Source organism: Ureibacillus acetophenoni (assembly GCF_900220965.1).
Classification (GTDB): domain Bacteria; phylum Bacillota; class Bacilli; order Bacillales_A; family Planococcaceae; genus Ureibacillus; species Ureibacillus acetophenoni.
Window position 1 is genome coordinate 1 of sequence record NZ_OBQC01000007.1, and the last position, 57,671, is coordinate 57,671.

The window sequence follows — 57,671 nt, forward strand, 5'->3', positions numbered from 1 at the left end:
ACCACATCCTATAGGAAATCCAATAGATCCTCCAGTTGTCCGGATCAACTGGAAATTCTATTAGAAAGAGCTCTTACTACTAATATACGAGGGGGTTAAATATGAAAAAGATTGGTTTGCTCTCTCAAATATTAATAGCGTTTGTCATTGCCATTATATTAGGTGCTATTGTTGGTCAAAGTATCGAGGTTGTTAAACCGCTTGGTGATTTATTCTTAAGACTTATTAAATTTATCATAGTTCCATTAGTACTTGCTTCACTAGTAGTCGGTGTTGCAGGTGCAGGTGATTTAAGACAAATCGGTAGAATGGGTGGTATCTCATTTGTTTATTATTTAGCTACTACCGCATTCGCTGTTTTCATTGGATTGCTGTTAGCAAACATATTTAGACCAGGTGATGGAGTTAATATGACACTTTCTGGTGAGGCAGCTGAGCCAACAGCAGCACCTAGTGTAGTTGATACGTTATTAAATATAGTTCCTACCAATCCAATTGAATCCCTTGTAACAGGGAACATGCTCCAGATCATCTTCTTTGCTCTTTTCCTAGGTCTTGCCATTTCAATGCTTGGTGACAAAGCAAAAACTGTATATAACTTCTTTGAAGGATTAGCAGAAATTATGTACAAGATTACGGGAATTGTCATGAAGTTTGCACCTATTGGGGTATTCGGATTAATTGCACCAATTGTAGGACAGTATGGAATTTCGGTACTACTTCCATTGATTAAACTTATATTAGTCGTTTATGCAGGATGTATACTTCACGCATTACTAGTCTATTCAGGTTCTGTTAAGCTCTTTGCCAACCAAAGTCCACTTAAATTTTTCAAAGGTATTGCACCTGCGAGTTTAGTAGCATTTAGTACATCAAGTAGTTCTGGGACTTTGCCAATTACAATGAAAAGTACTGAAGAAAACCTTGGTGTGTCAAAGAAGGTAAGTAGCTTTGTACTTCCTTTAGGCGCTACGATCAATATGGATGGAACTGCTTTATACCAAGGGGTTTGTGTTTTATTTGTTGCCCAATTTATGGGTATTGAACTTTCTATCATGCAACAATTGATCATCGTGTTAACAGCAACTCTTGCTTCAATTGGTACAGCGGGTGTTCCTGGTGCGGGATTAATTATGTTATCGATGGTAATAACAGCAGTAGGTCTTCCATTAGAAGCGATTGCACTAGTTGCTGGAGTGGATCGAATTTTAGATATGATACGTACATCTGTAAATGTTACTGGTGATGGGTCTGCAGCGGTTGTTGTACAGGCGCTAGAAGATAAAAAGGAATTAAAAGCCTCAAATAATGTAAGTGCTTAAGGCAGGTATTCGAATCCTGTAAAGGTTGTTGAGATTGGGATATCCAATTTCAACAGCCTTTTTTTATTTTGAGTAATTTGCTACGAGGGTAAAAATCATTATTAGATATTAGTCTAGTAATATGTCATATTCATATAGATTATTGTCTCGTAAATATAATATTGGTGAAAGAACCTAATGTAACTTTTTTTTAGATTTTTCTTAAAATTAATCTATTAGTCTAAGCGATACCTAAACAATCTCATATCTTATAGTAGTCAATTATGAGAGGGGGGATTGTTAATGAGTTACCGTAAATGTACTTGTGGTAAAAAATTCAATTGGGACGACTTTATGTCACCAAAAGAAGGGTCATGTTATGAGACTTCAATGGTTGATTTAATGGCAGAGATGGCAGCGATTATTAGGCCATGTCAAAGTTCATGTGCAAATATCTGTAATGAGCTACGAGGTGCTGCTAGAGGGGAATGTATTCGTGAATGTGTAAGCAGATGTATTAGATAATAAATTCATAAAGCGGGGTAGAACTGGTTTCTATCCTGTTTTTTTATACTTTTACTCTTTGTTAATAGTCCCATTTACACTATTAACACAACTACTTTTAAATAAAACGCCCTATACCCATAAATTAGTAGTCATGTGATAATTTATTTAACAATTTCCTCTGGGAATAATTTGTTTACATATGAATAAAGTAAATCGAGTACACATAAAAAGGAGATTTGTAGTATGGCAGTGAGTCTTCAAATAGACGAGAAGTTTTTAGTTGAAAAAACACCTGCAAATTTATATAAAGGGTTAGAAGCAGTTGGTGGACACTTAACTATTACAGATAAAAGATTGATCTTTAATGCATATAAGTTCAATATACAAGGTGGTACTACAGAAATTCTGTTGAGTGATATTGTTTCTATCGATAGAGCTAAATCTTTAAAAATTATTCCAAATAAAATGATAGTGAATACAAATGACGGTAAAAGTTTTAAATTTGTTGTTTATAAAAGGGACAAACTAATTCAATTGATTACCGATCATCTTAAGTAAATAATAAAACAAGTTCGATTTGGCTTATACCCCAAAATCGAGCTTTTTTATGTATTTTACTTCCCGTTATAATCAACTCAACGTATCAATCTACGGGAAATCACCAACACTACTAACATCAAAATTCATAGGTTGGTGTGGAATAATGATCCTCAGATTCGGATATGTCTCTACTGCACTTGCATTGTGGGAAGCTTCTCCTTCTAGAACGTTAACGTTTACGAATTGGAAGAAACAAGATGAGGCTAGTAGACGAGACAAACTCTTATTTTTAACAGAACAAAATTTGAAAAATACACTTCGAATTATCCATTACAATATAGCCCATGGAATTGATGTTTATCGCATGTCGTCTTCGCTCGTGCCGCTCGCAACACATCCAGAGGTAAAATGGGACTTTGTAACTCCCTTTGAAAGTCTCTTTAAAGAGATAGGTGCAATGATTCAAAAACACCAACTACGAGTAAGTTTCCATCCAAACCAATTCACATTGTTTACAAGTCCAAAGGAGCATATTACAACGAATGCAATTATTGATATGACTTATCATTACAAAATGCTTGAGGCAATGGGATTACAAAATGATGCAAATATGAATATTCATGTAGGTGGGACGTATGGTGATAAGGAAAAAGCGATTGAATCCTTTAACAATAATTTTGTAAAGCTTGATGAACACATACGTATGCAAACAACTCTCGAAAACGATGATAAAACATACACAGCCGAAGAAACACTTACAGTTTGTGAACAGCATAATGTTCCTTTTGTTTTCGACTATCATCACCATTGGGCGAATTCTGGAGATCTAGATTTTGAAGAATTACTACCTAGAATTTTTGCTACTTGGGAGCGTACAGGTAAAGTCCCAAAATTCCATTTATCTTCACCTAAATCAGAAAAATTAATACGTGCCCATGCAGATTATGTGGACTTAGATTTTGCCATTCCGTTTATCCAAGCGTTAAAAGATTTTGGGAAATCCGCAGATATTATGATTGAAGCAAAGTCAAAGGATCTAGCAGCATTACAATTAGTTGAAGAACTGGGGAAAATGCGCGGATTTAAACGGATAAAGGGAGCAACGATTGAGATATAAAGATTAAAACAATTACGAAGTATACTTTTATTTATTGGGTAAAATAATGTTGAGGCTTTTAATTACATGGAGGTTATAAAATGAAAAGTGTGAGCCCTTATGTATTTGTAGACAATTGTTTAGAAGTTATTGAATTTTATCGAAATATACTTGATGGAATCATTCAAAATGTTGAAAAGAGCGAGGACGGGAAATGTCTTCATGCTGAATTAGCTATAGGAGCGGATATCATTCATTTCTCAGATACTTTTGGAAAAACTCAGCAAGGAGATAATGTCCGTATTACATTAGAATTCGATAGTGATGAAGATATTCGACGAGTATATCAATCACTCATAGTGGATGGAAAAATCACATATGAACTAAATGAAACTCCATGGGGTGCATTACATGCAAATCTTGTGGATCAGTTTGGAGTCGGTTGGGTATTAAATTATCAAAAATAATATGGAAAGTTTAAATGATTCGCCCAGAGTATTGAAGCTGGGCGTTTTTTTATGTGCTGTAGTTTCCATTATTTGAACTAGATTCATACGTGTAGTAGGGTATCGTTAGGGAGTGATTTCATGAATGAAGTAATTAAACAATTGGGGAAACATAGCTCCGTACGAGAATTTGATACGAGTAAAGATGTTAGTGAAGAACAAGTGGAAACGATTATTAAATCAGCCATGGCAGCTCCGAACTGGATAAATGGACAGCAGGTAAGTGTCATTGCAGTAAGAAATCCTGATAGGAAATCATTGTTAGCTAAAGCTGCAGGAGATCAAAAATGGGTTGAGGAAGCGTCTGTTTTTCTTGTATTTTGTATGGATTTTTCTCGGGCAAAAATTGCAGCTGAAAAGAATAATAAGGAATTTCGAATTGTTGATGATGTTGAAGCAATAATTATTGGATCTACGGATGTTGGAATTGCGTTAGGTAGTGCAGTCATTGCAGCTGAGTCAATGGGGCTTGGGACAGTTCCAATTGGAGGTATCCGAAAAAATGCGGATGACGTTATAAAAATACTAGAACTTCCTGAATATGTTTACCCTATTTCAGGGTTAGCAATTGGTTATCCAGAAGTGATTCCAGGGCAAAAACCAAGACTTCCACTTCAAGCCACGTACCATAATGAACGTTATGATATGAATGAGCAGTCCGAGTTAATTAAACAATATGATGAAACAATGGCTTCATATATGTCTGAGCGAACAAATGGACAAGATACAAGTAATTGGTCAAGTAAAGTGGCAGCTTTCTATGAAACAAGATATGAACCTTATGCGAAAGTCACAAGTTCTACTTTAAGAAAACAGGGATTTCATTTTAAATAAAAAGTAGCGGCCTAACAGAGCTGAAAAAGCTATTAGGTCGCTACTTATCATTTTAATGTTTATTTTATTTTTACTGGGTTTTAATTACCGCAAGTGAATTTGTAAGATGAGTGCTTCAACAGGAAAATCAGCGAAGCTCAGAGATAATCTCTGAGCTTCGCTGATTTTGTATTAAGTAGTTCTGTTTCCTCAATTCACCCAATCAGTACTCGTTAATCTTGGTCTGTTGCAGTTTCAGGTTTTTTCTTCCCAGATGCAACCCATCCAATGATAGCGATAGATAACATGACAATCCAGAATATTGAGTTCCAAATCGGACCTTCTACGAATGAGTGTGGAATAATATTAATTGCATCATGAGCTAGTGTATGCATAAGTAATTTTACCCCAACCCAACCTACAATTAACATTGCTGCCGTTTCTAGACTTGGACGATCTGTTAATAGTTTGACGAACTGCTGTGATGCAAAACGGATAACGATTAAACCAGCAAGTGCGCCCAATACGATTAGAACAAATTGAGCAGTATCAATTCCACCAATGTGGCCGAAAGTTGTTGCTGGTAAAGCAATTACTAATGCAACAGCAGCTAAAATTGAGTCAACTGCAAAGGCGATGTCCGCTAAAGCAATTTGTGCAACAGTAGCTTTGAAACTCTTTTCTTTGACTTGCACTTCTCCATGATCTTTCTTGAGAAAATGTTTGACAGCAATAAAGATTAAGTATGCTGCTCCGATAGCTTGAACCTGCCATACATCAAATAAGAATGAAATAACAAAGATAGCACCAATACGGAAAATAAAGGCAAGTGCTAATCCGATATCCAATGCTTTTTTCTGAAGTTCCTTTGGTAAGCCTTTCGCCATAACTGCCAGTACTAAGGCATTATCGGCTGATAATAATCCTTCTAGTACGATTAAAACCAGCAATACTCCTCCATATTGTAGAAATAAAGTTAAATCCATAATAGTACCTCCAAAAGTATTTTACAATCTAAGAAAAGAGAAAGACCTTTGAATTATGAAATAAATTCATAATTCAAAGGTCTTGTTAACAACTCAAGGCTGCCAATAAAACCGATGGGGTTTACCCATGAAATGACGGCTTTATTGTTAAAACTACTCCCCTTCGATCATATACGTCTATAATTAGAATAAACAATAATAGCAAAAAATTCAATGCTATTTTAAATGTTTTTTTCATATAGATAAGACCCTATATATAGAATGTCAAATAAGCAAACATATATACTTCACATTACAAAGGCTAATTTATTTTTATCAAATGTTAAACAAAGTTATATCATTTTCGATTATATTACTGTTGCTGTACTTTTTTCGAAACTTGATTTTTACATATTACGGCTTTAATCACAAAATAGTCGAATACTCCATCTAAGGCGTCCCAGATTGGTTTAAGCTTGTCGCTCTGTAATTCTTGAATTGTATCAATAATTTTCTTTTCAGTATCGTTATCAAATATTTCATTCCAGTTTATTTCATGACCTTCCTCGGCACTACGGATGATATGATTTTGAATGGTTACTTTAGATAATTTTCTTTTCGATGAAATTTCGTCAATACTTACACCTTCATAAAACATCTCATAAGAGATGACATGACTTGGCTTTTCATCTGTTTTTTTCATTTCTTGCTCGATCGATTTTTGTGATGTAGGTACTTCTGAGACTATAATATTTTTACTTGAAACAAACTCTTTTATTTCTTCAATAAATGCTTGTCCATATTTTGCAAATTTACTTTGCCCCACACCTTTAATTTGTAGCATGGATGGTTCATCGATAGGGAAATAGCGACACATTTCCTTTAATGTTGCATCTGAGAAAATAACAAATGGCGGTACATTTTCTTCTTGAGCAAATTGTTTTCGTAAGCCTCGTAAAACTTCGAATAATTCTTCGTTTTCCTCAACCATACGAACATCTTTAACAGGTGTTTTACTCTTTTTCATCCAAACAGTAACTTCGCCTTTTAACACAGGAATACATTTTTCTGTCAATTGTACTACTGGATACTTTCCATCCGTTAACAGCAAATAATTTTCTGTTAATAAATAATTTATCGTATCTACAATTTCTTTTTCTGATTGAGAACGAAGCAATCCATAGGTTGATAACTGATCAAACCCTAGTTCTCGAATCCGTTTCTGATTTGACCCTTTTAAAACTTGTGCAATTAAAGTGACACCAAATCGTTCTCCCATTCGCTTACAACAAGAGAAGATCATTTGAGCTTCACGAGTAATTTCTACTTTCTCACGAGTATCTTTACAACTAGTGCATTTATTACATGTCATTTCTTTTTCATTTGGGTCAAAATAACGAATGATATAGGATTGAAGGCATTCTTCTGTATGACAAAACATGATCATTTGGTTTAGTTTATTATAATCCTGTTCACGAATTTCCGGTTCGAATGTAGATTGTTCGATTAAAAACTTTTGTAACTGAATGTCCTGTTGAGAAAATAGTAAAATACATTCACTTTCATCTCCGTCACGCCCTGCGCGGCCGGCTTCTTGGTAGTAGGCTTCAAGGTTCTTTGGCAAGTTGTAATGAATAACAAATCGTACGTTGGATTTATCGATCCCCATTCCAAAGGCATTAGTCGCAATCATAATTTGCTTTTCATCATAGACAAATTGATCTTGGGCTTCTTGTCTTTCAATTTCAGTTAGTCCAGCATGATATTTTGCTACGGAGAATCCTTGTAGTGACAAATAGTTGTAAAGCCCATCTGTTTCTTTTCTACTTGAAGTATAAATGATTCCCGATTCCTTTGAATGTTCTTTTAAATAGGAAAGAATATAGTCTCGCTTATTGGCACCTTTAATGACGTTGAAGCTTAAATTTTCACGAGCAAAGCCGTTTTTAAATGTATCTTGTTGACCGATATGTAATAGATTACGAATTTCATCTGCTACATTTTCAGTCGCTGTCGCCGTTAAAGCAACGACCATAGGACGCTGATTTAATTTCATTAATGATGAAACAATAGACCTGTAACTTGGTCTAAAGTCGTGTCCCCACTGGGAAATACAGTGAGCTTCATCGAATGCGATTAATGGAATTTGAATGGAATTTAGTACATCGATAAAATAATCAGAATCAAAACGTTCAGGCGCAACGTATACGAGTTTGTATGCACCATGGCGTATATCATATAAACGATCTTGAAGTTCCTTTTGAGATATTGAACTATTAATATATGTAGCTGGTATATCTGCGGCAGTAAGTGCATCCACTTGGTCTTTCATTAGAGAAATGAGTGGGGAAATGACGATTGTCGTTCCTTGGAAAAGAAGAGCAGGAATTTGAAAACAGATTGATTTTCCTCCACCGGTTGGAAGAATACCAAGCGTGTTCCGTTGATGTAATATATTTTCGACTATTTCAGCTTGCCCACTTCGAAAATCCGTGTAGCCGAAATATTGATTTAATAAGTCTCTTGCAGCGTTTATCAAAAGAAAAACCACCTCTTATTTTACTATTGGTTTATAGTTAGTATAGAAGAGATATAGTACTTTTTCAATTGTGTGTAGTTGAACTTGTGTTTGAAACATAATCACCATTTGTGCGATTTATATAATTTCCATTTGATAAATTGATTGAAATGAATATTAGGGGGCACTTTTATGATGAAAAAACTTTCTGCACATGAACATAAACAGCCTTTCAAAGGACCATTTACAATAACGCGTGTTCAACCAGGTCGTATTTTTGGGGAAGAGACTGATGATCTTGCATTTGGTCCTTTGAGTGTTATTGATCATGCAGTGATGAAAAAGGGATTAACAATTAAAATGCACGAACATGTAAATGATGAAATATTTAGCTATGTCTGGCAAGGAACGATGTATCATAGAGATTCAGCAGGTATTGAAAAGGCAGTATCTAATGGTCAATTAATGATGATGAATGCGGGTAAGAGTTTTTGGCATGAAGAAAAAGTGGGGCTAGATCAAGTAGAAATGCTTCAAATATTTGTTCGACCAAGGGAAACGAATCTCGAGCCGATGATACAGTTTCACGAAAAGACTTCCATAGCATTTGATTGGTATTTGATGGTTGGTCCCGAAAATAGTGATGCTCCACTGAAGGTTAGACAGAACGTTTTTATATTTGATGCGCATCCAAAGAAGGGAGATTCATTAGATATTCCTTTTTATGAGGGGTTGCAGCAGTATTTGTATGTGATGGATGGCGAAATAACAGTTGAAGGGTTGAAGATTGGTAAGTTTGAGGCAATTACCAATATAGGAAATCCGTTACCGACAGTTACTGCCACAGAGAATTCAACTGTATTATTATTCTTTGTAGATATGAATGCAGCCATGTCAATGGCTGGAACGATAAGTGGATTAAGGCGATAAGAGTATTTATTACTAGACAAAAATTTGCAAAAGTAGAGAAAGTTGTCAAGAAGGAGCTTGTTATCAGACAATACTTTGGAAAAATAGAGAAAGTTGTCAAGAAAGAGCCTGTTATTAGACAAAAATTTGGAAAAGTAGAGAAAGTTGTCAAGAAAGAGCACGTTATTAGACAGAAATTCGGAAAAGTAATGAAAAGTGTCTCGTAAAACCAAAATACGAGACAAAATTTCAGGAAAGTACTGAAAAGTGTCTTGTAAAACCAAAATACGAGACAGAATTTCAGAAAAACATCGAAAACTGTCTCGTAAAATTTATAAGTCTATTGAAACCGATCCACTGAATAATTTAAAAAATGTACAATCTTTTTATCGTTCTTTATTTCAATACAATGTAACCCTAAATCAGCAGTTGGGAAGATCATTCCATCCGTAATCGAATGGTTTAACAAAATGTTTAACAAATGTGAAATCGTACCCCCATGGCTGACGATTAGTATTTGCTTTGAGCCCTTATATTTCTCTAATATCTCATAAATGGCCTCTTCAACACGATGGCGAAAGGCAAGCTCCGATTCACCTTCTTCAATTGCTTCTGTAAGGGGGCGTCCATTCGGCGGCATCGGGTATCTTTTAAGTGCTTCTTCTCGTGTTAATCCTGCAAGAACACCGTTGTTCCACTCAACTAGTCTTTGATCATAAACTACCTCTGTATTTAGGGGTTTAACGATATGCTCAGTTGTTTGTTTTGTTCTTGTCATCGTACTAGAAATAACTACATCAGGATCAAACCGACTAGAAATATATTGAGCCATTCGTTCGGCTTGCTGATGGCCAGTTTCCGTCATTTGAAAATCAGCTCTACCCTCATGAACATTCAAAATGTCTGCCTCTGTTTGTCCATGTCTTAAAAGTAATAATAACAAAGGAATTCCTCCCCATTTCCCCAATTCAAATTAAACTCTTATCTATGTTGGTCGATTAATATTTGATTTCCATCTGGATCTTCAAGTGTAATATATTCAGGACCTTCAGTATCCGGATTCGCCTCTCTTGTTAACTTAATTCCTTTTTCTACTAATTGTTTTTGAATTTCGCGAACGTCAGTAAATGAATCAACGTTTTGTGCGTTTTGGTCCCACCCTGGGTTAAACGTTAAAATGTTTTTCTCAAACATCCCTTGGAAAAGCCCAATAACCGTATCTCCATTTTTTAAAATAAGCCAATTATTCGCGATGTCTCCACCAAGTGATTCAAATCCTAATTTCTCATAAAACGCTTTTGATGCATGAATATCTTTTACAGTTAAACTTACTGAAAATGCTCCTAAGTCCATAAAATAAATCCTCCTAATATGTGAAATGAATTCTTTACTAGTATCCCTAATATAAGTATAAATTAACAAATTTTGTTATACAACTTTGGATTGTTCTGAAAAAATGTTCTTCTTCCAAGAGAAGTTACTATATAAAAATAATAATGTTTCTATAGGTAGAATCTATTACAATGGTCATTGTAAAAATTGTAAATAGGATGTTAATAATTTGGTATAATCAAACATAAAAACCTAGTAATAAATTCATAGGATAATAATTTGTTAAATACATTAGGAAGGATGGAGAACTCAATAAATGAAAAAGAGAAACAAAATAATTATTACTATAGCTTCAATTTTAGTAGTACTTTTAGTGATCGTTTATTTTGCTGTAGGAAATTATTTTTACGAATATGCTCTAGATGCAAATGATGATAAGGAATTTATGGACGATAATCCACATTTAGAGGACAGTATTGCGGTTAATGCACAAGTAGCTGAAGCTGCTGAGGTAGCGGATGCTAAATTCAAAGAACAATATCCATCAGAAGCGATGAGTATTGTTTCAAACGATAAACTTCAATTAAAACTTGAAGCAGATTTATATGAAAATAATTCAGAGAGTAGTAAGTGGGCTATTGTCGTACATGGATATACAAGTAACGCAGCAAAAATGACTCGCTATGTACGTAATTTCCATGAGCAAGGCTATCATGTACTAGCTCCAGATCTTCGTGGACATGGAGATAGTGAAGGTGATTATATTGGAATGGGTTGGCATGACCGTCTTGATTTAATTCAATGGATTGATGAAGTGATCAAGAAAGATCCAAATGCTGAAATCCTGTTATTTGGAGTATCTATGGGTGGGGCTACTGTAATGATGGCTTCAGGCGAAGAGCTCCCATCGAATGTGAAGGTAATTGTCGAAGATTGCGGATACTCTTCTGTAAGTGAAGTTTTCACATACCAACTAGATGACTTGTTTGGCCTGCCTGAATTTCCAATTATCAACGCGGCTAGTACGGTAGCTAATTTCCGAGCTGGTTACGATTTATATGAAGCTTCTGCTGTTGAGCAGGTGGCGAAAAGTAAAACACCGATGCTCTTTATTCATGGCGATGCAGATACATTTGTACCATTCGAAATGTTAGATAAGGTTTATGAAGCGGCAAACGTTGAGAAGGAAAAACTTGTGATCGCTGAAGCTGGTCACGCCGATTCTGAAAAAGTGAATCCAGAACTATACTGGAGTACCGTTTGGGGATTCGTTGGGAATTATATTCAATAGTGAAGATTACGCCTATCCATTAGTGGGTAGGTGTTTTTTTCTGCAAGCATGTGTTATTTGGGAAGCAATGGGGCACAATCTAATCTGGATATTCGCCAAAATCACGAAAGTATTCGCCAGTTTGATAGACTTATTCGCCAAAATTAAGGAGTTATTAGCCAGGCAGACTTTTTGGAGCTGCTAATGGGTTGTTATTCGCCAAAATCACGAAAATATTCGCCAGTTTGATGGACTTATTCGCCAAAATTAAGGAGTTATTAGCCAGGCAGACTTTTTGGAGTTGCTAATGGGTTGATATTCGCCAAAATCACGAAAGTATTCGCCAGTTTGATAGACTTATTCGCCAAAATTAAGGAGTTATTAGCCAGGCAGACTTTTTGGAGCCGCTAATGGGTTGATATTCGCCAAAATCACGAAAGTATTCGCCAGTTTGATAGACTTATTCGCCAAAATTAAGGAGTTATTAGCCAGGCAGACTTTTTGGAGCTGCTAATGGGTTGATATTTGCCAGTTCGATAGACTTATTCGTCAAAGCCAAGCGATTCTTACCATCATAGAAATTCAAGCAAATTTTATTCAATTTACTAAATTTGTTCTATACAACATAGAACAGTTCTGTTATAATTCATGTAGAACAGAATTGTTCTAATAATCGTAGAACAGTTTGATTTTGAAAGTATCGATTCATCTCAATGAACTTTGAGTTTAATTTATAAAATATGGAGTGAAGTCGAATGGAAGCGAATTTTATTCACGTTAATAATTTATACAAATCATTTGATCAGCAGGCTGTATTACAAAATGTGAATTTCCACGTTAAAAAGGGTGAAATTATTGGATTAATCGGTCCAAATGGTGCTGGGAAAACGACATTTATTCGTATTTTAAATGGAGTCATAAAGTCGGATAAAGGCACTATTCAAATCAATGGACTTGACCCATTAAAAGATGGTGATGATATTCGCAAAATGTCTGGTATTGTGACAGAAAGTGCAGGACTTTACCATCAAATGAGTGGAGAAGAAAACTTACACTTTTTTAGTGAACTATATGGAGTGAAAAATAAAAATCGCGTCATTGAATTGTTACTGTTGTTTGACTTAATTGATCATAAAGATAAAAAGGTTGGAAAATACAGTACAGGGATGAAAAAGCGATTAGCTTTAGCAAAAGCACTACTTCATAAACCAGAAATCCTCTTCTTAGATGAACCTACAAATGGGTTAGACCCAGACGGCATTAAATTAGTTCTCTCATATTTAAAAAAATATAATGAAGAAACTGGCACAACGATGATTATTTGTTCACATGTATTACATCAATTAGAAAATGTCTGCCAATCTTTTGCATTCATCGACCATGGAACCATAGTTGAACAAGGAGCATTAGCATCTCTAGAAGAAAAGTATATTGATGTTTTAAAGGTGGAAATTGAAACTACATTGAAACCTTCAACACCTGAATATCTTGGCTACAAATACTCATCAGTAGGGAATAAATTAATCTTTGACCTTCCATCAAAACAAGTCATTTCTATACTTTTAAATGAAATACTTAAAACAAATGAAGTATTTTCTGTAACTACTCTAAATACTGATTTGGAATCGATTTACTTTAAGGTAAGGGGTGCGCATAATGGTAAGTAAAGCAATTATTCGAAAAGATATCATTGATATTACTCGTAGTAAAACTTTATTGACTACTTTAATTGTTATTCCAATCGTTTTCTCTGTCTTTTTTCCTTTATTGATTATGGGAAGTGCTCTGCTCTTTGATATTGAAAAAGTGACAGGGTCAGATTTAAATATGATGTTAGATAAGTTTGTAAGTGTAATGGATTCAAGTGTTGCTGCTTATTCAGTAGAACAACAAATTGTCTACATTTTTATAAATTATCTTCTTCCTACTTTCTTTTTACTTGTTCCTATAATTACAGCGATGACAGTTGCTGCAAACAGTTTTGTTGGGGAGAAGGAAAGAAGGACGTTAGAAAGTTTACTATTATCTCCGATTTCAATTAAAGATTTATATTTAAGTAAAATTATTGCGTCTATCATTCCACCATTATTTGTTTCTATTATTAGTTTTGTTATTAGTGGAGTAATTATTAATGCACTAGGGTATCCGATTTTTAGTACCTTAATTTTCCCGTCAACAAACTGGATTGTTTTAATTTGCTGCCTTTCTCCAATGATTATTCTGTTGGTCGTTCTAGTGAACATTTTAATTTCATCGAAAGTTAAAACTTATCAAGAAGCGCAAAATATTGCTGGAGTTGTTGTTCTCCCAATTGTTGCATTAATTATTGGTCAAATTAGTGGTCTATTTCTATTAGGTGTAGAGCTTATTTTAATTCTTTCCGGTGTATTACTCGTTATCAACTTTGTCATATTATATAGAATTTCGAAGTTCAATGATCGACCTGATTTATTTGAAAAACAAATTCATTAATACTTAAATTGCCATTTCCAATAGTTTGGATTGGCAATTTTTTTAGTTTATTTACTTTGATGAATGATTAGTATAAAAAATGAATATTATATAACTAATGCTAATTTTTGGATAAATAGTAAATTTGTGAAGTGGAGCTTTTTATATAATGAAATTTGGAAAATTAATGATGTATTTAGTAATTGTTTTTATTTTACTATTAGCATCTTTAATCTTAACTACATCTAAATATATTAACGAAAAATATGTCATTGATGAAATTCTTTATTATTTAACTAATGATTTTGGCGGCCTGTCAAAGGGCTTAATTGGTTATTGGGTAGGGGACAATATTTTTAGTTTTATTATTATATGTACCTTAGTGTTCCTACCATTCTTTTTTTCACATTATAGAAGCAAAACTTATACATTACGGTTACGAAAAAAGAAATTTAAAGTTACTTTATTTCCTCAAACAAATAAATTCCGGATCGGCTATTCAATATTTACACTAATGCTCACCTTAGTGATCAGTTTTTTCTTACTAGGGATTGATCAGTTTATTAAACGAACATATGAAAATTCTACATTTATAGAAGAACATTATGTTGATGGTCGAGAAGTTGCTATCCAATTTCCTGAAGAAAAAAGAAATTTAGTTCTTATTTATTTGGAATCAATGGAAAATGCTTTAGTAAATGAAAGAAACGGTGGGGGATGGAGCTATACAGTGATCCCCGAATTAGAAAGATTAGCAAGGGACAATATTAATTTTTCACATTCAGATCAAATTGGTGGAGCGTACCCAATTAGTAATACAGTTTGGACAATCGCTGCAATGGTTGCCACATCATCAGGCTTACCTTTAAAAATTCCTATTGAACGAAATAGTTACACGACTTCAGAAAACTTCTTAAAAGGTGCCTATACATTAGGGGATGTACTGAAAAAAGAAGGATATAACCAAAAACTTATGGTTGGTTCAGATGCTCAATTTGGTGGACGTACGAATTACTTTACGAATCACGGTGACTATGAAATTTTTGACTATAATACGGCAATAGAAGAAGGAAAGATGACTGAGGATGATAAGGTGTGGTGGGGATTTGATGACACACACTTATTCACATGGGCAAAGGACGAAATATTAGAGTTAGCAGCTGAAAGAGAGCCCTTTAACTTTACTTTACTCACAGTGAATACACATTTCCCCGATGGCTATTTGGAAGAAATAGCAGAGCAAAAATTCGGTACCCAATACGAAAATGTATATGCTCACTCATCAAAACAAGTAAATGAATTTATTCAGTGGATGAAACAACAAGAGTTTTATAGCAATACAACCGTGGTTGTCATCGGTGATCATTTAAGTATGCAAGACCCAGCATACTACGAAGGGAAATTAAATCCCAAATATCAACGAACAATTTACAACGCTTTTCTAAATACACCCGTTACACCTACGAAAACAAACTATCGATTATTTACCTCGCTAGATATGTATCCGACTATTCTTGCAAGTATTGGTGCACAGATTGAAGGAGAGCGTTTAGGGCTGGGAACGAATCTATTTTCGAATCGGCGGACACTAATAGAAGAGTATGGATTAGAATATGTAGATTTGGAACTAAGTAGAAATTCACATTTTTACAATCAAGTAATCTTAGATGGAGATTATTTTGATTTAATAAAACAAGCAAAGTGAGAAGGAGAGGCCATAAGGATATGGCTTCTTTTTTATCTTTTAATTATCGAAAATGATAAAATAATGCGAATTTTTTGGTCGAAGTGGGGAATTTCATGTTAATTTAGGTAGAAATTCATAGTTGGAAAATGAGAACTTATCAATCTAGTTTTATAGAAATTAGAGGAGTATATTAAGGATAGAATGGGAACAAGGTACAGGTTCCTCATTTGAAAAAGGCAAACCTATCGAAAGGTTGGGACGCAAAGTCACAGATCTAAGGGACACTATGATGGCTGGGCTACCAAATGGAGAATCTAAAATAACTCAAAATATAGAGTAATTTATGATTCTTCCAATTATAAAACTGGAGGGATTTTTTATTATGTCTAGCAAATTTAACAAAAATGTACGTAACGTACTAGCAACAAGTTTCTTAGTAGCAACATTCACATTCGGTACTGGACAAGCTTTTGCTAACGAGGTGCCAACAACGGAAGAAGATGTACAAGTAGTTGTAGATGAAATTGTAAATGATGTAAATACTGAAACTAATGATGTTTCGGAAACAGTAGGTACTGTGGAAGAACCAACAAATGATGAAACGGAAACAACTGAAACAGAAGATTCAACAGTTGAAGATACGGAAACAACTGAAACAGAAGGCTCAACAGTTGAAGAAACTGAAAGCCAAACTGGGGAAGAAACGACAGCACCTGAAACAGAAGAAGATAGTGTAACGCAAGAACCTATTAATATCGCAGACTTCTTTAAGAAAGTATTAAATCATATTCAAGTTGCTATTGAAAATGATGATACAATTGAAGCCATCAGTTTAGTAAAAGATGCTCAAGCTAAAATCAAAGAGGCGGAAGCTTTACTTGCAGAAGGTAATGAAGAAGAAGCGAGCAAATTATTAGAAGAAGCAATTGCACAACAAGAATTAGCGATTCAAAAGTATGAAGAAGCAACTATTGATGAAGAATCTACAGAAGAAGAAAAAGACGGGGAAACTGAGGAAGAAACTACAACTGGTGAAGATACAACTGAAGCTGGAGTAAATGAGGAAGAAAAAGTAACGGTTGAATCAGTTCGTGCAGCACTTGAAGAAAAGTTCTCTTCAAACTTAATCGCACTTCAAACAGCTCTTGATAAAGTAGAAAACCCGAAAGCAAAGGCAGCTTTAGCTAAAAATGTTGAAAAAGCGAAAGTTCGTCTTGAAAAGAAAGTAAATAAAAAATTAGCAAAACTTGAAGCAAAAGGTTTATTTAGTATAGATGAAAAAGTAGAAGTAGTTGAAGAAAAAGAAGTAAAAACTGAAGAAACAACGAAAGAGGAAACTGTTGCAGTTACAGATGAGACGAAAAAAGAAGTAGAAGTAACTACTAATGATGCAGAAAATACAGGAGTAGAAGCTACTGAAGAAAAAGTAGAAGTTACTCAAGAACATAATAAAGAAGAAGTTACAACTGAAACTAAAACGGAGCAAGCGGATCTTTCTAAACAAGCAGTAAAACAACAAGAAAAAGTTGAAAAAGAAGAAGCAAAGCAGCAAGAAAAAGCTCAAAAAGAAGCAGTAAAACAACAAGAAAAAGCGGACAGAGAAGCGGTTAAACAACAAGAGAAGGCTGAAAGAGAAGCAGTGAAACAACAGGAAAAAGCTGAAAGAGAAGCTGTAAAACAACAAGAAAAGGTTGAAAAGGTTACAGAAAAACAAAATAAACAAGCTGAAAAAGTTAAAGAACAAGGAACTACCGGGAATGGAAATGGTAATGGAAAAGGTAATGCCAATGGTAACGGCAATGGCAATGGAAAAAATAAAGAATAAAAAGCTCCATAAAAAAGTAGAGGAACTATGTCTAGCAAGAGGGCATAGTTCTTCTTTTTTAATTTTTGCATGCATATCATTACAAGGTCGTTTAGCGTTCCACTTTTAGCTTATTAGTAATTGAACTCTTGTTGAACAAAAAAATTTAAAAAACCCTGAAACTTATTTCCACTTCGGAACGACAAATGGAATGGTTTTATATTTCAACCATAATTTAGGGGGATACTATGAAGAAGTTTAGTAAAATAGTAATGTCAACTACTCTGACTGGGGCGTTGTTGTTTAGCGGTATTGGTGTTGCAGGTGCTGCTTCATTTCATGATGTGAAAGATGGTTTTTGGGCTGATGATGAAATAAATTATCTATATGAAGAAAAAATTAATTCTGGTTTTCCGAACGGAAATTTTATGGTATATCAATTTGTTACAAAATCACAAGTAGCAGGAATGTTATCGAAAGCGTTAGATTTAAAACCAAGTAAAGATTCAAAAATTGAGTTTAAAGATGTAAAGAAAAAACATGGTGCATATAACGCCATTGTTGCTGTCGTTGAAGCTGGAATTTTCCCACATGATGAAAAATTCAATCCAAACGCGCCACTTACAAAAGCTGAAGTTGCAGAGATATTTGTCAAAGCATTTAAGCTAAAAGGATCTAGTTCTGTTGAATTAAAGGACGTACCAAAAACGTCTGATTATTATGATGAAATTTCACCTTTCATTGAAAATGATCTTGCGGTAATAGGGTCGAATCAAAAATTTAATCCAAATCAAGAGGTAACGAGAGCAGAATTTGCCGTGTTTCTTGCGAGAGCTTTAAATCCAGACTTTCTACCAAATCAATATAATATTGCTCAAAATGTAAATCCTGTCATTAAATTATTCGATCTACTCTTTAAAAATCCAAAGGACATTTCAACATTATTTGCATTGAAGAATGATTACGGCTTTTCTGATGCTAGCGAACAAATTGTTAAACTTGAAGTTAGCGAGTTCAAAGAAATCGGCCGCTTAAATGGAACAACTGAATTTGTTGTACAACTAAATATAGATCTAAAGGGAGATAAAGCTGGGCTGCTAGTGGACGGAAAGAATATACTTTATTTCTTAATACAAAAAGATGACTATATGGACTTTAGTATTGTTTCTGTCGATCAAAAACCTCATTTAAAGGGTAATGATTCAATTACCTTTACAAGTGAATCTGCTATCAAACTGGTTAGCGATTCAAGAAAAGCTTATTGGTATGTAGTATCTGGTGGAGAAGGTACTGGCGAAATTAAAACATTTACAAAAGATGAATTAGAGTATCGTTACATGGCTGAATCTCTTGATACTGAAGCAAAATTGAAGGCTTATTTAGCACAAACATATACTCCTGCTCAAGTTGAAAAGATGTTTAAAGATTTAGGGTTTATTACACACGATGGTAAACTGGCTCAACCTAATGCAGATGGTGGAAGTTTATTAGACTTTGAAAAAGCGACAGCGAAACTAATTTCTAATTCAACAACTGTGAAAAAGTATGAGTTGAAGGTACCACTAGGTGAGACAAATGAAGTTCAAACGATGATCGCAGAATTACGGTTTGTTGAAGGAAAGGGTTGGCGTGTTCATAGTCTTGTGGATACTAGCCAATACGAATTGTCTAATGAGACAGCACTTGTTTTATTTGCAGAGTCCAATAAAGCCTATTGGACAGCTGTAGCTGGTGGTGAAGGTGAAGGTGAGATTCAAACATTTAACAAAGGTGGCATGGAGTATCGATACATGCTGGAATCTTTAAATACGGAAGAAAGATTAAGAACGTATTTAGGCCAATATTACACACCAGGTCAAGTCGAAAAGTTATTTAAAGACCTTGGATTCATTACACATAAAGGGAAATTAGCTCAACCGAATGCGGATGGAGGAAGTTTACTGAACTTTGCTAACGCAAAGATTGAGTTAGTTTTAGATAGTATGGACGTAAAAAAATATAAGTTAACTGTGCCATTAGGTGATACAGGATTAGTTGAAACAATGGAAGGGGAACTTCATTTTGTTGAAAATGAAGGATGGCGTGTTCATAGTTTAAAATAATCATATAATGCCCCTTGAAGAATCACTGGGTAAGTGAATCTTCTAAGGGGTTTTATTTATGCTAAGTTTATGTTCGGTTCGTCAAAATGACTCCACCAATAACAGCAAGTCCGCCGATGATTTGAGCCAAGTATAATTGTTCACCTATAAAGATCGTTGCAAAAATTGTAGCAAATACAGGAATGAGATTTAGGAAAATCCCTGCTCGATTTGCTCCTATAGAGACGACCCCTTTGTTCCAGCTTAAAAATGCAACAATAGAGGCGAAAATCCCTAAGAAGAGAATAGCACCAATGATTTTACCTGACCAAACTATAGGATTTTCTAAAGTTGCAATTTCGTATGCAGAAAAAGGTATTAACATGATCGCACCAATACCAATTGATACTAGAAATGTTGAGAAACCAGGAAGTCGATCAGAGTATTGTTTTACAAGTAGGGAATAAATACTCCAACAAAGAATAGCAACGATAACAATTAAGTCACCAATATTAAATTTAAAGTTAATGAGATTTTCAAATGAACCTTTCGTAAGGATAAATAGTACACCTGTTAGTGAAATGGCCGTACCGATTATTTGATTTCTCGTTACTTTAATTTTTAAAAATACAAAGGATAATATGTATAAAAAGATAGGTGTTAATGAGTTCATCAAAGAAGCATTGATAGAAGTTGTATAGTAAACTCCTATGTAAACTAACGTATTAAAACTTGCTACCCCTGTAAAAGCGAGCACGATGACAATTGGCCAATGTTGTTTAATTTGCAGCCAATCACGTTTAGCATGTTTAAATGCGATGGGGAAAAAGACTAGGAATGCAAGACACCATCTTAGTAAAGCTAAAGTAAATGGGGGGATTTCCCCGGTCACTGCACGCCCAATTACAAAATTTCCGCCCCAAAGAATCGTAGCAACAACTAATAATAGATGTGGAGGGAATTTCAATTTAAGGACTCCTTTTCTAGAATAATAGTTCTATTATATCTATATAGAAAATAAAAGTTCAACCTTTACTAAATTTTTAGAAAACTTAAGAAAATAAAAATAGGGAGACCCCACAAGTGGGATCTCCCTTCATAACGACTGTCAGGACAGAAAAACTATTAGAATTTTTACTTTCGCCATGGTTGGTCATTGGTCATCGGTAAAAATAGTAACAGGTTAACGGTCATCGGTTTACCAATTATAGTTGTAAAATGTAGGTATGCCGGGCGGGCATTTTGACAGTACGTTATGCCTCGGTTTGGACTCGCACCGCCCCGAGGATTTATTCTAGTAGTCTAGAAATAGTTCGAGTCATTAAATTCAATTTCAACTTGATAATTTTTTGCGTTGATGAGATTAGATAATCGATGAGCCTCTTTTTCTAGTTCATTTGCTCTTTTACGATATTCTTCAGGATCATATAAAGTAACTTGATAGAATATTACATTATCTCCTGTGCTATGATACAGTCTTTCTTTTTCAGATCTGCTCATATCTTTACATAGTGCGGCTTCCGCACGTAGTTGAGTTGCAAGTTCAATTGCCTCAACAATAGGTAATTCTTCACCTTTAAAATTAACAGTATTGTCAATGTTCGCTCGGTAAATTAGTCGATCTAACGTTCTTGAATCCTTTCTCACTTGTGCAAGCTCTGCTTCAACCTCTGAAAGTGATCGTCCAGATGGTTTTGGTGTTTGACCTTTTTCTACAATAGCTTTGCTAACGGATTGGATTTCATTTGTTAACTCTGAGATTTTTTTTGTTAAGACGCCTTTTAATTTTACCCCTTCAGCAAGTGGTATTTTTTTCATTTTCATTCGCCCCTTATAGTAAAGTATTAGGTTCATTCGATGAAAGAATGAATGGTTTGTAATTGCCGCCACTAACTTGGGTAAACATTTTACCTGCAGATTGAAGAAGTTCTTGGCATTCATTTTCAGAAAGTGTTGGTCTTAAATAGAAAATATGAAGAGCGTCTGTCGTTTCCTCTGTAACAGCCGTTCTTTTTGAATCAACAAAAGGACTTCCGAAGGCGCCGTTATCATCCACGCTACATAAAATATTCTTTAATGAATTATAGCGACCATTTAGCCCTTCATACCCTGTTTCCTCGTTGCCAACAGTAACTTGGACATCGCCCTGTATCTTTGTAAGATCGTAAATACCTATAGGAATCTCATACTGTAATGAAAAGAAGTTATTTAAATCTACAGCAAGATGGAAAGGTTCTAAATAATTTTCTTTTGCAATTCTACGCATTAAGCTTTCAGCGGAGTGTCGGTATCTATTTGGATCTGCTCCAAATGATTTCCAAACTTTTCTCCATTCTGCAATACCTGGTCGTTCAGTTACAGATGTTTCCTGTAATTCAAAATATAAGTTTTCTTGGTACAATCTCGTTCGCCCTTTAATCATTTGGGGAGATTCTGAGACAACAATTTTGGTATAATGGATAATGCCGATTTTAAAATGGCTGTTTGTTTCAAAAATTAATGGATCGATTGAAATCTTCAAATGGAGTCACCTACTCGATTCATTTTAATAAAATGTTTTTACTGTTTCGCAAATACGTGCTAGATGTATTTTAAATTAGATACCAGTATTTTACCAAAGAAAGGAGCGGAATGCGAAGGTGAGCATCGAACAATTACAAAATGACTTAATTGACTATGCAAAATCAATTGGCGTCGATAAAATCGGGTTTACGTCCGCATCGCCGTTCAATGAATTAAAAAACCGCTTGAAGCGTCAACAAGAGTTAGGTTTCCAATCTGGTTTTGAGGAATCAGATATTGAAAAAAGAACAGAGCCGACTAGACTTCTAGATGATGCAGAAAGTATTATCGCAATTGCACTTGCATATCCATCTAAAATGGAAGACGCCCCTACTGGCAAAAAAGGTGCAAGACGCGGAATCTTTGCACGTGCTTCATGGGGAATTGACTATCATGTGGCTCTGCGTGAACGTTTGAAATTGTTGGAAGAGTGGTTGGTAGAGCGTGTTCCTGGTGTAAAGTTTAAATCGATGGTAGATACAGGGGAACTTGTAGACCGAGCTGTTGCGGAACGTGCTGGGATAGGTTGGAGTGGTAAGAACTGTTCTATTATTACACCTGAGTTCGGGTCGTATGTTTACTTAGGTGAAATGATTACAAACATTCCTTTTGCACCAGACACTCCAATTGAAAATGAATGCGGCGATTGTACATTATGTTTGGACGTTTGTCCGACTGGTGCGTTAGTTGATGCTGGTCAACTAAATGCGAAAAGCTGTGTTGCATTTTTAACGCAGACGAAGGATTTCTTACCCGATGAGTTTCGTGCAAAAATCGGGAATCGTATTTACGGTTGCGATACTTGCCAGACCGTTTGCCCGAAAAACAAAGGGAAGATTAACTGGATTCATGAAGAATTTAAACCAGATCCAGAGATTGCGAAGCCTTTACTGCAACCATTATTAAACTTGTCGAATAGAGAATTTAAATCTCAGTTCGGTCACGTATCCGGTAGCTGGCGCGGGAAAAAGCCGATTCAGCGAAACGCAATTATTGCACTGGCTCATTTTAAAGAAGAAGCTGCGGTACCCGACTTAATTGATATAATGAAAAAAGACGAGCGCCCAGTAATGAGGGGCACAGCTGCATGGGCAATTGGAAAAATTGGTGGCCCCTTAGCTGAGGAAGCCCTAATCGATGCGCGGGATAAAGAGAAGGATGAGCAGGTTCTTTTGGAGATTGAGAAGGGGCTGAAGTTGCTTACAGTGTAGTAGAAAAGCTCTTCGAAAAAGGGATGATGAAAAGTTCCTTAAAATTCAGGGAGACTGCCAGAAGAAATCCCCAATGCGTGACAGTTTTTCGGGAAATGAGAGTGAATTGTCACGAAAAAGCAGAATGCGTGACAGCTTTTCAGAAAATGGGAGCAAAGTGTCACGAAAAAGCAGAATGCGTGACAGTTTTTCAGAAAATGGGAGCAAAGTGTCACGAAAAAGCAGAATGCGTGACAGTTTTTCGGGAAATGAAAGTGAATTGTCACGAAAAAGTAGAATGCGTGACAGCTTTTCAGAAAATGAGAGGAAAGTGTCACGAAAAAGCAGAATGCGTGACAGCTTTTCAGGAAATGAAAGTGAATTGTCACGAAAAAGTAGAATGCGTGACAGCTTTTCAGAAAATGGGAGCAAAGTGTCACGAAAAAGCAGAATGCGTGACAGCTTTTCAGAAAATGAGAGGAAAGTGTCACGAAAAAGCAGAATGCGTGACAGCTTTTCAGAAAATGAGAGTGAATTGTCACGAAAAAGCAGAATGCGTGACAGTTTTTCAGAAAATGGGAGAGAAGTGACACGAAAAAACAGAATGCGTGACAGTTTTTCGAATAATTGAGAGTACGTGTCACGGAAAAATTCGTATGCGACGCAGTATCCAAAATGTGCGAAAGCGTCTCGATAAATTTTACCGAATACTGGATACTAAACTAGTTAAGTTCTATATTAAGGAAGTGTCAATTGTGCCATTGCATATAGTTTTATATCAACCAGAAATCCCAGCAAATACAGGAAATATTGCAAGAACTTGCGCTGGAACGAATACATCATTACATTTAATCCGCCCACTTGGGTTTTCAACTGATGATAAAATGCTAAAACGTGCAGGTCTTGATTATTGGGAACATGTGAATGTTGTTTACCATGATTCGTTAGAAGAGTTTCTTGAATACTCAAAAGACGGGGACGTTTATTTAATCGAAACATATAGTGACGATCCTTATTCAACCCACGATTTCAGTGACCAATCACGAGATATTTATTTTATGTTCGGTAAAGAAACAACCGGGCTACCTAAAGACTTTGCATACGAACGCAAGAGTATGTGCTTACGCATTCCACAAAGTGACCATGTGCGATCATTAAACTTATCGAACACAGCAGCGATCATAATTTATGAGGCACTTCGTCAGCAAAACTTTCCGGGATTGAAATAGATATTCTAAAATTTACTTTATGAAGTTGATGTGCAAATGTACATCAACTTTTTTAATATATGAAAAAGGTTATTTCGTTAAACTGATAGAAGTGGTAATAGGAGAAGGATGTAAAAAATGCATTTACTATATTACAACTAAAAGAAAAGTAGGTGAATGAAATAAAAGTAGTTATCGCCGGTGGATCGGGTTTTATTGGACAAAAATTAACAAACTTTCTTTTAGAGAAAGGTCATGAAATAATTATTCTGACAAGAAAAACGAAAGAACATCCCCTTGAAAATGTTTCATATGTTGAGTGGTTAAACGATGGAGATGCCCCAGAAAACAGTTTAGAAAATGTAGATGTATTTATTAATCTAGCAGGTGTTTCTATAAATGATGGTCGATGGTCTAAAAAGCATCAAGAAAGAATCTATCAGAGTGGAATGATTGCCACAAAAGAATTAATAAGAATTATTTCAACATTACTAAATAAACCCTCTACACTCATTAATGCGAGTGCTGTTGGAATCTATCCGCAATCACTGCATCACATATATACAGAAGAGTCACTAGAAGTTGCGAATGACTTCTTAGGGAAAACGGTTAAAGACTGGGAAGAAACAGCGAAACAAGCTGAACAGTTCGGTGTTCGTACAGCGTTTATGCGATTTGGTGTAGTTCTTGGTAAGGGTGCAAGTGCTTTATCACTAATGACTCTTCCATACAAATTATTTGCAGGTGGGACAGTTGGGTCAGGAAAGCAGTGGGTGTCTTGGGTCCATGAAATGGATGTGATACGAGTAATTGAATTTGCTATCGAAAATCCAAAAATTCGTGGCCCAGTAAATGTAACAGCCCCGTCTCCAATGAGAATGAAGGAATTTGGTCAAACCATTGGTGCAGTACTAAAACGTCCACATTGGGTTCCTGCCCCAGCCTTTGCAATTAAAATTGCGTTAGGAGAAAAAAGTAAACTAGTTTTAGAAGGGCAACAGGTTCAACCAAAAGTTTTGCTAGATGAAGGTTTTACATTTAAATTTCCAACACTTAAAGAAGCTCTTAAAGATTTACTAATTAAATAATTCTGCCATATCAAAATATAAAAAGGTGACGACAAAAATGACGCCACCTTCAAATCTTTATATTAAATAAAACTTACTCACCATCAAATGTAAACACAATACGAATTCCTGATGGATCAACCGTTGAAAACGCTTGGTTTCCACCGAATTTTGGTGCGCCAGTAAATTGTTCTACAACTGCACCCATCTTACTTAAGTTTTCTTTAATTTTTTCTGCTTGTTCTTCATTGTCTAATACAAGTGTGTATGATTTTAAACCAACACTATTTTCCGGAGCTGGTCGACCATTTGCACTATTCCATGTGTTCATCCCAATATGGTGGTGATATCTACCTGTTGAAATGAACAATGCTTGATGACCATAACGAGTTACTACTTGGAATCCTAATGCTTCTGTATAGAATTTTTCTGAAGCAGCTAAATCTGAAACGGATAGGTGGATGTGACCCATTACAGTACCTTTTGGAAGGCCGTTCCAGCTTCCGTCAGCTTCTGCAAGAACAGAAGGGATATTCACTTGTTCAGTCGTCATGTAAACTAAATCGTTTTCCCAAATCCAAGTTTCTTCTGGACGATCGATATACACTTCGATTCCATTTCCATCTGGATCATATAAATAAATAGCTTCACTTACATGGTGATCGCCAGCACCAATACGAACATTTGCTTCAACAATATTTTGGATGAAGTTCCCTAAATCTTTACGAGTAGGTAGAAGGATAGCAAAATGGTAAAGCCCAGTTTGACCACCTTGTAGACTTTGTGCATTTTCTACTTGTTCTAAAGATAGGATGCTTGTAGCACCATCAAATGTTAAAACTGCTGTGTTAGCAGTTTGTTCTAATACGTCAAATCCAATAACTTTTTTATAATATTCAATAGAGCGTTCTAAATTAGATACTTTTATTTGAACGTGAGAAACATACATATTTGGCTTTTTATGAAAATGTGTAGGCATGTCTTGCCCTCCTTAATAGAGTATCAATTTTTATTTAACTTACTTTATGTAACTAAGTATATTTTCATCACCTAACAAAGTCAAGGATTAGATTTTTGGATAAAGAAAAAGAACAACCATAAATTTATGGTTGCCCTTTTTCATGAAGATATGTGCCACTATGTATGGCTTGCTATTATGAAGATTAGTCTTCTTTATTGTAGTTACCTTCATAACCCGCAGTAAAGATTGCAGTTAAAATAGATAGTGTAATCATAATCATTAAAAATGTGTTCATGGAAGAATCCTCCTCATGTAAATAGACTATCAATTATTAGTATAGACTAAATATTTTTTATTTACTACCTTAAATTTATGTCGGATTTGGTTCATTTCATTGAAGTTGGGAATATTACTTTTGAGAGGAGTGAGCAGATGGAAAACGAAAAAATGGAACGAAGTGGTCATATGACAAACAATATGGCAGATGTTATTTGGTTAGGAAAACAAATGGAAAGAATGCGTGATGGCTCTCAATTAGCGGATGATATGCGCTTTCCAGATCCAATCCAATTTGACTCAGAAGATAATGATAATGACGAAAAATATAATAAAAACAATTAACTAAAAATGGCCTTACTCGATCATTTAATTTGAGTAAGGCCATTATGGCTTATGCGTTCACTTTATAATCCTTTAATTCTTCACGTAGTTTTGCCTTTAAGAATTTCCCTACAGATGTTTTCGGAATTTCTTTTAGGAAGACAATATCGTCCGGTAGCCACCATTTAGCAAATTGCCCTTCAAGGGAAGCGATAAGTTCTTCCTTCGTTGCAGTTTTACCTTCTTTTAATACTACACATGCCAACGGACGTTCTTGCCATTTTTCGTGAGGGATTGCTATTACAGCAGCTTCAAGAACTGCTTCATGGGTCATTAGAGCATTTTCTAAATCAACTGAGGAAATCCATTCGCCACCACTCTTAATTAAATCTTTTGTACGGTCCGTAATTTTGATATAACCTTCAGCTGTGACAACCGCAATGTCTCCTGTATATAACCAGCCGTCCCGGAAAGCTTCAGCAGTACGATCATCTTTATAATACTCATGGGCAATCCACGGTCCACGAATACGAAGTTCACCCATTGTTTTACCATCCCATGGTACTTCGCCATCGTCATTTACTACTTCTGTATCAAGTAGTGAAACAGTTAACCCTTGAGTAGCACGGATGTCTAATTTTTCTTCACGCGACCAGTTTTCCATAGCTGAAGTATAAGTTGATAAGCTCACTATTGGAGTCGTCTCAGTCATTCCATAACCGACAATAAATGGTACACCAAACTTATCTTCAAATGTGCGAATTAATCCTTTAGGTGAAGCAGAGCCACCACATACAATTCCTCTTAACGACGATAAGTCACGTGGATTTTTCTCTTGCTCTTGAGCAACGCCCATCCAAATTGTTGGTACTCCTGCAGTCAATGTCACTTTCTCTTGTTCAATTAAATCTAACAACAACTGTGGAGTAAACATAGATCCAGGTAATACTTGAGTTAAACCGAAGTTAACCGCTGCAAATGGCATTCCCCATGCGTTAACGTGGAACATAGGAACAATTGGCATAATTACGTCTGATTCCCGAAGACCAAGACCATCTGCTAAACCTAATGCCATACTGTGAAGGACTATTCCTCTATGAGAATAAACGACTCCTTTTGGCATGCCTGTTGTCGCACTCGTATAACACATTCCTGCTGGGGTGTTTTCGTCTAGATCAAGAGGGAACTCAAACTCGTCGGAAGCTTCCTCTAATAATTTTTCGTAAGAGTGTACATTTGGGAAACTTGATTCTGGTACTTCTTTATTGTCCTGCATGACAATAATATGTTTTACAGTTTTTAAGAACGGAATAGCTTTTTCAAATAGTGGGAACAGATCACCGTCAATAAGTAAAATTTCATCTTCTGCATGGTTAATAACATAAATAATATGTTCAGGGCTTAAACGAATATTTACCATATGCAAAATTGCACCAGAACAAGGTACAGCAAAATAAGCCTCGAGGTGACGGTGGTGGTTCCAAGCAAATGATGCAACTTTCGTACCGCGTTTCATACCTAATTTTGTTAATGCATCTGCTAGTTTGTGGGTACGTTTTACATAATCTTTGTAAGGAATTCGGTGAATTGTGTCAGGGCTTGTACGTGAAATAATCAACTTTTCTGGGAAGTATCTCTCTGCACGCTTTAAAAAGCTTGTTAACAATAACGGCGTTTCCATCATAACAAACCATCCCCCTTTAATTTCGTAAATTGTCAGTATGGTGACAATATGACTACTTATTTGTATATATTGATAAAAAATAGTAAATAGAACTTATTTTTTCTAAAAATTAATAAGGAAAATTAAATAATTTACTATAATCAATTCTTCAAGATAGAACTACTAATGTTAAGTAATTTTTGGAATTAGTAAATTAAATCGTATAATGAGGGTAGTGAAGAAATAAGGAGTGATGATTATGACAACAATACCAGCAAAAAAATTAGAAAATGGTGTGGAAATGCCTTATCTAGGGTTAGGCGTTTACAAAATGACTGATCGTGAAGAAGCGATACAGGCTATGACTGAAGCGCTTAAAGTAGGCTATCGAGCAATTGACACAGCAGCACTTTACGGCAATGAAACTGAAGTCGGAGAAGCTATAAGATCATCGAATATTCCTCGAGAAGAACTATTTGTGACGACAAAAGTTTGGAATACAGATCAAGGTTATGACCAGACTTTAAAAGCATTCGAAACTTCACTTAAAAAGCTTGGATTAGATTATATTGATTTATATTTAACGCATTGGCCAGTGAAGGAGAAATTTGTAGATACTTATCGTGCGATTGAACGTTTGTATGATGAAAAGCTCATTCGAGTAACAGGTGTATCCAATCATCATCAACACCATTTAGAAAAAATATTTGTAAAAGCGAATGTAAAACCAATGGTCAATCAAATCGAGCTTCACCCCTATTTGAGCCAAAAGCCACTTCTTAACTTTTGTAGCGAAAACAATATTGCAGTGACAGCTTGGGGGCCGCTTGGTAGAGGAAAAATATTGGAAGACGAGACAATCAGTGATTTAGCAGGTAAATATAATAAAACGGCTGCCCAAATCATTTTACGCTGGCATTACCAAAATGATGTAATAACAATTCCGAAATCAGTAACGACAAGCCGTATTCAAGAAAACATGAACATCTTTGATTTTGAGTTGTCACAAGAAGATGTTCGAGCGATTGATGATTTGAATAAAGATTTCAGAACAGGTCAAGATCCGGACAATTTTCATTTTGATTTTTAACGAAATAAAAGAGCAATTCACCAACCTAGTGAATTGCTCCTTGATCTTTCACAGTAACAACTTTATTTAAAAACGGATGATCAAATTCTAATTGTATAGCATGTAATTCATAGTCATTCTTAGCTGTTTTTCGTGCGTTATATAGCGTGTCCCCGACGATTGGATGACCTAAATGAGCCATGTGCACGCGAATTTGGTGAGTACGTCCAGTTTCTAAAACTAAATGCACTATAGTTGTGTATTTTAGACGTTCTACCACTTTATAATGAGTGACTGCATGTTGACCAGAAGTTGAAACGACACGACGCGTAGCATGGTGTCTGTCTTTACCTATAGGTTCGTTAATCGTTCCTTGGTCTTGACGAACACTTCCTTGCACTTCTGCTTCATACGTACGAATAATCGTTTTTTCTTCAATCATTCTATCAAAAATGGATTTAGCTATCGGGTGTTTTGCTACTAGAAGTAACCCTTTTGTTCCGAGATCCAGGCGGTGTACATGCTCTGCATATGTTCCACCCATTGCTTTTACATGAGCCAACACATGATTCATACATGTATCTCGATCCCAAATATCATTTGGATGTGTTGCCATCCCTTTAGGCTTTGAAACAATGATACAATGTTCATCTTCATAAATAATGGGGATTTCGCATTTGTTTGTTGGTACATAATTTGAACTTGGAACGTTAAAGACAAATTTTAATTTAGTGCCTTCTGTTAATTTGTCATTCCATAATACAGGAGTTTCATCCTCATATGTAACGGCCTTAGCCATTCTAAGTTCATGTACTAACTTTTTCCCAAGTCTCCACTTTGTACGCAGTAATTCCTCAACTGTTAATCCGTCTTGTACAACTTCGTAAAGAAACATTACTTCTCCTCCTTAGAAAGACACAGTTCAACCTAGTTGAACGTATGTCCTTTCTTATGCGTCTTTCGCAAAATATTTAGTTTCCAATCCGTAAATAAAGAATCGTGTTCATTATGAACACGATTCCCTTACTTTATTATTTCGCTTGTTCTAAAAATGCTTTTACTTTATCAAGGTGTTGTGAGTAGTCACCTTCTAAACGGTTTACTTCTTTTCCTTCATTGAAGAAAATTAAAGTAGGCGTACTTGTTACTTGATATTCTGCCCAACCAGCTTGGTATTCTAAAATGTTTAATTGGTCAATGTGAACGCCAACTTCATCAGCTACTGGCATTAAATTTGGTGTGAAGTTTTGACAGTGAACACATTCAGGACTGAATAAGTAACCTACAACAGGTTCGCCAGAAGCAATTTTCTCTTGAAGATCTTCTGGTTGAATAATATTTTGATAATTTTCATTATCTAATAAATCAATCGTAGACTGTCTTAAATCGGTCGTTCCATAAGGATTGCTTTCATCCAACTTACTTTGATTCGAAATGTTCGTTAAGATAATAATCGCAGCGAATAATACAACAATCACTGCCCCAATAATTGCTAACTTCTTCAATTTATTTTTCCCCTTTCAACACTTTAAGCATATAAAAACTTGTTCCAGCGATTAAAATAAACGCAATCAATGCTAGGAAAGGAATTGTAATGAATCCTAACAAGTTAATGTACTGACCTGTACATGGAACTTGTCCACAAGAAGGTGCATTTGCGCTTAAGAAATCGATTTTTTGTATCCCGTAATGATATAAAGATATACAACCACCAATTACTGAAAAGACTGCAGTTGTTAAAGCAATTTTTGCATTCTTTTGTATGTAAGCAACAGTTGTCATAATGACAATTGGGTACATTAGAATACGTTGATACCAACAAAGTTCACATGGAGTATAGCCACGAACTTCAGAAAAATACAGAGATCCTAACGTTGCTACTAATGAGACAATCCATATAAATAGCAAACTATTCTCAAGTTGTTTTTTCATTATAATATCTCCCTAGCGAAAAATATGTATTCGTTTTGATTATAAATTGTGGAAATATAGAAGTAAATTGTTTTGATTTCAAGATACTATTCAAATATGCCTTGGCATATTTGCCCGCCCGCCCAGATTTTATCGAGCTTGCTCGATACTACCTTTAAAAATCTGTGGCATCCGCCGGAGGCTCTAACTTTATTCGGCCATGCTTCAACTACTGCATTTGATTAACTTTTAAATATACCCCACCATAAATAATAAAGGATGATTCAATCTGAATAAAGTTAGAAATTTGTAAGGTTTGAATCTATTACAAAATTAAGTATCCCAATTTTGTCTACTAAATACAATGGAATTTTCATTACATTTCAGACAAAAGTATGAGTTACCAATAAATGAAAGATACACAATAGAATGATATCATAAAAGAAACGTACATCCATTACTAGAGGTGTAAACAAACAATGAATGAACAAAAAAACATAACTTTGTTAAAAGAAATAGCAGAATTGTTAAATGAAGAAACAGAAATGATTCCGATGTTAAATGGAGCACTTAATAAGTTATTACGAGGAACGAACTTTAAAGCGGGTTGGATTTTCTTTATTAACGATAAAGGGAAATCACAACTGGTTGCCCATGAACAATTGCCTGAAGCTTTACAATACAACGACTGTCAACATTTAAACAAAGGTGGCTGTTGGTGTGTTTCTAAATTCAGGAATAAGCAATTGAAAAAAGCTTCTAATATAATTGAATGTCAAAGAATTGAAAGTGCGATAGAAAATCAGGTAGGCGACCATGGTGGAATTACTCATCATGCAACTGTACCTCTACAATCAGGTGGCGAACGATTTGGGATATTAAACGTTGCAAAGCCAAACACAGTGAGTTACACAGAGGAAGAACTTGAGCTTCTAGAGTCTGTAGCATTTCAGTTAGGATCAGCCATAAAACGAATTTACTTAACAAAGCAAGAACAACAAATGGCTTTAGTTGAAGAACGTAATCGACTTGCAAGAGACTTACATGATTCGGTCAATCAGCTTTTATTCTCCGTGACACTAACTTCAAGAGCTGGAATTGAAATGACAGAACAACAAGATTTGAAGGATACATTTCGTGATATCCAACAGTTAAGCCAAGCAGCATTATCTGAAATGCGTGCCCTTATTTGGCAATTACGACCGAAAGGGTTAGAAAGTGGATTAATCGAAGCAATTAAATCCTATGCTGAAATGTTAAGTTTGAATCTAGTTGTCAATGTGACAGGGGTACTTCAACTTCCAACGAGAGTAGAAGAAACATTATTTCGGGTTGCGCAAGAAGCACTAAACAATGTGAGAAAACATGCTGGTGTTAATAAAGTAGAAATGTATATAACGGTAACAGCGACAGATATATTATTTGTCGTTAAGGATGAAGGTAGTGGGTTTGTTAATGATCCTGATATGAAGCTACCATCCATTGGTATGCAATCGATTAAAGATCGTGTTCATACTCTAGGAGGTACAGCGGATTGGGTAAGTGAAATTAGTAAAGGTACGGAACTTTTAATTCGAATACCTTACTAGGGGGGATTTGAGAATGATTCGAGTATTAATAGCAGATGATCACCACGTCGTTAGGAGAGGTCTAATTGTCTTTTTAAAAACGCAAAAGGATTTTGAAGTCGTTGGTGAAGCAAAAAATGGGTTAGAAGCTGTTGAACTTGTTGAGACACTTCAACCAGATATCGTATTAATGGATTTGGTCATGCCAGAGATGGATGGCATACAAGCAACAAAACGGATCAAATCGAAATGGCCAACCATTGAAGTACTAATGCTTACAAGCTTCTCAGATAAAGATCACGTTCTTCCAGCTATTGAAGCAGGGGCAGCGGGCTACCAATTAAAAGATATAGAGCCGGATGAGCTAGTTAATTCCATTCGAAAAATAATGCGTGGAGAAAATATAATTCATCCAGCTGCAACAACGACTCTACAAGAAAAAATACAAGAAGATAAAAATCTACCACATATTCAAAACCCTTTAACGCCAAGAGAACAAGACGTACTGGCCGAACTAACAAAAGGGAAAAGTAATCGTGAAATTGCATCGTCTCTTTTCGTAACAGAAAAAACGGTCAAAACACATATTTCAAATATATTCAATAAATTAAATGTTCAAGACCGAACACAAGCAGCACTATATGCAGTAAAGCATAATTTAACCGAAGGAAGCGAAAGTGGCGTTTAAAAAGAAGCAGGAGTATATGATAAAAATAATGGACAACTTAGCTCTCAATAAGAAGCTAGGTTGTCCATTTTATTGTATTAGAAAAATTCAACAACAATCAAGCGTACTAAAAATGATAATCTTCTTCAATCGCATTTGGAAACTCATGAGGTTCTATATGGACCATAACTGTACAGAATGGTTTAAACCGTTTAACGGTTGATTCAATATTCTCTGTAATGCGATGACTCTCCCATACATTTAAATGTGGATTAACTGTTACTGTTACTTCAATAAACATCATATTTCCATGGGTGCGCCCTTTAAAATCAACTAAATCAATGACACCATCAACTTTGTGTATAAGTACTGACAACGTTTCAGCTTCTTCTGTATCAAAAGCATCTGTTAAAGTTTGTACAGATTCCCAAAAGATTTCGATCCCAGTCTTTATAATTATTATTCCAACAATTAAGGCTGTTATCGTATCGAGTATAACGAAACCAAGAATAGCGCCAAAAATACCAATTGCTGTTCCGATACTTACTAACGCATCGGAACGATTATCATAGGCAGCAGCTTTTACAGCGGAACTCCCAATCTTTTTTGCTAAGTTTAAGTTGTAGCGGTAGACAATATACATTACGATAGCACTTCCTATTGCCACGTAAGCAGTTAATGGATTAGGTGTTTCACGAGTTGGGTTCCATAAATTTGTAATTGAATCAATTAATACTTGTAGCCCTACAACCATCATGATGAAGGATGCAATTAAAGAAGCAACAGTTTCAGCTCTTAGGTGTCCATATTGATGATTGTCATCAGGTGGTCGTTGAGAAATACGTAAACCGATTAATACAGCAATAGAGGCAATGATATCTGTAGTATTGTTTAAGCCATCTGCCATTAAAGCTTGGGATGTGCCAAAATAGCCGATGAGCAATTTTGCTGCGCTTAAAATAAGATATGTACCAATGGAGAGCCATGCACCTTTTTCCCCTGCACGTAAGTTTGTATATAGTTCCAAAAAGTTTCCTCCTCGCAAAACACCGAGACATTATAAAACGACTTTCTGTCTAGCAGAAAGTCGTCTATATTAATTATTCTTCAATCGGTTGTTTTAATTCATCCATATTTCCGAGTAATATTTCATCTGTCTCTTCATTTAATTTCATTACCTCGATATAAAGGATATGATGGCCATCTAATTCTTTTACTTTAAATTCATAGCCTTCGAACTCGAAACTATCTCCTTCAACAGCATCGAATCGTTTCGTTAAGAACCAACCGCCAAGCGTATCAATATCTTCTTCATCGATATTAGTACCTAACATATCATTTACTTCATCAAGTAATAATTTTGCATCTATAATATAATGACCTTCACTAATTTCTTGCACTTCTGGTATTTCGTCTTCATCGAATTCGTCTTGAATATCGCCGACAATTTCTTCGATAATATCTTCAATTGTCACTAAACCTGAAGTACCACCATATTCGTCCATTAGAATAGCCATATGAATTCGTTCTTGTTGTATTTTTAATAATAGGTCACTAATAGGAATTGTTTCAAAAACTCGAATGACTGGTTGCATATATTCCATGACCGGTTTGTCTCCATTTACAGGATCTTTAATATATGCAGTTAGCAAATGCTTTAAGTTCACTAATCCAATTACATGGTCCTTATCTCCGTCAATTATCGGATATCGAGTATATTGTTCAACACCCATTACTTCAAAAATTTCTTTTACAGTTAAGTCTTTATCAAAACTGATAATTTCAGTACGAGGTACCATGATTTCTTTTGCTGTTCGATCTGAGAATTCAAAAATACTGTTAACATATTCAAATTCTGAATGATTAATCTCACCACTTTTTAAACTATCGGCCATAATCATACGAAGTTCTTCTTCGGTATGGGCGTTTTCATTTTCCGTAACAGGTTTTAAACCAAACAGTCTTGAAAGACCACGTGCAGATAAGTTTAAGAAGTGAATAAACGGATACATTAATTTATAAAATCCAACTAGTGTTCCAGCAAAGTTTAATGTAACCCATTCAGCTCGTTGAATCGCTAATGTTTTTGGTGCTAATTCACCAGCAACAACATGGACAAACGTTACAATTGAGAATGCAATGATGAAAGAAATAACAGCAACAGCTGTAGCCTCTACATTCAAGCCCATCATTTCAAATAATGGGTGTAATATTTTAGCGATTGTTGGTTCCCCTAACCAACCTAAACCTAATGAAGTAATTGTAATCCCTAATTGACAAGCAGATAAATACTCATCAAGGTTATCAATTACCTTTTTAGCTCGGATGGCTTTTCTATTTCCTTCTTCTACTAATTGATCAATGCGTGTTGCACGCACCTTAACTATTGCAAACTCTGTTGCAACGAAAAATCCTGAAAAGATAATAAGGATAGCAAAAATTGCTAGCCTAATGGTCAGCTCTACTATGTCTCCGTCCAAATACGTTCTTTGTTCCAAACCCGAATGAGGGATGCGAACAAAGTGTACACCTCCTATATAGAAAAAATTGTTTAATAATTTTATCATAAAATATTTTATGCAAAAATACAAATTATGAATGACTAATCCTATTGATCGACAGTTTTTTCAGATTTAAAAATTATTCAACGGATAAAAATCGTGTGAATGAAAAAAGACAATGTACTATATACTGTGTATTATCTTAAAATTAACTCGAAAAACCTTAAAAATAAAAAGTAATAATAATTCAGAAAATTGTTGACAACTAAAATGTGGTCGTGCTACCATTTAGTGGTCATAAAAAATTAGGAAAAGGAGGTAAGGATTATGAGAATGTTAAATAGATTAATTGATATTACAACAGAAAAATATAATCCAAGCTTCCGTATACTGTTTACTTGCTAATTTTTTGTTATTTTATGAGCAAATATTCGGTACAGGTTTGGATACTTGTACCTTTTTGGGCACCTATCCCTAAAAGGGGTAGGTGTCTTTTTGTTGTCTAAAAATAGTATTATTTTAACAATTTTAGTAAAAAACAGTAGATAGAAAGAGAGAAGGTGTTTTTCATGTTTAACGTTTTATTTAAATTGAAATGGTATTTTAAAACCCAATGGAAACGATATACGATTGCTATTGTTTTACTTATTATAGCGAGCGTGCTCGAAATTTTACCACCTTATATACTCGGTATAGGAATTGACGAGATTGCTTCAAGTACGATGACTTATGAAACTTTAGGTATGTATGTCACGATCCTGGTAGCCATTATTGTAAGTACTTACGTTATGAACTTTATTTGGCAATATCAATTGTTTGGTGGAGCATTAAAATTAGAACAATTGTTACGTAGAAGACTGATGCATCAATTTTTAAAAATGACACCGACATTTTACGAGAAAAATAGAACTGGTGACTTAATGGCGCGGGCAACAAATGATTTAAATGCTGTTTCATTAACTGCCGGTTTTGGAATTATGACTTTAATTGATTCTACTCTTTATTTTGGTGCCATTATTTTAGCGATGGGGTTCTTTATTTCATGGAAGTTGACGTTAATTTCTATGATCCCTATTCCAATTATAGCTATTCTAATGCAGTATTTTGGAAAACTTGTTCACGAACGCTACATGACTGCCCAAGAGTCATTTGGTGAATTAAATGATAGTGTTTTAGAATCGGTAGCCGGTGTACGTGTAGTTCGTGCATATGTTCAAGAGAAAAAAGATGAAGCACGATTCTACGACAAAAGTGAAGAAGTGTTTCAAAAATATATTAAAGTTGCGAAAATTAATGCGCTATTCGGACCAATTACTAAAATTGGTACAGGGATTACGTATATTATTACGTTTGGATACGGAGCAATTCTTGTTTCAAATGGGGAAATGTCAGTTGGGCAAATTGTTTCATTTACGGTTTATTTAGGGATGGCAACCTGGCCAATCATTGCAATTGGTGAATTAATCAACGTGATGCAACAAGGTAATGCTTCTTTAGACCGTGTTCAAGAAACATTAGACTACTCACCGGATATTAAAAATCCTGAAAAACCAAATTCACTTTCAACTGTATCGTCGATCGGATTTGATGAATTTACATTCCAATACCCGTTATCACATATTAAAAACTTACAACGAATTTCGTTACAACTACAAAAAGGCCAAACGCTTGGAGTTGTTGGGAAAACAGGTGCAGGTAAAACGACCTTTGTTAAACAATTGCTAAGGGAATATCCAGTTGGTGAAGGTCAATTTACTTTCGGAGAGAACGATATTTCCCAATTATCGAAAGAACAAGTGCTTGAGTATATCGGTTATGTTCCGCAAGACCATGTTTTATTCTCAAGAACAATACGAGAAAACATATTATTCGGAAAAGAAGATGCTACAGAAGAAGAGATTTATGAAGCGATTCGTCTGGCATATTTTGAAAAGGACTTAAAAAATCTTCCATTAGGGATTGAAACGTTAGTTGGTGAAAAAGGGGTTTCCTTATCCGGTGGTCAAAAGCAACGAGTTTCTATTGCAAGAGCTTTAATTAAAGACCCAGAAATATTAATTTTAGATGATTCGTTGTCAGCTGTTGATGCTAAAACAGAGACAAAAATCATTGAAAATATTCAGCGAGAACGTCAGGGGAAAACGACAATTATTACGACACATCGATTATCTGCGATACAGCATGCGAACTGGATTATTGTTTTAGATGACGGGGTCATTGTTGAAGAAGGAACACATGAGAAACTCCTTGAAAAAGGTGGCTGGTATAAAGAACAATATGATCGCCAGCAGTTAGAGGGGGTGTCTTCTGAATGAGTACAGGAAGACGATTATTTCAATATACTTTAAAATTTAAAAAACCTATATTAATTGGTTTATTTTTATTATCGTTATCAGTATTAACAGACTTATCAGGACCGTTTATAGCAAGGCATATTATCGATAATTACATGATTCCGGATAATTTATTGTTTGAACCATTAATGATATTGCTAATTATCTACATTACATTAGAGGTCTCGACAGCAACGTTAAGATACTTTATGTATATAAACTTACAAATTGGTGCCAACCGTATTATTCAAAAGTTACGTATCGATGTATTTGGTCATATCCAAAAAATGCCCATTAATTACTTCGATAATTTACCAGCTGGTAAAATTGTAGCGCGAGTAACAAATGATACAGAGGCCATCCGTAATTTATTTTCACAAGTAATGGTGCAATTCTCTATGAGTGCAATTTCAATTACTGGTGTTTATGTGGCGTTATTTATATTGAATTGGAGAATGGCAATCATCGCCTTAGCGGTTATCCCAATCGTCTATGTTTGGATGATTAGTTACCGTAAATTTGCATCGAAATATAACCATGTCGTTCGTACGAAAATTGCAGATATTAATGCAATGATTAACGAGTCCATCAATGGTATGACAATCATTCAAGCGTTCAAACGAGAAAAGCAAATGAAAAAAGAATTTGCTGAGATGAATGATGAGCATTATGAATATCAGCGTAAACTATTATTTTTAGATTCAGGTACAGCATTTAATCTCGTAAATGTGTTGCGATTAACGATTTTAACGATTTTTATCTTTTATTTTGGTACACAGTCAATCACAACAACTGAACTAATCACCGCAGGTACGTTATACGCATTTGTTGATTATACGACGCGTTTATTTAACCCAATAGTAAATATCGTGAATCAGTTTTCACAGATGGAACGTTCACTTGTCGCAGGTTCACGTGTGTTCGAATTAATGGACCAAAAAGGTGAAGACGTAAGTGAATTATCGATTCCACGTTACGAGGGAAATGTAACGTTTAACAATGTTTCCTTTGCTTATAAAGATGATGAATATGTGTTGAAGAATATTAGCTTTGAAGCGAAAAAGGGAGAAACAGTTGCCCTTGTTGGCCATACGGGATCAGGGAAAAGTTCAATTATGAATTTATTATTCCGATTCTATGACCCTCAAAAAGGTAAGATTTTGATTGATGGAAAAGATGTTACGAAAATTCCCCGTCAAACAATTCGTGAGCATATGGGAATTGTGTTACAGGATCCGTATTTATTTACAGGGACGATTGCTACGAATGTTAGTTTAAATGATCCACGTATTACAAGAGAAACCGTTGAAAAGGCTCTAGAAGCAGTTGGTGGAGAGCGGGTATTAAAGAATCTTGAAAAAGGGATTGACGAACCAGTTATTGAAAAGGGAAGTACATTATCATCTGGTCAGCGTCAGTTAATTTCCTTTGCTCGAGCGTTAGCCTTTGACCCAGCGATCTTAATTTTGGATGAAGCAACGTCAAATATCGATACAGAAACAGAAGAGATTATTCAACACGCGATGGATGTATTGAAAAAAGGACGTACGACATTTATTATTGCCCACCGACTTTCTACTATTAAAAATGCCGATCAGATATTAGTGTTGGATCGTGGAGAAGTTGTAGAAATAGGTACCCATGAAGAGCTTATTGCTTTGGGTGGCCGTTACGAAACAATGTATCGATTACAATCAGGTGTTCATTAATAGAAATATACGTGTTACTTAAAGTTGGTCCAATTAAATTGGGCCAACTTTTTCCATTATTTTATTGCATTTAAGTATGGAAACTCGTATAGTAATCTCATAATTTATGAACGAAAAAGAGATGATGCCTATGACCAGATGGCTACGCAGCTGGGTGTTAACGATTAGATCTTTCAACAGAAATATTAGAATGTTTATGTTGGCTAATATACTTATTCAAATTGGAATGGGCATTTTCATGGTGATGTACAATTTATATATTCGGGGGCTCGGATATTCTGAATCCGTTAACGGAAGTGTCATCGCCATTAACTCACTTGCTACTGCATTGATGCTTATACCTGCTGGAATTTTAAGTGATCGATTCGGCCGCAAAAGATTAATTATTATCGGTACTACACTTACAGCAATTGTATTGTTTGGGAGGAGTATCGTAACTGCAGAACAACCAATGTTAATGTTTGGATTTCTTGCAGGGGTTGTTTGGGCACTATCCCAAGTTTCAGGCGTTCCTTTTTTAGCTGAAAATTCAAAGCCAAACGAGCGAATGCATTTATTTAGTATCCATTTTGCAATGGTCACTGTTGCGAATGTTGTAGGTAATTTGCTGGGAGGATTTATAGCCGATGGATTCCATACTTTATTTAATGTAGGAATCGTTGAAAGTATAAGAATTTCACTAATTTTTGGTGCAGTAGTGTTTAGTATTGGGTTAGTCCCATTATTTCAGTTGAAAACTGTAACGAAGTTGGAAGATGCTCGTCAAAGTAAGACGGTTGATCCGAAGGTAGTATCAAGAGATGAAGAAAGTTTTAAAAAGAATTTTAAAATGATCGTTTTATTCGGACTATCAAATTTAATGATTGGTACGGGCTCAGGTTTAGTAATTCCGTATTTGAACCTATATTTTGCTAACCGTTTTGATGCTTCGAATTCATATGTAGGGCTGATTATTGCGCTAGGTTCTGCAATGACTGCGGTTGCTATGTTAATAGGGCCGATTTTAGTAAAAAGAGTCGGAAAAGTGCGAGCATTAGTAATTTTTCAATTTGTCTCAATCCCGTTTTTATTTATCACAGGGTTTACGAATTCGTTGGTCATTGCATCTATAGGCTTTTTATTGCGACAGGCATTGATGAACGCAGGAAATCCAATTACTAGCGCTATTGCAATGGATGTAGTGCATGATAAGTATAAGGGCTTAGCCAATTCGGTCAATCAAATGGTCTTTAATCTAGGTTGGGCGATGATGGGGCTACCTGCAGCTTGGCTCGTTACGACCTACGGTAACTATTGGGGCTATGCTTTCACGTTCTCCATAACGGGTTGCTTGTATTTAGTTGCATCAACGTACTTTTATATAATTTTTGGTAGGAAGTATCGGTTGAAGGAAGAAGAGTAGAATGAAGGGGATCTCGGTTCGGGACAATTTTTAAAGGATTTATTAGATAGGTGTCTCGTAGTACGTTTTTACGAGACAGTTTCGCGATGTTTTCTGGAATTTTGTCTCGTAAACTACTTTTACGGGACAGTTTACTGAGGTTTTAAGGAAATCTGTCTCGAAACTTGTTTTTACGAGACAGATTTCCGAGATTTTCTGGAATTTTGTCTCGTAAACTGCTTTTACGGGACAGTTTACTGAGGTTTTATGGAATTCTGTCTCGAAAACTGCTTTTACGGGACAGTTTACTGAGGTTTTATAGAATTTTGTCTCATAATCTGCTTTTACGGGACAGAATTCCGTTGTTACATATAATTTTGTCCCGAAAACTGCTTTTACGAGAAACTTTTCCGAGGCGTCTTTAAATTCTGTCTCGTTGCTCCCTTTACCAAAGCACCTCGTTGACAAGGATTGATTCAATCATACACATGAAAAAGCATAAGCTCATGTACTTTTCTTTCAACATCCTCAAGCTCTCCTGGGGCATCCCCAATCCAAATTATTTCCCCGTCTATTTTATATTCCCCATTAAATAATTTCTGGTTGTAGTAGAAAGAAATCGTCCATCCAGGAATTTGGGTATTCTCAAACATAGGTTTAAAACGAAAATGTGTAATCATATTGCTCCCCCTTTGAAACATTTTCCTACTTTCAATCGTACTAGAAGTTATGAAAGAAGGCTATGATTATCTTGCATAACTATCCTCTGCTATAATAGGGATGGATTTTATAGGTAAACTTTTAACGAGATAGACAAAATCAAGGCGCATATCCGAATAGCGCGAATTTGATTAGAAGTGAGAGGTTTTTCAATGGATAACCCAATATTAACAATATTTTTTATGGCTGTCGTTGGAGCTCTTATTGGTGGATTTACGAATTTTATTGCGATTAAAATGCTCTTTCATCCGTATAATGCCATCCACATAGGCTCATGGAAACTTCCATTTACACCAGGCTTAATACCAAAACGTCGCGGCGAACTTGCTCAACAATTAGGTGTAACGGTAACGAAGTATTTATTAACACCTGAAGTATTCCGAAAAAAATTACTTTCCGATGATATTCGTCAGACTGTATTAAAATTTGCACAAGAAAAAGTGGAAGAAGTCATCTTCACGGATGAGAAAACCATTTTAGACTGGGCAAAATTTGTTGGATTAAGTGACTTGCCTAAAACGATTGAAGGTAAAGTAGATGGAGTTATTGAAACACAAATTCTAAATGTGAAGAATACATTATCTACGAAGTCAATTGAACAAATCATACCGGAAAATCTTCACCAAATAATAGAATCAAAAATTCCAGAATTATCAACGTACATTTTGAATAAAGGTGAAGAGTATTTCCAGTCTCCAAAAGGTGAGGCTACAATTCGCAAGATGATGGATGACTTTTTATCATCTAAAGGGACAATTGGTGGAATGCTTCAAATGTTCTTCGGAGACTCCAACGCGCTTCTGGGTAAACTGCAAAAAGAGCTTATTAATATGTTAAGAGCGCCAGGAACTAAAAATCTATTAGTTAACCTGTTTACTCAAGAGTGGGATAAATTAAAACAACAGCCGGTGATGAATTACTTACATGAAGTTAATTTTGAATCAATTATAGAAAAAGCGCAAAATTATGCTAAAAAAGAGCTTGCAGTTGAAGACAGATTAGACAAATCCATCAATTATTATTGGCCAGAGGGAAATGAGTATGTCAAAATGGAATTACTGCCAAAACTTTTAGACAACGGTTTCCAACTAGCTGAACAAAAACTTGAGGATGTAGTAAACCGTCTAAACTTACAAGAAGTAGTTAGAGAACAAGTCGACTCATTCCCACTGAAAAAATTAGAGGAATTAGTCGTAAGTGTTACTAACCGTGAGTTGAAGATGATTACCGTTTTAGGGGCAGTATTAGGTGGAGTCATTGGGATTGTGCAAGGATTAATTGTTTTATTACTAAATTAATAGCTATTAAAAGGCTAAAGAGAGTAGGAAAAAATTATGGTTAATATTTATGATGACATTAACAAATTAGAAAGTACGTTACGAAAAACAGAGGAATATAAAACGTTAAAAGAAGCTGTTGAAATTGTACGTGCAGATGAAGAATCGAAAAAGTTATTCACAAACTTCCGCGACATTCAAATGAAGTTACAACAAAAACAAATGAACGGCGAAGAGTTACTTGAAGATGAATATATGTATTTACAAAAAACAGCACAACTTGCACAACAAAATCCAAAAATTTTAGCAATGCTAGAAGCTGAAATGGCTGTTAGTAAAATAATTGAAGAAATTAATCGTATCATTGTTAAACCAATTCAATCGATGTATGATGGACTTTAATATCAAGGGCTGCACTTTTTACAAAGTGTGGTCTTTTATTTTGTGGTGAAAGAAAAAATAATGAAATCCTTTCATTCCCGTAATTGAGATACGACATAATTAAAGTTATGTGCAAAGTTTGCGCATAATTATAGTTATGTCGTATGTGGATTCCGTCAACCGAAGATTTAACCATTTAAAATTGAACAATGAAAAATAGGCTGCCAAGTATTTCATTCATCAATTTATGAATAGACATGGTAAAATAGAAAAAGTGGATTTTTGTAGAGAATTGAAAAGAAAGAGAGAAACACAAATGAAAACGATACGAATAAACGAGCAGTTTAAAGAGGACTGGGTTCGTGTTTTAAATCATATAGCAAACTTGTTTTTTGAGGATTCGAAAATCGTTACTTCAGATGAAGCGGATATGCACATTCATTTTAATTATTCTGTTGGTTCCAATTTCACCATTCATACTGCAAGCGAAATGTTAGTTGAAGGTAAAACATATACAAGTAACTATTCCATTAACTATGAAACAGAAGGTTCGGAAAAAGAACAAGGTATTCGAATGAAACGCGCGCTTTCCCATGTCATGCTTGACGTTCTGGAGCAATATACAGGAATGACTCAAGAGTGGGGCATTTTAACAGGTGTTCGACCTACGAAACTTTTTCATAAATACCGAAAACAAGGGTTAACGAATACACAAATCTCAGAGATTTTAAAAACAGATTTCCGTATTTCAGATGCGAAAATCGAGTTAATGGAAGAGATTGTTGATCGCCAACTAAAGACAATTCCTGACCTTGATACGATTGGTCGAGATATTTCTATTTATATTGGTGTTCCGTTCTGTCCAACAAAATGTGCTTATTGTACGTTCCCTGCTTATGCGATTGGGGCTAATCGTAAGCACGGTCGAGTTGATTCATTTATTGATGGATTACATATCGAAATCCGTGCAATGGGTAAATGGTTAAAAGAAAATAATATGAACATTACTTCGATATACTGGGGTGGGGGAACTCCAACATCTATTGAGGCCGATGAAATGGACGCACTTTATAAAACAATGTTCGAGGCTTTCCCAAACCCTGAAACAATTCGAGAAATTACAGTGGAAGCTGGTCGTCCAGATACGATTACTCCTGAAAAGATTGAAGTATTGAAAAAGTACGGAATTGATCGTATTTCAGTAAACCCGCAATCTTATACAGATGAGACGTTAAAAGCGATTGGTCGTCACCATACGGTTCAAGAAACTATCGATAAATTCTGGTTATCTCGTAACTCAGGAATGAACAATATTAATATGGACTTAATTATTGGACTGCCAAACGAAGGCATTGAGGAGTTCCAGCATTCATTGGACGAATCAGAAAAAATGCAACCAGAATCATTAACGGTTCATACGTTATCCTTTAAACGTGCATCTGAAATGACGAGAAATAAAGATAAATACAAAGTGGCCGACCGCCAAACAGTTTCGAAAATGATGGATATGGCAAGTCACTGGACGAAGGAAAATGGCTATGTTCCTTACTACTTGTACCGTCAAAAAAATATTTTAGGGAACTTAGAAAACGTTGGTTATTCTAAACCTGGTGAAGAAAGTATTTACAACATCGTAATTATGGAAGAAGTACAAACAATCCTTGGAATCGGATGTGGGGCTTCAACGAAATTTGTAAATCCAGAGACAGGGAAAATTACACAATTCCACAATCCGAAAGATCCAGCAGCGTACATTATGACGTTTGAAGATGCGATCGAAAAGAAAGTTGAAATGTTAAATGATCTATATAACGTGCAGTTAAGTAAATAAAAACTAGGGTGATCCAAAGGCGCATTAGACTTTGGACCACCCTTTATTTATTCTAATTTTTAATAAATAAATCAAACACATGGCCAAAATCGCTATTGGAATAAGTGTCACTCATATTCTTTAGCCATGTGTGCGTAAATTCTGTAATTGCTTTATAGGATTCAGCAGGTGATTGCCCTTGACTAAACCCGTTAGATGATAGAGTTTTCTGTGCACTATCAATACTATCTAACATATTACTTCTATGTTTTTCGTTATCTCTCATAATTTGTTCAATTGTAACTAGACTTTTGTATAAATCTCGAATTTTATCTGCATAGCTTTTATTAATATCTATTGAAAATGGAATTCCACCAATTTCAAATTTAATCTCTACATCTAAATCGATTGTTCCTGCAGTTTCTAGTGATACATAGCGAATTGGATGATATTTATAGTCATAACGTTTTAATGTTCTTTTTTTACTTAAAGCAGAATCACCATCAACATGAACTAGTGCATAGTTTGTAAAACAGTATTCATCTGCTTTTGTTTTAATTATAAAATAAATCTTTTCACCTTTTTCATATAAAACGTAATCATCTGATTCTGTTTTATCATAATCTTGAGGTTCAATTACTTTTCCAATATCAGAAAGACCTAAGGCATCTGAAGCAAGTTTTTTGAACAAATTTTATCCCCTTTTCATTTAGAATTTTCTACAAGATTAATATACTTTTTCAACTTCAATATATGACAATGATTTTTAAGTATATGACTCTATTTATTATCCTTACATCAGCTATCTCAACTTATTAAACTATGCTAAACTAATGATAATAATCCAAGAAAGTGTCAGGTGATCACATGTCAATCAATACGATTATTTTTGATTTAGATGATACGTTATTATGGGACAAACAAAGTATTCAAACTGCTTTCGATAAAACTTGTGAATATGCTGCAACATTACATAATGTTGAACCAAAACAACTGGAAGAATCGGTACGTGCAGAAGCTCGAAAATTATATGAGTCTTATGAAACTTATGATTACACGGTGTTAATAGGGATTAATCCCTTTGAAGGACTTTGGGGTACATTCGATGATCCTACACCACAATTCCAAAAGATGAAAGAAATTATCCCGCAATATCAAAAAGATGCATGGACGAACGGGTTAAAAGCTTTAGGAATTGATGATCCTGCGCTTGGTGCTGAGCTTAGCGAACGATTTGTTGAGGAAAGAAAAAAAGCACCTTATGTCTATGAAGATACATATGCTGTACTAGATGAATTAAAAGGGCGCTATCAGCTAGTACTATTAACAAACGGGGCACCTAGTTTGCAAAATTTAAAATTAGAAATTACACCAGAAATTCGTGCATATTTTGACCATGTGATCATTTCCGGTGATTTTGGTAAAGGAAAACCGGATGCAAGCATTTTTGAGTATGTGATGCAGAAGGCGGGAATCAGTGCTGAAGAAGGTATCATGGTTGGTGACAATCTAAATACGGACATTTTAGGTTCATCTCGTGTAAGCATGCCAAATGTGTGGATTAACCGTGAAAATAAGGCGCAAAATCCTGAGATACCAACGACTTATGAAGTGACATCATTAACGGAGTTTTTAAACTTAGTTAAAACGTTATAGTAAAAACGTTGGAATGGTATGAAATTATTCATTACCATTCCAACGATATATTAATTGTACAACACCTGACTTGAACGTTCTTGTATTCACTAGTTGGAGATTTATTCTCTCTTTTATATCAATAAATAATGGTTTACCTTCTCCCAAAATAACTGGGTGTATAGAGAGTCTAAATTCATCAATGAGTCCTAAGTTAATAAAAGTAGTAATGAGACTAGAGCCGCCATATAGCCATATGTCTTTACCGGGCTGGTTCTTTAGTTTAACAACTTCTTCCTTAATATTATTATTTATATATTTTACGTTGGAATTTAACTTGTTTTGTGTTTTAGAAAACACGATTTTCTCTTTTGAATGAACGCTATCCCACAAATCTTTTTCTGTTTCATCAGTAGTTTCCGTCGGCGAAAATTCTCCCCACATGTCGTAACTTCTTCTTCCATATAGAATTGTATCGATTTGGTCTAAAAATCTTGTGAAGTCCATATCTGGCTCCATTATGCACCAGTCAATTTCTCCATTTTTTCCTTCAATATAACCATCTAATGTGACTGCTAAATCTAAAATAATTTTTCGTTTTGACACTACTTTTTTCTCCTTTCAAACAGGAACATTTGTTCTGAAAGTATATCAAGGATTCGAAGCGGAATCAAACAATTAAAAAAGCGGCAATTCGTAATGAAACCGAATCGCCACTTTGATTACTCTTCTAAATAATCATATTTTCTTGCATGGTCAACTTCACGTTGAGATAGTTGCTGTGTTAACTGATCAATTTCAGAAATATGGAAGGAACTGAGCTCGTCATTTCTTGCGACTTCTTCAGGATCATCGTATAAATCCTCATATTCTTCAAAGTCCCCTTCGAAATCTGATGGAGTCTCGGATGTCCCGTATTTTGCAACAACTTGGAACGTATCCTCGTAATCGTGAATGTCATCTTTATCGTCACGACCTGAAAATGAATTATCCACAGGCGGTAAAATCGTCTGTTCTTCTACCGGTCGATCAGTAGGGACGCTTTTTGCATCGGTATGCTCAATACAAAATGCGGTATATGGAAGTGCTTCTAGACGTTCATATGGAATATCTTTTTTACAAACTTCACAAACTCCATATGTACCGTTTTCGATTTTTTCTAATGCTGTATTAATTTTTGCAAGTTCATCTTCATCGTGAACCTTTAATGCCATATCTTTTTCGCGTTCGTATAACTCAGTTCCTAAGTCAGCCGGATGATTGTCAACGGTTGATAATTCATCAATCGAGTCGCGCAAACTACCGCGTTCTAAGTATTCACGATCGTCATCCATATCTTCTTTAGACAACGATTTCTTTTGCTCAAGTAACATCTTTTTTAAGTTCGATAACTGACTCTCATTTAACATCGATTTCACGTCCTTTCTAAACATTTATAGTATGGACGGAAAAAACGAAGTTATCAGAAGAATTGTTTGTGTACCAGGTACCCAAACAATTCTGAAAATTTACTACAATTTAAAGTGTGATTGCTTTTACTTCATCAATATTTTCAAGCTGCGCAACGTATAATAAGTCTTCTTCAGTTACTTCGTTATCGATTGTTAACATCATGATTGCTGTACCGCCGATTTGATCACGACCAACTTGCATCGTTGCGATGTTAATGTCTTTTTCTGCTAATTTCGTAGCTACACGACCGATTGCACCTGGTTTGTCAGTATTTTTTACGTATAGAAGGTGACCATTTGGAACGACGTCTACCACATAATTTTCAACTTTAACAATACGTGCACCAAGTCCATTTAGTAACGTACCTGCAACAGAGTGTACTTCGTTTTTCGTTTTAATTTCAACTGTAATTAAGTTCGTGAACCCTTTTGCAGTAGTTGTTTTATGTTCATTAATTTTAATACCTACACGTTCAGATAAGTAACGAGCATTTACATCGTTAACGTGATCACCGTGGTTTTTCTTTAATAATCCTTTAAGACCATTTGATGTTAATGGACGAACATCATAATTAGCAACTTCACCAGCATAAGAAATGTTTACTTCTTTAATCGCTTCTGTAGTTACTTGAGATAAGAATGCACCTAACTTTTCAGCTAGCTCAAAGAATGGTTCAACTTGTGCAAGCAATTCTTTAGGAATTGAAGGCATATTTACTGGGTTTGTTACAGTTCCTGTTTTAAAGAATTTAATAATATCGTTAGAAACATCCACTGCTACTGATTCTTGAGCTTCAACAGTTGAAGCACCTAAGTGAGGTGTAGCAATTACTTGTGGTAAAGTTAAAAGTTTGTTGTCTGTAGCAGGTTCTTCGATGAATACGTCTAGAGCAGCACCAGCTACTTTTCCGCTTACGATTGCATCGTATAAATCGTCTTCATTAATAATTCCACCACGAGCACAGTTGATAATGCGAACGCCGTCTTTCATCATTGCGAATTTTTCTTTGTTCAATAAATTTTTCGTATCTGGTAAAAGTGGTGTATGCACTGTGATGAAATCTGCCGCAACACAAATTTCCTCTACTGTTGCTTTTTTAACGCCAAGTTTTTCAGCGCGTTCTTCTGTTAAGAATGGGTCATAGGCTAAGATTTCCATACGTTGACCTTTTGCACGGTAAGCCACTTCCACACCAATACGACCAAATCCGATAACACCTAATGTTTTACCTTTAAGTTCTACCCCTACATATGATTTACGATCCCAAATTCCATTTTTGAGAGCATTGTAAGCTTGTGGAATATGGCGAGCAAGTGATGTCATCATCGCAATTGTATGTTCAGCAGCAGAGTTTGTATTTCCATCTGGTGCGTTAACAACGATAATACCGTGTTCAGTAGCAGCAGTAAGGTCAATGTTATCTACACCTACACCTGCGCGGCCGATTAACTTTAAGTTCTTCGCGGCTTGAATCACTTCGCGAGTTACTTTTGTTTGGCTACGAACTAATAGCACATCTACATCTTCAATTTTTGAAATTAATTGTTCTTGAGTTAATCCAGTTTCAATAATGACATTTAAGTTAAGATCTGTTTCTTGTCGAAGTGGGAAAATACCATCTTCACTTAGTGGATCAGCGATAAATACGTTAATTACATTTGTTTTAGTTAAAGGTTTTGTTACCATGAGTTAATTCGCTCCTTAGAAGTGTTTTATAGTTTTTTTAATTAAGCATCTACATTACAAGTTATGAGTTGGCAAATTGTCGATTTTACCATTCACATCCCCCACTTATTAACAAAAATAAAAAGCCTTTCGTTCCTTACATGAAGTAAGGGACGAAAGGCTATAGTTAATATCCTTACGTGGTACCACCCTAATTTGTTGCGCAAATTCCACACAACCTTAGCATATACGTAACGTGTATGAACCGGACAGGCATACTTAAATTTTCAGCCTATCTATTCGGGAGTGGAACATTAACCGCAGAACTACTGATTTACACCAACCATCAGCTCTCTAAAAATTCAGACGATAATGCATGTCTCCGTCTCTATATTTTTCGTAATTGATTTGAATACATCATAATACCGATTGTTCACTTTTGTCAACAGAAATTAACGAAAAAATTAATATTAAAATAGAAAACGGTTTCATTTAACGGTTAAACACGAATTATAATTAAATTTCTATTGCATAATATACGTGTTTTGGCCCTTTTAAATAGGCGGTTGTTTCTGTGGAAATTGGATAAAAGACGAAAAAAACAGAATAATCAAGCGAATCTATGGCATTATCCAAGAATATTTATTTGCTATAAAAATCTATCAAAAGAGGGAATGGCAATCGAAAATCGAAATAAACAAGAAAAGGGGGATGTGCATGAAATATGACGTCATTATTGTAGGTAGCGGAATAGCAGGGCTGACTGCTGCTTGTGAATTAATCGATGTAAAAAAGAAAGTGTTACTTGTAGATCAAGAACCTGCAAGTTCAATTGGTGGACAAGCTTTTTGGTCCTTTGGGGGTTTGTTTCTAATCGATACACCTGAACAAAGAAGACTCGGTATTAAAGATAGTAAGGAGCTTGCTTGGCAAGATTGGTTAGGAACTGCAGGGTTCGATCGGCTTGAAGATGAAGATTACTGGGGATTTCAGTGGGCAAAAGCTTATGTTGATTTTGCAGCGGGAGAAAAATATAACTGGTTAAAATCGAAAGGGATTAAATTCTTTCCTGTTGTTGGTTGGGCTGAAAGGGGAGGTTCCCTTGCTGGGGGACATGGTAATTCAGTACCAAGATTCCATATCGTTTGGGGAACTGGGCCAGGTGTTGTAGAGCCCTTTGCGGAAAAAGTATTAGAAGCGGCAAAGAGTGGTTTGATTGATTATAAACATAGACATAGAGTAGATGAGTTAGTTACAGAAGGCGGGTCCATTGTTGGGGTAAGTGGAAAGGTCTTAGAAGAGTGTTCAAGTGAACGTGGGAAAGAAAGCAATCGAAATGAAATTGGGGATTTTGAATATCGAGCAGATGCTGTTGTCATTGCAAGTGGTGGAATTGGAGCAAATTTAGAATTAGTTAAAAAGAATTGGCCATCGCGATTAGGAAATCCACCCGAGTTTATGGTTCAAGGTGTGCCATCTTATGTGGATGGACGTCTATTAGAAATTTCAGAGAGAAATGGTGCGAGGATTGTGAACCGAGATCGTATGTGGCATTACACGGAAGGCTTAAGAAACTGGAATCCTATTTGGAACAATCATGGAATCCGAATTTTACCTGGACCATCATCCATGTGGTTTGACGCAGAAGGAAATCGATTTGGCGCACCAAATTTCCCTGGGTTTGACACGCTATCCACTTTAGAAGCGATCTTAAAAACAGGCTATGATTACTCATGGTTTATTCTAACAGAAAAAATCCTTGAAAAGGAATTCGCCTTATCGGGCTCCGAACAAAATCCTGACATAACAAACAAAAGTATAAAGGATATTTTGAAGCGCGTACTACCTGGACCACCTGCACCAGTGAAAGCCTTTAAAGAAAACGGGGTAGATTTTGTCGTTTCTAATAGTTTGAAGGAACTAGTGGATGGGATGAATAACCTAGTAGGAAATGAATTACTCGATTTCATGAAAATAAAAGAACAAGTACTTGCACGGGATCGAGAAATTGATAATAAATTTACAAAAGATGCTCAAATCATGGCGATTCGAAGTGCAAGGAATTATGTTGGTGATAAATTAATTCGGGTTGCTCCACCTCATAAACTGTTGGACCCAAAAAATGGCCCATTGATTGCCGTTCGATTGAATATATTAACGCGAAAAACGTTAGGTGGACTTCAAACGAATTTGAATGGCCAAGTGTTAAATTCATATGGTGAACCCGTTAATGGTTTATTTGCTGCAGGGGAGGTAAGCGGGTTTGGCGGTGGGGGTGTTCATGGATATCGCTCTTTAGAAGGTACTTTTCTAGGTGGTTGTTTGTTTTCAGGAAGACAAGTAGGGAAATATTTGAGTAATTAAAGGATTATTCGACTTTGATGTGAAATATAATGAATGAACATTCATTTATAAAAAGTATAGGGGTGGGGAAATGGTAAAGACATTTCAAACAATCAATTTAGAAATAACGGATCGCTTAGCGACTCTTACGTTGAATCGACCTAAAGCAATGAACGCAATGGACGCACAAATGATGAGCGAACTAGCGGACTGCTTTGAATCGCTATTATCGAACCGCGAAGTACAGGTACTAGTGATTAAGGGAGAGGGGCGTGCTTTCTCAGCAGGTGGCGACATTAAGATGATGTTGCAATCAGGTGGTGAAGTTGCTGACTTTACATCTCTTATGAATGAGATTGCTAGACTTGTTTTAGCATTTTATCAATTGCCTATGATTACAGTTGCAGGTATACATGGAGCTGCAGCAGGATTAGGGCTAAGTCTTGCACTTGCGAATGATATTGTAATTGCAGAAGAATCGAGTAAAGTAGCAATGAACTTTATAGGGATTGGACTTGTACCAGATGGCGGTGGCCATTTCTTCATGAAAGAACGATTAGGAGTTCCGAAAGCGAAGCAAGTTATTTGGCAAGGGAAAGTTATGAGTGGCCAAGAAGCATATGAACTTGGTTTGATTGATCAGGTAGTGCCTGAAGGTAATGTGGATTCTGCTATCAGTCAGTTCGTTCAAAAATTATTATCTTCGCCAATTTCCGCTATGATTGAAACAAAGCAAATCTATCATGGACAAAAGTTACAAGAATTAAAAGACACATTAAAGCTAGAAGAAAGTGCCCAACTTCGCATGAGGCAAACAGAAGATCACCTTGAAGGGATCCAAGCATTTGTGGAGAAAAGAAAACCGGAGTTTAAAGGGAGATAGTTAATAGGGGTGAGTTGCTGAAAGACATTTGAAGGGGGGAATCCTATTCAAATGTCTTTTTTTTGTGATGAAGGACATTTGACTGTGAAAACCTGATTGAAATGTCTTTCATGAGGGTGATGAAAGACATTTGAAGGTGAAAAGCGGCTTGAAATGTCTTTCATAGGGGTGATGAAGGACATTCGCAGGCGAAAATCCGGTTGAAATGTCTTTCATAGGGGGGGGCTAAGGGACATTTGAAGGTGAAAATCTGCTAGAAATGTCTTTAATAGGGCTTCTAAAGGACAAACCGAAGGAAAGCCTCGTATGAAATGTCTTTAATAGGGCTTCTAAAGGACAAAACGAAAGGAAAACTGATATGAAATGTCTTTCATAGGGCTTCTAAAGGACAAACCGAAGGAAAGCCTCGTATGAAATGTCTTTTATAAGGCTTCTAAAGGACAAAACAAGAGGAAAACTGATGTGAAATGTCTTTAATAGGGCTTCTAAAGGACAAACCGAAGGAAAGCCTCGTATGAAATGTCTTTTATAAGGCTTCTAAAGGACAAAACAAGAGGAAAACTGATGTGAAATGTCTTTAATAGGGCTTCTAAAGGACAAACCGAAGGAAAGCCTCGTATGAAATGTCTTTTATAAGGCTTCTAAAGGACAAAACAAGAGGAAAACTGATGTGAAATGTCTTTAATAGGGCTTCTAAAGGACAAAGCGGAGGGAAAACTGATATGAAATGTCCTTTACCCGGCTTCTAAAGCGCAAAACAAAGGGAAAACTTCCGAAATTGAAAAGACCCAAGCGAAATTTCGCTTGGGCAGACCTGCAGCCGAAATCCTATACGTGAAACAATATCAACTTCCCAGACGAATTCACTAATCGATGTGTTTTCCCTGCTACCCCTTTTTCTTCGATTCGTTTTTGACCTTCTACTTTTGCTACCTCGTCGCTTTCGAAAGTCCAGACTTCATCGAATAATCCCTCACCAGATTTATCAAATGCTGTAAAACGATAATTTCCCACCAAAATCCCCTCTTTCTATCCATATACTCTATTAAAATAAAAATAAGTGTTATTAATAAAAAATCTTACATCAAATAGAAAAAAATGTGAATAGCCATTCATATTTTTCTCTGAAGAATTCTCCCTCAACAACCCACCCATAACATTTTCAAAAGATTAGAAATCATTAATTCCCATCGAAACTAAACGGAACAAATGATACAATATTGATTGAATACTAGATATTAATTTACACATCAGTTGATTGAAAGGGAGTGATACCTAGTGGAAGGAATTACAAAGCTCCAAGTGGGGGAACATGTAGATCAATTTTTATTGATTAAACAAGCAACAAAAGGTGTTACAACTGTCGGAAAGCCTTTTATGTCATTAGTTTTGCAAGACAAGAGCGGAGATATTGAAGCGAAATTGTGGGATACAAATGAAGAGCACGAACAAATGTATAAAGCAGAGACGATCGTTCGTGTTGGTGGAGAAATTCATGATTATCGTGGGAAAAATCAACTTCGTATTAAACAAATTCGAGTTGCTAAACCAGAAGAAGGCATTAACATTAATGATTTAGTGCCGTCGTCTTCTACACCGAAAGAACAATTATTTGATGAGTTAACTCAGTTTTTCTTCGAAATAAAAAATCCTAAGATCTCTAGAATTACTCGTCATATCATTAAAAAGTTTCAACCTGAACTATTAGTATTTCCGGCAGCATCGAAAAATCATCACGATTATGCATCTGGCTTATTAGACCATGTTGTATCAATGCTACGATTAGGAAAAGCAATTAGCGATTTATATCCAACGTTAAATAAAGATTTAATCTATGCTGGAATCATTTTACATGATATTGGGAAAGTAAAAGAACTATCAGGACCTGTCGCGACTACATATACGGTGGAAGGAAATCTGTTAGGTCATATTTCGATTATGGTGGACGAAATCGGGCAGGCTGCAAAAGAGTTAGAAATTGAAGGAGAAGAAGTTGTTCTTCTAAAACATATCGTGTTATCCCATCACGGAAAAGAAGAGTGGGGTAGTCCGAAAAAACCAATGATTCAAGAAGCGGAAATTTTACACTATATTGATAATATTGATGCGAAAATGAATATGTTATCTAGAGCATTAGGTAAAACAAAACCAGGGGAATTTACGGAAAGATTGTTTGCCCTAGATAATCGTTCGTTTTATAAGCCAACGATATAAGATAAATAGAAAAAGAGATGGAAGTTAAATTCCATCTCTTTTTCTGTACTGTACTTAAATTTATATATTATGAAGGAGGATAAAAATTGTTCAAAACAATTATTATATATATTAACTATCTTATAAATTCGCCAAAATAGCTAGATTCTTTTGAATTATTATTGAAAAGTCTATTTGCCTATTTTTATACAAATACAATCCATCCCTGGTGGGAACTAAGACTAGTTACTGACAATTATTGATATTTTTTCTGAAATTCCACCATGAAATCTGCTAGAGCTCTACAAGTTTCAACAGGTACAGCATTGTAAGTTGATGCGCGGCAACCACCTACTGAACGGTGCCCGTTTAGCCCTACAAAGCCAGCTTCTTTCGCTTCAACTAAAAATTGCTTTTCTAACTCTTCATCACTAATACGGAAAGTAATGTTCATCAACGAACGTGAATCTGGAGTAGCATGTCCTGTATAGAAGCCATTGCTATTGTCAATCACGTCGTAGATTAGACCAGCTTTTTCTTTATTACGTTTTTCAATTGCAGCCACGCCACCTAATTCTTCCACCCATTTTAATACCTCACCTAACATATAAATACCAAATGTTGGCGGTGTGTTATATAGAGAGTTTGATTCCGCGTGTGTAGAGTATTTCAACATCGTAGGAACATTTGTATTTTCTTTTTCTAGTAAATCTTTTCGAATAATGACAACTGTTACACCTGATGGACCTAGGTTTTTTTGTGCTCCAGCATAGATTAATCCGAATTTGCTAACGTCAATCGTTTTAGAAAGAATATCACTAGACATATCCGCGATTAGTGGGATATCGCCAGTATCAGGGAATTCATTCCAAGCTGTTCCATAAATTGTATTGTTTGATGTAATGTGTATATAAGCATCATCAGGATTCAACTGAATTTCGTTTAAAGCTGGGATGTTGCGGTATTTGTTTTCTTTTGAGCTTGCAGCGATGATTGGTTCACCAAATAATCTCGCTTCTTTTAAAGCTTTTTCAGACCAAGATCCTGTTAATATGTAGCTCGCTTTTTTACCTTCTTGTAAGAAGTTCATAGGAACCATAGAAAATTGTAAGCTTCCTCCACCTTGAAGTAATAATACTTCG

The 57,671-nt window shown here is 35.5% G+C and carries 52 protein-coding genes, 1 riboswitch and 1 other annotated feature (1 of these 54 running past the window's edge); of the genes, 31 read left to right on the forward strand and 21 right to left on the reverse strand.

The window, feature by feature from the left end:
• Nucleotides 1-101: 101 nt before the first annotated feature.
• The 6 genes from CRO45_RS10510 to CRO45_RS10535 all read left to right on the forward strand — a co-directional run bounded on the left by CRO45_RS10510 (nt 102) and on the right by CRO45_RS10535 (nt 4,784).
• Nucleotides 102-1,322 (forward strand): dicarboxylate/amino acid:cation symporter, encoded by a 1,221-nt coding sequence (locus tag CRO45_RS10510; RefSeq protein ID WP_097149603.1) that lies wholly within the window; start codon nt 102-104, stop codon nt 1,320-1,322.
• A gap of 282 nt (nt 1,323-1,604) precedes the next feature.
• Nucleotides 1,605-1,826: a hypothetical protein gene (locus CRO45_RS10515; protein WP_097149604.1), complete on the forward strand. Its 222-nt coding sequence runs from the start codon at nt 1,605-1,607 to the stop codon at nt 1,824-1,826.
• 225 nt (nt 1,827-2,051) lie between these two features.
• A complete protein-coding gene (locus tag CRO45_RS10520) occupies nt 2,052-2,366 on the forward strand; it encodes a GRAM domain-containing protein (protein WP_097149605.1) in 315 nt (104 codons plus the stop codon).
• Nucleotides 2,367-2,511: 145 nt separating this feature from the next.
• Nucleotides 2,512-3,465, forward strand: coding sequence for a UV DNA damage repair endonuclease UvsE (uvsE, locus tag CRO45_RS10525; protein ID WP_097149606.1), 954 nt, complete (start codon nt 2,512-2,514; stop codon nt 3,463-3,465).
• 80 nt (nt 3,466-3,545) lie between these two features.
• Nucleotides 3,546-3,911: a VOC family protein gene (locus CRO45_RS10530; RefSeq protein WP_097149607.1), complete on the forward strand. Its 366-nt coding sequence runs from the start codon at nt 3,546-3,548 to the stop codon at nt 3,909-3,911.
• Nucleotides 3,912-4,031: 120 nt separating this feature from the next.
• Nucleotides 4,032-4,784, forward strand: coding sequence for an NADPH-dependent oxidoreductase (locus CRO45_RS10535; RefSeq protein WP_097149608.1), 753 nt, complete (start codon nt 4,032-4,034; stop codon nt 4,782-4,784).
• A 212-nt stretch (nt 4,785-4,996) separates the two neighbouring features.
• On the opposite strand, the gene CRO45_RS10540 is transcribed toward CRO45_RS10535, so the two are convergent.
• Together CRO45_RS10540 and recQ are read right to left on the reverse strand one after the other, a co-directional pair.
• Nucleotides 4,997-5,749, reverse strand: a complete 753-nt coding sequence (locus tag CRO45_RS10540; RefSeq protein ID WP_097149609.1) for a TerC family protein — start codon at nt 5,747-5,749, stop codon at nt 4,997-4,999.
• Nucleotides 5,750-6,101: 352 nt separating this feature from the next.
• A complete protein-coding gene (gene recQ / locus CRO45_RS10545; protein ID WP_097149610.1) occupies nt 6,102-8,267 on the reverse strand; it encodes a DNA helicase RecQ in 2,166 nt (721 codons plus the stop codon).
• A gap of 171 nt (nt 8,268-8,438) precedes the next feature.
• Here recQ and CRO45_RS10550 point away from each other — a divergent pair, with 171 nt between their 5' ends.
• Nucleotides 8,439-9,176 carry a pirin family protein gene (locus tag CRO45_RS10550; RefSeq protein ID WP_212613425.1) on the forward strand — a complete coding sequence of 246 codons (738 nt, stop codon included), beginning with the start codon at nt 8,439-8,441 and terminating at the stop codon, nt 9,174-9,176.
• 319 nt (nt 9,177-9,495) lie between these two features.
• Here CRO45_RS10550 and CRO45_RS10555 read toward each other — a convergent pair whose 3' ends face one another.
• Nucleotides 9,496-10,098: a histidine phosphatase family protein gene (locus tag CRO45_RS10555; RefSeq protein WP_170949470.1), complete on the reverse strand. Its 603-nt coding sequence runs from the start codon at nt 10,096-10,098 to the stop codon at nt 9,496-9,498.
• Between the two features lie 38 nt (nt 10,099-10,136).
• Nucleotides 10,137-10,508, reverse strand: coding sequence for a VOC family protein (locus CRO45_RS10560; RefSeq protein WP_097149612.1), 372 nt, complete (start codon nt 10,506-10,508; stop codon nt 10,137-10,139).
• Nucleotides 10,509-10,803: 295 nt separating this feature from the next.
• Here CRO45_RS10560 and CRO45_RS10565 point away from each other — a divergent pair, with 295 nt between their 5' ends.
• The 6 genes from CRO45_RS10565 (at nt 10,804) to CRO45_RS10595 (ending at nt 19,801) form a co-directional block, all read left to right on the forward strand.
• Nucleotides 10,804-11,778, forward strand: a complete 975-nt coding sequence (locus CRO45_RS10565) for an alpha/beta hydrolase (RefSeq protein ID WP_097149613.1) — start codon at nt 10,804-10,806, stop codon at nt 11,776-11,778.
• A gap of 734 nt (nt 11,779-12,512) precedes the next feature.
• Nucleotides 12,513-13,424, forward strand: coding sequence for an ABC transporter ATP-binding protein (locus CRO45_RS10575; protein ID WP_097149615.1), 912 nt, complete (start codon nt 12,513-12,515; stop codon nt 13,422-13,424).
• Nucleotides 13,414-14,229, forward strand: a complete 816-nt coding sequence (locus CRO45_RS10580; protein ID WP_097149616.1) for an ABC transporter permease subunit — start codon at nt 13,414-13,416, stop codon at nt 14,227-14,229. The genes CRO45_RS10575 and CRO45_RS10580 overlap by 11 nt, the downstream gene beginning before the upstream one ends.
• Before the next feature lie 148 nt (nt 14,230-14,377).
• On the forward strand, nt 14,378-15,913 hold the full coding sequence (locus tag CRO45_RS10585; RefSeq protein WP_097149617.1) for an LTA synthase family protein: 1,536 nt from the start codon (nt 14,378-14,380) through the stop codon (nt 15,911-15,913).
• Nucleotides 15,914-16,120: 207 nt separating this feature from the next.
• Nucleotides 16,121-16,201: riboswitch (cyclic di-GMP riboswitch) on the forward strand.
• A gap of 76 nt (nt 16,202-16,277) precedes the next feature.
• A complete protein-coding gene (locus CRO45_RS19845; RefSeq protein WP_101956405.1) occupies nt 16,278-17,720 on the forward strand; it encodes a hypothetical protein in 1,443 nt (480 codons plus the stop codon).
• Between the two features lie 227 nt (nt 17,721-17,947).
• Nucleotides 17,948-19,801: a DL-endopeptidase inhibitor IseA family protein gene (locus CRO45_RS10595; protein ID WP_097149618.1), complete on the forward strand. Its 1,854-nt coding sequence runs from the start codon at nt 17,948-17,950 to the stop codon at nt 19,799-19,801.
• Between the two features lie 67 nt (nt 19,802-19,868).
• On the opposite strand, the gene CRO45_RS10600 is transcribed toward CRO45_RS10595, so the two are convergent.
• The 3 genes from CRO45_RS10600 to CRO45_RS10610 form a co-directional block, all read right to left on the reverse strand.
• Complete coding sequence (locus CRO45_RS10600) at nt 19,869-20,747, reverse strand: DMT family transporter (RefSeq protein ID WP_097149619.1); 879 nt, start codon at nt 20,745-20,747, stop codon at nt 19,869-19,871.
• A 335-nt stretch (nt 20,748-21,082) separates the two neighbouring features.
• Nucleotides 21,083-21,598, reverse strand: a complete 516-nt coding sequence (locus CRO45_RS10605) for a DIP1984 family protein (RefSeq protein WP_097149620.1) — start codon at nt 21,596-21,598, stop codon at nt 21,083-21,085.
• A 13-nt stretch (nt 21,599-21,611) separates the two neighbouring features.
• A complete protein-coding gene (locus CRO45_RS10610) occupies nt 21,612-22,301 on the reverse strand; it encodes a B3/B4 domain-containing protein (protein WP_170949471.1) in 690 nt (229 codons plus the stop codon).
• A 118-nt stretch (nt 22,302-22,419) separates the two neighbouring features.
• Here CRO45_RS10610 and queG point away from each other — a divergent pair, with 118 nt between their 5' ends.
• The 4 genes from queG to CRO45_RS10630 all read left to right on the forward strand — a co-directional run bounded on the left by queG (nt 22,420) and on the right by CRO45_RS10630 (nt 25,828).
• Nucleotides 22,420-23,553, forward strand: a complete 1,134-nt coding sequence (queG, locus tag CRO45_RS10615) for a tRNA epoxyqueuosine(34) reductase QueG (protein ID WP_097149621.1) — start codon at nt 22,420-22,422, stop codon at nt 23,551-23,553.
• A 77-nt stretch (nt 23,554-23,630) separates the two neighbouring features.
• Complete coding sequence (locus tag CRO45_RS10620; protein WP_097149622.1) at nt 23,631-24,122, forward strand: hypothetical protein; 492 nt, start codon at nt 23,631-23,633, stop codon at nt 24,120-24,122.
• 156 nt (nt 24,123-24,278) lie between these two features.
• The gene (gene trmL / locus CRO45_RS10625; protein ID WP_408057136.1) at nt 24,279-24,761 is read left to right on the forward strand and encodes a tRNA (uridine(34)/cytosine(34)/5-carboxymethylaminomethyluridine(34)-2'-O)-methyltransferase TrmL; all 483 of its coding nucleotides are present in this window, start codon (nt 24,279-24,281) and stop codon (nt 24,759-24,761) included.
• A 161-nt stretch (nt 24,762-24,922) separates the two neighbouring features.
• A complete protein-coding gene (locus CRO45_RS10630; protein ID WP_097149760.1) occupies nt 24,923-25,828 on the forward strand; it encodes a TIGR01777 family oxidoreductase in 906 nt (301 codons plus the stop codon).
• A gap of 73 nt (nt 25,829-25,901) precedes the next feature.
• Here the strand turns inward: CRO45_RS10630 and CRO45_RS10635 are convergent, their stop codons facing one another.
• Nucleotides 25,902-26,786 (reverse strand): VOC family protein, encoded by an 885-nt coding sequence (locus CRO45_RS10635; protein WP_097149624.1) that lies wholly within the window; start codon nt 26,784-26,786, stop codon nt 25,902-25,904.
• Between the two features lie 414 nt (nt 26,787-27,200).
• Here CRO45_RS10635 and CRO45_RS10640 point away from each other — a divergent pair, with 414 nt between their 5' ends.
• Nucleotides 27,201-27,389, forward strand: coding sequence for a hypothetical protein (locus CRO45_RS10640; RefSeq protein ID WP_097149625.1), 189 nt, complete (start codon nt 27,201-27,203; stop codon nt 27,387-27,389).
• A 49-nt stretch (nt 27,390-27,438) separates the two neighbouring features.
• On the opposite strand, the gene CRO45_RS10645 is transcribed toward CRO45_RS10640, so the two are convergent.
• Nucleotides 27,439-29,052 (reverse strand): long-chain fatty acid--CoA ligase, encoded by a 1,614-nt coding sequence (locus CRO45_RS10645; protein ID WP_097149626.1) that lies wholly within the window; start codon nt 29,050-29,052, stop codon nt 27,439-27,441.
• Between the two features lie 238 nt (nt 29,053-29,290).
• Here CRO45_RS10645 and CRO45_RS10650 point away from each other — a divergent pair, with 238 nt between their 5' ends.
• Nucleotides 29,291-30,121, forward strand: a complete 831-nt coding sequence (locus tag CRO45_RS10650) for an aldo/keto reductase (RefSeq protein ID WP_212613426.1) — start codon at nt 29,291-29,293, stop codon at nt 30,119-30,121.
• Between the two features lie 25 nt (nt 30,122-30,146).
• Here CRO45_RS10650 and CRO45_RS10655 read toward each other — a convergent pair whose 3' ends face one another.
• The 3 genes from CRO45_RS10655 to CRO45_RS10665 all read right to left on the reverse strand — a co-directional run bounded on the left by CRO45_RS10655 (nt 30,147) and on the right by CRO45_RS10665 (nt 32,032).
• Nucleotides 30,147-30,995: an RluA family pseudouridine synthase gene (locus tag CRO45_RS10655; RefSeq protein ID WP_097149628.1), complete on the reverse strand. Its 849-nt coding sequence runs from the start codon at nt 30,993-30,995 to the stop codon at nt 30,147-30,149.
• Nucleotides 30,996-31,131: 136 nt separating this feature from the next.
• Entirely contained in the window at nt 31,132-31,605 is a 474-nt protein-coding gene (locus CRO45_RS10660) for a thioredoxin family protein (RefSeq protein WP_097149629.1), read from the reverse strand.
• A gap of 1 nt (nt 31,606) precedes the next feature.
• A complete protein-coding gene (locus CRO45_RS10665; RefSeq protein WP_097149630.1) occupies nt 31,607-32,032 on the reverse strand; it encodes a disulfide oxidoreductase in 426 nt (141 codons plus the stop codon).
• A 458-nt stretch (nt 32,033-32,490) separates the two neighbouring features.
• On the opposite strand from CRO45_RS10665, the gene CRO45_RS10670 reads away from it, so the two are divergent.
• Both CRO45_RS10670 and CRO45_RS10675 read left to right on the forward strand, forming a co-directional pair.
• The gene (locus tag CRO45_RS10670; RefSeq protein ID WP_097149631.1) at nt 32,491-33,600 is read left to right on the forward strand and encodes a GAF domain-containing sensor histidine kinase; all 1,110 of its coding nucleotides are present in this window, start codon (nt 32,491-32,493) and stop codon (nt 33,598-33,600) included.
• 13 nt (nt 33,601-33,613) lie between these two features.
• Nucleotides 33,614-34,267 carry a response regulator transcription factor gene (locus CRO45_RS10675; RefSeq protein WP_097149632.1) on the forward strand — a complete coding sequence of 218 codons (654 nt, stop codon included), beginning with the start codon at nt 33,614-33,616 and terminating at the stop codon, nt 34,265-34,267.
• A gap of 106 nt (nt 34,268-34,373) precedes the next feature.
• Here CRO45_RS10675 and CRO45_RS10680 read toward each other — a convergent pair whose 3' ends face one another.
• Together CRO45_RS10680 and CRO45_RS10685 are read right to left on the reverse strand one after the other, a co-directional pair.
• Complete coding sequence (locus CRO45_RS10680) at nt 34,374-35,273, reverse strand: cation diffusion facilitator family transporter (RefSeq protein ID WP_097149633.1); 900 nt, start codon at nt 35,271-35,273, stop codon at nt 34,374-34,376.
• 73 nt (nt 35,274-35,346) lie between these two features.
• Entirely contained in the window at nt 35,347-36,744 is a 1,398-nt protein-coding gene (locus tag CRO45_RS10685) for a hemolysin family protein (protein WP_235864576.1), read from the reverse strand.
• Nucleotides 36,745-37,316: 572 nt separating this feature from the next.
• Between CRO45_RS10685 and CRO45_RS10690 the strand changes: the two genes are divergently transcribed.
• From CRO45_RS10690 to CRO45_RS10700, 3 genes are all read left to right on the forward strand, one after another.
• Nucleotides 37,317-39,062 (forward strand): ABC transporter ATP-binding protein, encoded by a 1,746-nt coding sequence (locus CRO45_RS10690; RefSeq protein WP_097149634.1) that lies wholly within the window; start codon nt 37,317-37,319, stop codon nt 39,060-39,062.
• Nucleotides 39,059-40,789 (forward strand): ABC transporter ATP-binding protein, encoded by a 1,731-nt coding sequence (locus tag CRO45_RS10695; protein ID WP_097149635.1) that lies wholly within the window; start codon nt 39,059-39,061, stop codon nt 40,787-40,789. The genes CRO45_RS10690 and CRO45_RS10695 overlap by 4 nt, the downstream gene beginning before the upstream one ends.
• 130 nt (nt 40,790-40,919) lie before the next feature.
• Nucleotides 40,920-42,191, forward strand: coding sequence for an MFS transporter (locus CRO45_RS10700; protein WP_097149636.1), 1,272 nt, complete (start codon nt 40,920-40,922; stop codon nt 42,189-42,191).
• Between the two features lie 455 nt (nt 42,192-42,646).
• Here CRO45_RS10700 and CRO45_RS10705 read toward each other — a convergent pair whose 3' ends face one another.
• Nucleotides 42,647-42,850, reverse strand: a complete 204-nt coding sequence (locus tag CRO45_RS10705) for a DUF5342 family protein (protein WP_097149637.1) — start codon at nt 42,848-42,850, stop codon at nt 42,647-42,649.
• 192 nt (nt 42,851-43,042) lie between these two features.
• Between CRO45_RS10705 and CRO45_RS10710 the strand changes: the two genes are divergently transcribed.
• The 3 genes from CRO45_RS10710 to CRO45_RS10720 all read left to right on the forward strand — a co-directional run bounded on the left by CRO45_RS10710 (nt 43,043) and on the right by CRO45_RS10720 (nt 46,379).
• On the forward strand, nt 43,043-44,188 hold the full coding sequence (locus tag CRO45_RS10710; protein WP_097149638.1) for a DUF445 domain-containing protein: 1,146 nt from the start codon (nt 43,043-43,045) through the stop codon (nt 44,186-44,188).
• Between the two features lie 36 nt (nt 44,189-44,224).
• On the forward strand, nt 44,225-44,569 hold the full coding sequence (locus CRO45_RS10715) for a YlbF family regulator (protein WP_097149639.1): 345 nt from the start codon (nt 44,225-44,227) through the stop codon (nt 44,567-44,569).
• Between the two features lie 295 nt (nt 44,570-44,864).
• Nucleotides 44,865-46,379, forward strand: coding sequence for a coproporphyrinogen III oxidase (locus CRO45_RS10720; protein ID WP_097149640.1), 1,515 nt, complete (start codon nt 44,865-44,867; stop codon nt 46,377-46,379).
• Between the two features lie 52 nt (nt 46,380-46,431).
• Here the strand turns inward: CRO45_RS10720 and CRO45_RS10725 are convergent, their stop codons facing one another.
• On the reverse strand, nt 46,432-47,049 hold the full coding sequence (locus CRO45_RS10725) for a PH domain-containing protein (RefSeq protein ID WP_097149641.1): 618 nt from the start codon (nt 47,047-47,049) through the stop codon (nt 46,432-46,434).
• 176 nt (nt 47,050-47,225) lie between these two features.
• Between CRO45_RS10725 and CRO45_RS10730 the strand changes: the two genes are divergently transcribed.
• A complete protein-coding gene (locus CRO45_RS10730) occupies nt 47,226-48,014 on the forward strand; it encodes an HAD family hydrolase (protein WP_097149642.1) in 789 nt (262 codons plus the stop codon).
• 24 nt (nt 48,015-48,038) lie between these two features.
• Here the strand turns inward: CRO45_RS10730 and CRO45_RS10735 are convergent, their stop codons facing one another.
• From CRO45_RS10735 to serA, 3 genes are all read right to left on the reverse strand, one after another.
• Nucleotides 48,039-48,599: a dihydrofolate reductase family protein gene (locus CRO45_RS10735; RefSeq protein WP_097149643.1), complete on the reverse strand. Its 561-nt coding sequence runs from the start codon at nt 48,597-48,599 to the stop codon at nt 48,039-48,041.
• Between the two features lie 116 nt (nt 48,600-48,715).
• The gene (locus tag CRO45_RS10740; RefSeq protein ID WP_097149644.1) at nt 48,716-49,402 is read right to left on the reverse strand and encodes a TraR/DksA C4-type zinc finger protein; all 687 of its coding nucleotides are present in this window, start codon (nt 49,400-49,402) and stop codon (nt 48,716-48,718) included.
• Between the two features lie 109 nt (nt 49,403-49,511).
• A complete protein-coding gene (serA, locus tag CRO45_RS10745) occupies nt 49,512-51,131 on the reverse strand; it encodes a phosphoglycerate dehydrogenase (RefSeq protein ID WP_097149645.1) in 1,620 nt (539 codons plus the stop codon).
• 145 nt (nt 51,132-51,276) lie between these two features.
• Nucleotides 51,277-51,508 (reverse strand) — a binding site (T-box leader).
• Nucleotides 51,509-51,827: 319 nt separating this feature from the next.
• On the opposite strand from serA, the gene CRO45_RS10750 reads away from it, so the two are divergent.
• Both CRO45_RS10750 and CRO45_RS10755 read left to right on the forward strand, forming a co-directional pair.
• Nucleotides 51,828-53,474: an FAD-binding dehydrogenase gene (locus CRO45_RS10750; protein ID WP_097149646.1), complete on the forward strand. Its 1,647-nt coding sequence runs from the start codon at nt 51,828-51,830 to the stop codon at nt 53,472-53,474.
• A 70-nt stretch (nt 53,475-53,544) separates the two neighbouring features.
• On the forward strand, nt 53,545-54,336 hold the full coding sequence (locus CRO45_RS10755) for an enoyl-CoA hydratase (RefSeq protein ID WP_097149647.1): 792 nt from the start codon (nt 53,545-53,547) through the stop codon (nt 54,334-54,336).
• Nucleotides 54,337-55,164: 828 nt separating this feature from the next.
• Here CRO45_RS10755 and CRO45_RS10760 read toward each other — a convergent pair.
• On the reverse strand, nt 55,165-55,350 hold the full coding sequence (locus CRO45_RS10760) for a YhzD family protein (protein ID WP_097149648.1): 186 nt from the start codon (nt 55,348-55,350) through the stop codon (nt 55,165-55,167).
• Nucleotides 55,351-55,614: 264 nt separating this feature from the next.
• Between CRO45_RS10760 and yhaM the strand changes: the two genes are divergently transcribed.
• Nucleotides 55,615-56,550 carry a 3'-5' exoribonuclease YhaM gene (yhaM, locus tag CRO45_RS10765; protein ID WP_097149649.1) on the forward strand — a complete coding sequence of 312 codons (936 nt, stop codon included), beginning with the start codon at nt 55,615-55,617 and terminating at the stop codon, nt 56,548-56,550.
• Between the two features lie 235 nt (nt 56,551-56,785).
• On the opposite strand, the gene serC is transcribed toward yhaM, so the two are convergent.
• Nucleotides 56,786-57,671: the 3' portion of a 3-phosphoserine/phosphohydroxythreonine transaminase gene (serC, locus tag CRO45_RS10770; protein WP_097149650.1), read on the reverse strand. 209 nt of this gene lie beyond the right edge of the window; only the last 886 of its 1,095 coding nucleotides appear in the window; its start codon lies beyond the right edge, outside the window; the stop codon is at nt 56,786-56,788.

Excerpts from the sequence above, each read along its gene's own strand:
- CRO45_RS10690 (WP_097149634.1), top strand. The coding sequence starts at position 37,317 with ATGTTTAACGTTTTATTTAAATTGAAATGGTATTTTAAAACCCAATGG.
- CRO45_RS10670 (WP_097149631.1), top strand. The coding sequence starts at position 32,491 with ATGAATGAACAAAAAAACATAACTTTGTTAAAAGAAATAGCAGAATTG.
- CRO45_RS10750 (WP_097149646.1), top strand. The coding sequence starts at position 51,828 with ATGAAATATGACGTCATTATTGTAGGTAGCGGAATAGCAGGGCTGACT.
- CRO45_RS10705 (WP_097149637.1), bottom strand. The coding sequence starts at position 42,850 with ATGATTACACATTTTCGTTTTAAACCTATGTTTGAGAATACCCAAATT.
- CRO45_RS10510 (WP_097149603.1), top strand. The coding sequence starts at position 102 with ATGAAAAAGATTGGTTTGCTCTCTCAAATATTAATAGCGTTTGTCATT.
- CRO45_RS19845 (WP_101956405.1), top strand. The coding sequence starts at position 16,278 with ATGTCTAGCAAATTTAACAAAAATGTACGTAACGTACTAGCAACAAGT.
- serA (WP_097149645.1), bottom strand. The coding sequence starts at position 51,131 with ATGGTAACAAAACCTTTAACTAAAACAAATGTAATTAACGTATTTATC.
- uvsE (WP_097149606.1), top strand. The coding sequence starts at position 2,512 with ATGATCCTCAGATTCGGATATGTCTCTACTGCACTTGCATTGTGGGAA.
- CRO45_RS10575 (WP_097149615.1), top strand. The coding sequence starts at position 12,513 with ATGGAAGCGAATTTTATTCACGTTAATAATTTATACAAATCATTTGAT.
- CRO45_RS10560 (WP_097149612.1), bottom strand. The coding sequence starts at position 10,508 with ATGGACTTAGGAGCATTTTCAGTAAGTTTAACTGTAAAAGATATTCAT.
- CRO45_RS10565 (WP_097149613.1), top strand. The coding sequence starts at position 10,804 with ATGAAAAAGAGAAACAAAATAATTATTACTATAGCTTCAATTTTAGTA.
- CRO45_RS10655 (WP_097149628.1), bottom strand. The coding sequence starts at position 30,995 with ATGTTTCTTTACGAAGTTGTACAAGACGGATTAACAGTTGAGGAATTA.
- CRO45_RS10605 (WP_097149620.1), bottom strand. The coding sequence starts at position 21,598 with ATGAAAAAAATACCACTTGCTGAAGGGGTAAAATTAAAAGGCGTCTTA.
- CRO45_RS10540 (WP_097149609.1), bottom strand. The coding sequence starts at position 5,749 with ATGGATTTAACTTTATTTCTACAATATGGAGGAGTATTGCTGGTTTTA.
- CRO45_RS10710 (WP_097149638.1), top strand. The coding sequence starts at position 43,043 with ATGGATAACCCAATATTAACAATATTTTTTATGGCTGTCGTTGGAGCT.
- CRO45_RS10640 (WP_097149625.1), top strand. The coding sequence starts at position 27,201 with ATGGAAAACGAAAAAATGGAACGAAGTGGTCATATGACAAACAATATG.
- CRO45_RS10585 (WP_097149617.1), top strand. The coding sequence starts at position 14,378 with ATGAAATTTGGAAAATTAATGATGTATTTAGTAATTGTTTTTATTTTA.
- CRO45_RS10650 (WP_212613426.1), top strand. The coding sequence starts at position 29,291 with ATGACAACAATACCAGCAAAAAAATTAGAAAATGGTGTGGAAATGCCT.
- CRO45_RS10515 (WP_097149604.1), top strand. The coding sequence starts at position 1,605 with ATGAGTTACCGTAAATGTACTTGTGGTAAAAAATTCAATTGGGACGAC.
- CRO45_RS10635 (WP_097149624.1), bottom strand. The coding sequence starts at position 26,786 with ATGCCTACACATTTTCATAAAAAGCCAAATATGTATGTTTCTCACGTT.
- CRO45_RS10550 (WP_212613425.1), top strand. The coding sequence starts at position 8,439 with ATGATGAAAAAACTTTCTGCACATGAACATAAACAGCCTTTCAAAGGA.
- CRO45_RS10675 (WP_097149632.1), top strand. The coding sequence starts at position 33,614 with ATGATTCGAGTATTAATAGCAGATGATCACCACGTCGTTAGGAGAGGT.
- CRO45_RS10535 (WP_097149608.1), top strand. The coding sequence starts at position 4,032 with ATGAATGAAGTAATTAAACAATTGGGGAAACATAGCTCCGTACGAGAA.
- CRO45_RS10740 (WP_097149644.1), bottom strand. The coding sequence starts at position 49,402 with ATGTTAAATGAGAGTCAGTTATCGAACTTAAAAAAGATGTTACTTGAG.
- CRO45_RS10580 (WP_097149616.1), top strand. The coding sequence starts at position 13,414 with ATGGTAAGTAAAGCAATTATTCGAAAAGATATCATTGATATTACTCGT.
- CRO45_RS10665 (WP_097149630.1), bottom strand. The coding sequence starts at position 32,032 with ATGAAAAAACAACTTGAGAATAGTTTGCTATTTATATGGATTGTCTCA.
- CRO45_RS10720 (WP_097149640.1), top strand. The coding sequence starts at position 44,865 with ATGAAAACGATACGAATAAACGAGCAGTTTAAAGAGGACTGGGTTCGT.
- CRO45_RS10520 (WP_097149605.1), top strand. The coding sequence starts at position 2,052 with ATGGCAGTGAGTCTTCAAATAGACGAGAAGTTTTTAGTTGAAAAAACA.
- CRO45_RS10755 (WP_097149647.1), top strand. The coding sequence starts at position 53,545 with ATGGTAAAGACATTTCAAACAATCAATTTAGAAATAACGGATCGCTTA.
- CRO45_RS10715 (WP_097149639.1), top strand. The coding sequence starts at position 44,225 with ATGGTTAATATTTATGATGACATTAACAAATTAGAAAGTACGTTACGA.
- CRO45_RS10695 (WP_097149635.1), top strand. The coding sequence starts at position 39,059 with ATGAGTACAGGAAGACGATTATTTCAATATACTTTAAAATTTAAAAAA.
- CRO45_RS10595 (WP_097149618.1), top strand. The coding sequence starts at position 17,948 with ATGAAGAAGTTTAGTAAAATAGTAATGTCAACTACTCTGACTGGGGCG.
- CRO45_RS10700 (WP_097149636.1), top strand. The coding sequence starts at position 40,920 with ATGACCAGATGGCTACGCAGCTGGGTGTTAACGATTAGATCTTTCAAC.
- CRO45_RS10645 (WP_097149626.1), bottom strand. The coding sequence starts at position 29,052 with ATGATGGAAACGCCGTTATTGTTAACAAGCTTTTTAAAGCGTGCAGAG.
- CRO45_RS10530 (WP_097149607.1), top strand. The coding sequence starts at position 3,546 with ATGAAAAGTGTGAGCCCTTATGTATTTGTAGACAATTGTTTAGAAGTT.
- CRO45_RS10730 (WP_097149642.1), top strand. The coding sequence starts at position 47,226 with ATGTCAATCAATACGATTATTTTTGATTTAGATGATACGTTATTATGG.